Annotated in this window: 50 protein-coding genes (1 of these 50 running past the window's edge); 39 read left to right on the top strand and 11 right to left on the bottom strand. The window is 50.0% G+C overall.

The annotated features are described in order from the left end of the window. The 12 genes from O9139_RS19115 to O9139_RS19060 all read left to right on the top strand — a co-directional run. Window positions 1–1,599, top strand: partial view of a glycoside hydrolase family 65 protein gene (locus tag O9139_RS19115; protein ID WP_270881065.1) — the 3' portion only. It extends 624 nt beyond the left edge of the window; 1,599 of the gene's 2,223 nt are visible here — the last part of the coding sequence; the start codon falls outside the window, past its left edge; the stop codon is at window positions 1,597–1,599. Between the two features lie 301 nt (window positions 1,600–1,900). Then, the gene (locus O9139_RS19110) at window positions 1,901–3,202 is read left to right on the top strand and encodes an ABC transporter substrate-binding protein (protein ID WP_270881064.1); all 1,302 of its coding nucleotides are present in this window, start codon (window positions 1,901–1,903) and stop codon (window positions 3,200–3,202) included. A gap of 73 nt (window positions 3,203–3,275) precedes the next feature. Then, a complete protein-coding gene (locus O9139_RS19105; protein WP_270881063.1) occupies window positions 3,276–4,145 on the top strand; it encodes a carbohydrate ABC transporter permease in 870 nt (289 codons plus the stop codon). Beyond that, the gene (locus O9139_RS19100; protein ID WP_270881062.1) at window positions 4,145–5,185 is read left to right on the top strand and encodes a carbohydrate ABC transporter permease; all 1,041 of its coding nucleotides are present in this window, start codon (window positions 4,145–4,147) and stop codon (window positions 5,183–5,185) included. Before O9139_RS19105 ends, O9139_RS19100 begins: the two co-directional genes overlap by 1 nt. Window positions 5,186–5,197: 12 nt before the next feature. After that, complete coding sequence (locus O9139_RS19095) at window positions 5,198–6,301, top strand: ABC transporter ATP-binding protein (RefSeq protein ID WP_270881061.1); 1,104 nt, start codon at window positions 5,198–5,200, stop codon at window positions 6,299–6,301. 16 nt (window positions 6,302–6,317) lie between these two features. Beyond that, the gene (locus O9139_RS19090; RefSeq protein ID WP_270881060.1) at window positions 6,318–8,009 is read left to right on the top strand and encodes a sugar phosphorylase; all 1,692 of its coding nucleotides are present in this window, start codon (window positions 6,318–6,320) and stop codon (window positions 8,007–8,009) included. Between the two features lie 14 nt (window positions 8,010–8,023). Then, complete coding sequence (locus O9139_RS19085) at window positions 8,024–9,163, top strand: glycerate kinase (RefSeq protein ID WP_270881059.1); 1,140 nt, start codon at window positions 8,024–8,026, stop codon at window positions 9,161–9,163. A gap of 26 nt (window positions 9,164–9,189) precedes the next feature. Continuing rightward, window positions 9,190–10,854: an MGH1-like glycoside hydrolase domain-containing protein gene (locus O9139_RS19080; RefSeq protein WP_270881058.1), complete on the top strand. Its 1,665-nt coding sequence runs from the start codon at window positions 9,190–9,192 to the stop codon at window positions 10,852–10,854. Between the two features lie 402 nt (window positions 10,855–11,256). Next, a complete protein-coding gene (locus O9139_RS19075; protein ID WP_270881057.1) occupies window positions 11,257–11,553 on the top strand; it encodes a hypothetical protein in 297 nt (98 codons plus the stop codon). Between the two features lie 480 nt (window positions 11,554–12,033). Continuing rightward, window positions 12,034–12,957 carry an NAD(P)/FAD-dependent oxidoreductase gene (locus O9139_RS19070; protein WP_270881056.1) on the top strand — a complete coding sequence of 308 codons (924 nt, stop codon included), beginning with the start codon at window positions 12,034–12,036 and terminating at the stop codon, window positions 12,955–12,957. Window positions 12,958–12,990: 33 nt separating this feature from the next. Further along, window positions 12,991–13,230, top strand: coding sequence for a glutaredoxin family protein (locus O9139_RS19065; RefSeq protein WP_270881055.1), 240 nt, complete (start codon window positions 12,991–12,993; stop codon window positions 13,228–13,230). Between the two features lie 126 nt (window positions 13,231–13,356). Further along, window positions 13,357–13,623 (top strand): hypothetical protein, encoded by a 267-nt coding sequence (locus O9139_RS19060; RefSeq protein ID WP_270881054.1) that lies wholly within the window; start codon window positions 13,357–13,359, stop codon window positions 13,621–13,623. Between the two features lie 57 nt (window positions 13,624–13,680). Here the strand turns inward: O9139_RS19060 and O9139_RS19055 are convergent, their stop codons facing one another. Continuing rightward, entirely contained in the window at window positions 13,681–13,917 is a 237-nt protein-coding gene (locus tag O9139_RS19055; RefSeq protein WP_270881053.1) for an AbrB/MazE/SpoVT family DNA-binding domain-containing protein, read from the bottom strand. A 914-nt stretch (window positions 13,918–14,831) separates the two neighbouring features. On the opposite strand from O9139_RS19055, the gene O9139_RS19050 reads away from it, so the two are divergent. Further along, on the top strand, window positions 14,832–15,362 hold the full coding sequence (locus O9139_RS19050; protein WP_270881052.1) for a hemerythrin domain-containing protein: 531 nt from the start codon (window positions 14,832–14,834) through the stop codon (window positions 15,360–15,362). A 57-nt stretch (window positions 15,363–15,419) separates the two neighbouring features. Here O9139_RS19050 and trhO read toward each other — a convergent pair whose 3' ends face one another. Together trhO and O9139_RS19040 are read right to left on the bottom strand one after the other, a co-directional pair. Beyond that, window positions 15,420–16,325: an oxygen-dependent tRNA uridine(34) hydroxylase TrhO gene (gene trhO, locus O9139_RS19045; protein WP_270881051.1), complete on the bottom strand. Its 906-nt coding sequence runs from the start codon at window positions 16,323–16,325 to the stop codon at window positions 15,420–15,422. Between the two features lie 108 nt (window positions 16,326–16,433). Then, window positions 16,434–20,180: a response regulator gene (locus tag O9139_RS19040; RefSeq protein ID WP_270881050.1), complete on the bottom strand. Its 3,747-nt coding sequence runs from the start codon at window positions 20,178–20,180 to the stop codon at window positions 16,434–16,436. Window positions 20,181–20,340: 160 nt separating this feature from the next. On the opposite strand from O9139_RS19040, the gene O9139_RS19035 reads away from it, so the two are divergent. From O9139_RS19035 to O9139_RS19020, 4 genes are all read left to right on the top strand, one after another. Then, entirely contained in the window at window positions 20,341–22,047 is a 1,707-nt protein-coding gene (locus O9139_RS19035) for a methyl-accepting chemotaxis protein (protein ID WP_270881049.1), read from the top strand. Between the two features lie 232 nt (window positions 22,048–22,279). Next, a complete protein-coding gene (locus tag O9139_RS19030) occupies window positions 22,280–22,594 on the top strand; it encodes an SPW repeat domain-containing protein (RefSeq protein WP_270881048.1) in 315 nt (104 codons plus the stop codon). Window positions 22,595–22,727: 133 nt separating this feature from the next. Further along, window positions 22,728–24,185 (top strand): nicotinate phosphoribosyltransferase, encoded by a 1,458-nt coding sequence (locus O9139_RS19025; RefSeq protein ID WP_270881047.1) that lies wholly within the window; start codon window positions 22,728–22,730, stop codon window positions 24,183–24,185. Between the two features lie 66 nt (window positions 24,186–24,251). After that, window positions 24,252–24,749: a hypothetical protein gene (locus O9139_RS19020; protein WP_270881046.1), complete on the top strand. Its 498-nt coding sequence runs from the start codon at window positions 24,252–24,254 to the stop codon at window positions 24,747–24,749. Window positions 24,750–25,089: 340 nt separating this feature from the next. Here the strand turns inward: O9139_RS19020 and O9139_RS19015 are convergent, their stop codons facing one another. The 5 genes from O9139_RS19015 to yhbH all read right to left on the bottom strand — a co-directional run bounded on the left by O9139_RS19015 (window position 25,090) and on the right by yhbH (window position 29,593). Then, window positions 25,090–25,254 (bottom strand): hypothetical protein, encoded by a 165-nt coding sequence (locus O9139_RS19015; RefSeq protein WP_270881045.1) that lies wholly within the window; start codon window positions 25,252–25,254, stop codon window positions 25,090–25,092. Window positions 25,255–25,358: 104 nt separating this feature from the next. Continuing rightward, on the bottom strand, window positions 25,359–26,153 hold the full coding sequence (locus O9139_RS19010; RefSeq protein ID WP_270881044.1) for a hypothetical protein: 795 nt from the start codon (window positions 26,151–26,153) through the stop codon (window positions 25,359–25,361). Window positions 26,154–26,313: 160 nt separating this feature from the next. Next, entirely contained in the window at window positions 26,314–26,520 is a 207-nt protein-coding gene (locus tag O9139_RS19005; RefSeq protein ID WP_377526517.1) for a hypothetical protein, read from the bottom strand. A gap of 494 nt (window positions 26,521–27,014) precedes the next feature. Beyond that, on the bottom strand, window positions 27,015–28,439 hold the full coding sequence (locus tag O9139_RS19000) for a SpoVR family protein (RefSeq protein WP_270881042.1): 1,425 nt from the start codon (window positions 28,437–28,439) through the stop codon (window positions 27,015–27,017). Continuing rightward, window positions 28,436–29,593, bottom strand: a complete 1,158-nt coding sequence (gene yhbH, locus O9139_RS18995; protein WP_270881041.1) for a sporulation protein YhbH — start codon at window positions 29,591–29,593, stop codon at window positions 28,436–28,438. Before yhbH ends, O9139_RS19000 begins: the two co-directional genes overlap by 4 nt. Window positions 29,594–29,881: 288 nt before the next feature. Here yhbH and O9139_RS18990 point away from each other — a divergent pair, with 288 nt between their 5' ends. From O9139_RS18990 to O9139_RS18980, 3 genes are all read left to right on the top strand, one after another. Further along, complete coding sequence (locus O9139_RS18990; protein WP_270881040.1) at window positions 29,882–30,388, top strand: zinc ribbon domain-containing protein; 507 nt, start codon at window positions 29,882–29,884, stop codon at window positions 30,386–30,388. 306 nt (window positions 30,389–30,694) lie between these two features. After that, entirely contained in the window at window positions 30,695–32,122 is a 1,428-nt protein-coding gene (locus tag O9139_RS18985; RefSeq protein WP_270881039.1) for an RtcB family protein, read from the top strand. Between the two features lie 54 nt (window positions 32,123–32,176). Further along, window positions 32,177–33,133, top strand: coding sequence for a 3'-5' exoribonuclease YhaM family protein (locus O9139_RS18980; protein WP_270881038.1), 957 nt, complete (start codon window positions 32,177–32,179; stop codon window positions 33,131–33,133). A 51-nt stretch (window positions 33,134–33,184) separates the two neighbouring features. On the opposite strand, the gene O9139_RS18975 is transcribed toward O9139_RS18980, so the two are convergent. Then, window positions 33,185–33,685 (bottom strand): hypothetical protein, encoded by a 501-nt coding sequence (locus O9139_RS18975; protein ID WP_270881037.1) that lies wholly within the window; start codon window positions 33,683–33,685, stop codon window positions 33,185–33,187. 180 nt (window positions 33,686–33,865) lie between these two features. Between O9139_RS18975 and O9139_RS18970 the strand changes: the two genes are divergently transcribed. The 7 genes from O9139_RS18970 to rarD all read left to right on the top strand — a co-directional run bounded on the left by O9139_RS18970 (window position 33,866) and on the right by rarD (window position 41,102). Beyond that, window positions 33,866–35,662, top strand: coding sequence for a sensor histidine kinase (locus tag O9139_RS18970; RefSeq protein ID WP_270881036.1), 1,797 nt, complete (start codon window positions 33,866–33,868; stop codon window positions 35,660–35,662). Next, a complete protein-coding gene (locus tag O9139_RS18965) occupies window positions 35,625–36,428 on the top strand; it encodes a response regulator transcription factor (protein ID WP_270881035.1) in 804 nt (267 codons plus the stop codon). The genes O9139_RS18970 and O9139_RS18965 overlap by 38 nt, the downstream gene beginning before the upstream one ends. Before the next feature lie 103 nt (window positions 36,429–36,531). Next, window positions 36,532–37,893 carry an extracellular solute-binding protein gene (locus O9139_RS18960; protein ID WP_270881034.1) on the top strand — a complete coding sequence of 454 codons (1,362 nt, stop codon included), beginning with the start codon at window positions 36,532–36,534 and terminating at the stop codon, window positions 37,891–37,893. A gap of 88 nt (window positions 37,894–37,981) precedes the next feature. Then, window positions 37,982–38,863 carry a carbohydrate ABC transporter permease gene (locus tag O9139_RS18955; RefSeq protein ID WP_270881033.1) on the top strand — a complete coding sequence of 294 codons (882 nt, stop codon included), beginning with the start codon at window positions 37,982–37,984 and terminating at the stop codon, window positions 38,861–38,863. Between the two features lie 15 nt (window positions 38,864–38,878). Then, entirely contained in the window at window positions 38,879–39,760 is an 882-nt protein-coding gene (locus O9139_RS18950; RefSeq protein ID WP_270881032.1) for a carbohydrate ABC transporter permease, read from the top strand. A gap of 104 nt (window positions 39,761–39,864) precedes the next feature. Next, window positions 39,865–40,068, top strand: a complete 204-nt coding sequence (locus O9139_RS18945; RefSeq protein WP_270881082.1) for an ATP-binding protein — start codon at window positions 39,865–39,867, stop codon at window positions 40,066–40,068. A gap of 143 nt (window positions 40,069–40,211) precedes the next feature. Further along, a complete protein-coding gene (gene rarD, locus O9139_RS18940; protein ID WP_270881031.1) occupies window positions 40,212–41,102 on the top strand; it encodes an EamA family transporter RarD in 891 nt (296 codons plus the stop codon). 39 nt (window positions 41,103–41,141) lie between these two features. On the opposite strand, the gene O9139_RS18935 is transcribed toward rarD, so the two are convergent. Next, window positions 41,142–41,603: an Lrp/AsnC family transcriptional regulator gene (locus O9139_RS18935; protein WP_270881030.1), complete on the bottom strand. Its 462-nt coding sequence runs from the start codon at window positions 41,601–41,603 to the stop codon at window positions 41,142–41,144. 271 nt (window positions 41,604–41,874) lie between these two features. Here O9139_RS18935 and O9139_RS18930 point away from each other — a divergent pair, with 271 nt between their 5' ends. From O9139_RS18930 to O9139_RS18885, 10 genes are all read left to right on the top strand, one after another. Further along, entirely contained in the window at window positions 41,875–43,260 is a 1,386-nt protein-coding gene (locus O9139_RS18930; protein ID WP_270881029.1) for an amidohydrolase family protein, read from the top strand. Between the two features lie 19 nt (window positions 43,261–43,279). Further along, entirely contained in the window at window positions 43,280–44,278 is a 999-nt protein-coding gene (locus O9139_RS18925; RefSeq protein ID WP_270881028.1) for an aromatic ring-hydroxylating dioxygenase subunit alpha, read from the top strand. Window positions 44,279–44,525: 247 nt separating this feature from the next. Continuing rightward, window positions 44,526–45,614, top strand: a complete 1,089-nt coding sequence (locus tag O9139_RS18920) for an ABC transporter substrate-binding protein (RefSeq protein ID WP_270881027.1) — start codon at window positions 44,526–44,528, stop codon at window positions 45,612–45,614. 22 nt (window positions 45,615–45,636) lie between these two features. Then, the gene (locus O9139_RS18915; protein WP_270881026.1) at window positions 45,637–47,019 is read left to right on the top strand and encodes an amidohydrolase family protein; all 1,383 of its coding nucleotides are present in this window, start codon (window positions 45,637–45,639) and stop codon (window positions 47,017–47,019) included. A 9-nt stretch (window positions 47,020–47,028) separates the two neighbouring features. Further along, on the top strand, window positions 47,029–47,751 hold the full coding sequence (locus O9139_RS18910) for an NAD(P)H-dependent oxidoreductase (RefSeq protein ID WP_270881025.1): 723 nt from the start codon (window positions 47,029–47,031) through the stop codon (window positions 47,749–47,751). A gap of 102 nt (window positions 47,752–47,853) precedes the next feature. Further along, the gene (locus O9139_RS18905) at window positions 47,854–48,678 is read left to right on the top strand and encodes a creatininase family protein (RefSeq protein WP_270881024.1); all 825 of its coding nucleotides are present in this window, start codon (window positions 47,854–47,856) and stop codon (window positions 48,676–48,678) included. Between the two features lie 67 nt (window positions 48,679–48,745). Further along, entirely contained in the window at window positions 48,746–49,498 is a 753-nt protein-coding gene (locus O9139_RS18900) for an ABC transporter ATP-binding protein (protein ID WP_270881081.1), read from the top strand. 20 nt (window positions 49,499–49,518) lie between these two features. Continuing rightward, on the top strand, window positions 49,519–50,859 hold the full coding sequence (locus O9139_RS18895; RefSeq protein ID WP_270881023.1) for an FAD-binding oxidoreductase: 1,341 nt from the start codon (window positions 49,519–49,521) through the stop codon (window positions 50,857–50,859). Between the two features lie 49 nt (window positions 50,860–50,908). Next, window positions 50,909–51,805, top strand: coding sequence for an ABC transporter permease (locus O9139_RS18890; protein ID WP_270881022.1), 897 nt, complete (start codon window positions 50,909–50,911; stop codon window positions 51,803–51,805). A 111-nt stretch (window positions 51,806–51,916) separates the two neighbouring features. Next, window positions 51,917–53,182, top strand: a complete 1,266-nt coding sequence (locus O9139_RS18885; RefSeq protein ID WP_270881021.1) for an amidohydrolase family protein — start codon at window positions 51,917–51,919, stop codon at window positions 53,180–53,182. A gap of 711 nt (window positions 53,183–53,893) precedes the next feature. Here O9139_RS18885 and O9139_RS18880 read toward each other — a convergent pair. After that, on the bottom strand, window positions 53,894–54,625 hold the full coding sequence (locus O9139_RS18880) for a FadR/GntR family transcriptional regulator (RefSeq protein WP_270881020.1): 732 nt from the start codon (window positions 54,623–54,625) through the stop codon (window positions 53,894–53,896). Window positions 54,626–54,784: 159 nt separating this feature from the next. Here O9139_RS18880 and O9139_RS18875 point away from each other — a divergent pair, with 159 nt between their 5' ends. Next, window positions 54,785–56,200, top strand: coding sequence for an FAD-binding oxidoreductase (locus O9139_RS18875; protein ID WP_270881019.1), 1,416 nt, complete (start codon window positions 54,785–54,787; stop codon window positions 56,198–56,200). Beyond that, window positions 56,197–57,576 (top strand): (Fe-S)-binding protein, encoded by a 1,380-nt coding sequence (locus tag O9139_RS18870; RefSeq protein ID WP_270881018.1) that lies wholly within the window; start codon window positions 56,197–56,199, stop codon window positions 57,574–57,576. The genes O9139_RS18875 and O9139_RS18870 overlap by 4 nt, the downstream gene beginning before the upstream one ends. Window positions 57,577–57,671 lie beyond the last annotated feature (95 nt).

The raw sequence follows: 57,671 nt of genomic DNA, 5'->3' as shown, positions 1-57,671 counted from the left end.
TTCGTTTCCAAAAATCGCCAACTGACCGCGACCTATTCACAACATCTGGAAGTGAATCAGCCTTTTGTACTTGAAAAAATAAGTGCCGTGTACACGTCCAATGATGTCGGTGTAGACGAAGCGGATGCAGCAAGTATCCAATCCGTTGAACGGAACGGTTCAGCAGGTTACGATCAATTACTCAACCAATCCGCGGCTAAATGGAAGATGTTTTGGGATAATAAGCGAGTAAAAATTTCTTCCAGTTATGAAATGGATCAACTAGCCCTTGATTTCTCCATCTATCACATGGAAATTATGACGCCTGCACATGATGAGCGATTAAGTATTGGTGCCAAAGGGTTAACTGGCGAAGGTTATAAGGGACATGTTTTCTGGGACACGGAACTATTTATTGCCCCATTTCACTTACACACGGTGCCTGAAGTAGCGAAAAAACTACTGACGTACCGCTATCTTCACATTGAAGAGGCAAAATATAAATCCGCCAAAAATGGTTACGAAGGCACTCTATTCCCTTGGGAAAGCGCTCTTACAGGGCATGAAGAAACTCCAGAATATGCAGCAATCAATATTTCTACAGGGAAACGACAAAAAGTAGCTTCTGCTGATGCAGAGCACCATATTGTCGCAGATATCGCGTTTGCCGTTGTTCAATATTACTACAGCACCCTAGATGAAGCGTTTATGCAAAATGAAGGGATTGTCTTACTGAAAGAAACCGCGTTGTTTTGGATCAGCCGTGCTGCCAATGAAGGAGGCCGTTTATCCATCAAAGACGTTATTGGCCCTGACGAATATACAGAGCATATTGACAATAATGCTTATACGAATTACATGGCGGCATTTAACGTTCAACAGGCCGTTTTTTTCCTGGACAAGTATAATCAAAAGGATTTGACATTTGATCAACGTGCAAAGGTATTTCTCCAAAACTTGTATATGCCTAGGCCAAATGAGGAGGGCATCCTTCCGCAAGATGATACCTTCTTAACCAAACCAGAAATTGATTTGACAAAATATAAGATGAAGCAAGGCAGCCAAGTTATCTTGTTGGACTACTCACGTGCTGAAATCAATGAGATGCAAATTTTAAAGCAAGCGGATGTCGTTATGCTTTTGTACTTGATGCCAAATTTGTTCCCGGCCGAAATTGTTAAGAAAAACTTGCAGTACTATGAAGAACATACGATTCACGACTCATCACTCAGTAAGGCTATACACGCCATAGTAGCTGCAAGGTGCGGGGAGCAGGACAACGCGTACCGATTCTTCCAAGAAGCGTGCTTGATCGACTTAGGATCCAATCCAAAATCTTCAGATGAAGGCATTCATGCTGCTTCGCTTGGTGCCAATTGGTTAACTGCGATCTTTGGATTTGCGAACATAACAATGGAACAAAACCAGTTGGCTATTTCACCAAAAATGCCGAGAAACTGGTCGGAGCTTACATTTCCATTTGAATGGCAGGGATCAACTTTAGTCTTTACAATATCACAAACGGAGCTAAAAGTTGCTAGAAAAGCAGGTCCAGAAGTTTCCTTGAGGGTTAATAAGAAAATTTACAAGGTTCTAAATCAAATTCAAGTAACTCTATAGATTTGGTGAATGCGTGTGAGGGGCTCTGAGTTCATAACCCCATATGCGTTAAGGGTACAGAGCTCGTGAAAAGTAAATTGACACTATGAAATCGATGGGTTATATTTATTCATGGGAGCGGTTTTACAAGGTGAATTTTTAAGTATGGAAGAGATTATATTTTTTTTATGTTCTGTGGGAGCGCTACCATTTGTGGAGGATTTCTTTAAAAATAAAGGGGGACTTTTCCAAGCTTACTTTGAGCAAACATGCGGTCAAGTTTTTGAATATTACACTATTAATTCACCCAGGAGGACTAACAATGAAAAAAATCTTTACAGTGTCCATGGCAGTAGTTTTAGGAACAAGTATACTTTTAGCTGGTTGCGGCAGTTCAAGCACTAGCCCTAAAAGCAGCAGCGCGGCTAATGAGACAAAGAAACCTGAACAGCCAAAGACATTAAAAATTATTTTTACAAACGCGCAGCAGCCTTCTGAAAAAGAATACGTGTTGAACACTTACGTTAAAAACTTCGAGAAGAAGTATAACGTGAAGGTTGATGCTGAGATTATTCCTCAAGCTGACTTAATTACGAAAGTGTTCACGGAACAACAATCTGGCAACGTAGTTACCGATGTTGTAGTCGTTGATACTGCGAATATGGCTCCGTATATGAATGGCGGCTGGACACAGGATATTTCGAAGATTGTAACAGATTCTGGTGTGACGTTAACGAATATGTTCGACTCGACGACAAACAAAGATGGTAAAAGATTCTTTGCTCCAATTTCGTTTGATGTTTATTTAACAATGGCTAACAAGAAGGCTTTGAAATATCTTCCGGCTGGTTTAACGGATAAAGATGTGGTAAATGGACTTACATGGGATCAATATACAGACTGGGCAGTTGCTATTGCAAAAGGTGAAGGTACAGGTAAAACGATGTTCCCTGCAAACCAGACGAGCTCTCAGTTGTTATATCCTTTGGGCGGTATGGGGTTAGCTTATGGGGCGCAATTCCCGCAATTTGACAATGCTGGCTTCATGGATGCCATGAAAAACGTTGAAAAAATGGCAAAAGGCAACGCCTTTTATGCGGAACAAGCCCAATACACTTCACCAACAGATCCGATGAAGAAAGGCGATGTTTGGTTAGCATTTGCACACATGGGTCCTCTAGGAGTTGCCTATACGGCTTCGCCAAATGATTTTATTATCGGTGCGGCGCCAAAAGGTCCTAAGGGAGCTGGTTCTACAGCGGGAGCTTGGACGGTCGGTATTCAAAAAGGTACGAAAAACCAACAAGCTGCAGAACAGTTTGTGAAATATGTAATGGATCCGAAAGTGGATTATGAATATACGGTTGCTATGGGTGGATACCTGAGCCCAATCAAACAAGTTAGTGATTTGCTTGAACCAACGGATGTTATTCAAACTGCCGGTTCCAAAATGCTCGAAAACACGATTATTTCAGGTGTGCCTGCAACATCGTATTCCGACTGGAACGCTGTAAAATTACTTTATGGTGCTCTATTCAATAAGATTTTAAAAGATAAAACTTTACCAGATGCTGCATATTTCAAAGATTTACAGGGAAAAATGGATGCATTGAAAAAACAGTAAATATGCAAACTATTTAAGTTGAGTGAGGGGAATTTTCCCTCCTCAATTTTTTTCAGAAGGTGGGAATACGAGAATGAATAAAAAGGCGATCCCCTATTTGTTGCTTCTACCGACTTTTATATTTTATTCGGTATTTTGGCTAACTCCAGTCGCTGCAGGTATGAAGGAGGTTTTCATAGATATTAATGAGAACTTCTCGTTAACCGAAAACTTTAAGTTAATGTTTCAATCCGAATTGTTTGGACAATCCGTACTTAATACCGCTTTATTCGTTGCTATATCCGTTGTACTGCAATATGTACTCGCACTAACCTTAGCGGTGTTACTTAGCAGGAAGTTTAAGGGCGCAAAAACGCTGATGTTTATTTCTATGATTCCAATGGCAGTTACACCTACTGCGGTTGCGATTCTTTGGAAAACAGGTTTGATTAGCGATGGTTGGATTAACTCAACTTTAGTGACCTTGCATCTGATAAAAGAACCTATTTCTTTTTTAAGCGCTGATGGCTTTTCGGCGTTACTGCTTATTATTTTAATCGATACGTGGACAGTCACCCCTTCGGTCATGATTATTTTGGTAGCTGGTTTACAAGGTATGCAGAAGGAGTTTAAAGAAGCTGCCTATTCCTTTGGGGCAGATAAATGGAGAATTTTTAAAGATATTACCCTTCCCATGCTTAAACCATCGATTGTGACTTCAATTATTTTGCGATTAATTGCTGCTATTCAAGTTTGGGCAATTGCCGTTATGGTTTTGGGATATAGTAAGGTACCGTTCTTAGTTGAACGTGTGGCATTTTATGTAGACGCTGTTCCTGGTTTAGAGACGAGCCGGAAACTGGCTTTCACGTTGTCGTTTACAACTACGGTTATTGTTCTTATTGTTTCACTCATCTATTTGAAAGTTACAAAGAAAAGTTCAGTGGCAGGGGGCAAAAAATAGTGAATAGACTCAATTTGATCCAAAAAACAGTAATGAGCCTAATCCTGTCTGCTATGGTCATCACCGTTGTTGTTCCGATTATATTCTTTCTATCGGTTTCATTTTCAAACGATTTTGAAATGAATGAGTTTCCAAAAAATCTTATTCCAAGCACTTCTGTTACCGTTAAGGTAGCTCCTACCGAACAGGGACTGTATGAGATTTTTTATAATAATGGCGAAGGATATCGTTCCATTATAACCACAGCAAATCCGATAAAATTAGAAACTTTCTTTAATCGACAATTTGCGGTAACAATTCCAGGCGAACAGTTAATTGAACAATTCAGTAAAACGAAAGAAAATGGCCCGATGGAATTTACGCTTAAAAAAGATATGTTCTATAACTTTAAACAATTTTTCACGATTGCGACAAAAGCAAAAAGTGCGCTTGTGAATAGTATATTAGTCTCGATTTACACAATTATTATATCGTTAACAATTGGCAGTTTAGCTGGATATGCAATGGCCAGATATAATTTTAAGTTCAAAGAAACCATCAATGTTACGCTTCTCATTGTTCGTATGTTCCCCGTTGTGGGAATTAGCATTCCTATGGCGATCTTACTGATTAACTTTGGTTTATTTGATACCTTATGGGGCTTGTCGATTCTGTATTCGATCCCTAACATCGCGTTAACAGCATGGATCACGTCGAGTATCTTTGTAGGCATTAACAAGGAGTTGGAGGAAGCTTCATTTATTTTTGGAGCGAATAGTTTCCATACGTTTATGAAAATAACTTTGCCGTTGGCGTTTCCGGCGCTGGCAGCTAGCTCTATGTATGCATTTTTAACTGCATGGAACGATACAATTTCTGCTTTAATTCTTACCAATGAAAACCAAACGTTAGCCTTAGTTGTTTATAAAGCAATTGGCACTTCAAGCAGTAGCATTCAATATGCCGCTGCAGGCAGTCTAATCTTAATTATTCCTGCCTTGATATTTACTTTTATTGTAAGGAAGTATGTAAACCAGATGTGGGGCGGAGTAGAAGTATAGGAGGGGAAATCAATGAGCTATTTAGTGCTAAAAGATCTTGAAAAGAGATATACAAAAGATGGTAATTTAATCGTTAATAAAATGAACCTTTCGATTGAAAAGGGCGAATTTATCGTATTTCTAGGTCCTTCCGGTTGCGGAAAAACGACAACAATTCGGATGATTTCTGGTTTGGAAGACGTTAGTGGCGGAGAAATCCTTATTGAAGGTGAAAATATTTTGGGTAAAAAGCCAAAAGATAGAGGCGTATCGATGATTTTTCAAAGTTACGCGGTTTGGCCCCATATGACGGTTTTCGAAAATATTGCGTACCCCTTGAAACTGCAAAAACTTCCAAAAGCCGAAATTAAGGAACGCGTTCATGCTGCTGCTGAAGCTTCGGATATTACGGCATTGCTTGATCGATACCCTGCACAAATGTCGGGCGGTCAAAGACAAAGGGTTGCGGTTGCACGGGCCATTGTTATCAAGCCGAAACTTTTCTTGATGGACGAGCCTTTATCCAACTTGGATGCCAAACTAAGGGTATCCATGAGAACAGAGCTTAAAAATATTCATACGCGCGAAAACTCTACTTCCATCTTCGTCACACATGACCAATCAGAGGCGATGAGCTTAGCGGATCGCATTGTTGTCATGAATAAAGGCATTATTGAGCAGATTGGTACACCAATGGAAGTGTATCAAGATAGTGCAACAAAGTTTGTCGCTTCATTTATTGGTACACCGCCAACGAATTTCTATGAAGTGAGGATTGAAAAGAGAGAAGATGGGCTATATGCAATTGCAACAGGATTTGAGTATAAAGTTCCTGATCGTTTAGTTCCTGCATTGCTGCCATACACGAATAAAAAGGTGGATTTGGGGGTTCGTCCTGAATTTGTTGGTGTCTCCCTGGAAAAAACGCAATCATCGGATCATCTATGCGAATCGGTTATTCAGTTCGTTGAACCCCAAGGGACGCATGCTATATTAATCACCGATATTGGTGGTGTTGAGACAAAAATCATGACAATCGACCATATGGAAATTAGACCCAACACCAAGGTTTCATTATTTGTGAAAAATGGAAATGTCATGTTCTTTGATATCGAAACGACGCAAAGAATTAAATAATTATTGGAGATGGACTATGAATAGAGATAAAGTACTTCAAAGTATTAAAGGTAAATTGAAGCTAATATATAAGCAAAATTATAAAACAGACTACTTGGATTCACTGATTGAGCTCATTTCGAAATGGGAGAAAGCAAACTGGGCACAAAATGATCAGATCACTCAAAAAAATGTTTACTTCATTACCTATGGGGATAGTATTTATGAAAATGGCGTCCCTACCTTAGAAACGTTAAATAAATTCTTGAAAGATCACGTGAATGGAGTCATCACAGACGTTCATTTGCTGCCTATGTTTGAGTATACTTCTGACGATGGATTTTCCGTTGTAGACTATCGCCAGATTGATGCTAATTTAGGAGATTGGAGTCACATTCACTCTTTTGCCAAGGATTTTAGAATGATGTATGACTTTGTAGCGAACCATTTATCTAAAAGCAGTTCGTGGTTCCAAGGCTATTTGAATGATGAGGAACAGTACAAAGATTTTTTTATCCCACACGATGAAAATTTTGATTACTCTAAAGTTGTACGTCCTAGAACTTCACCGTTGTTCCACGAGTATAAGGGGAAAAATGGTTTGAAAACGGCATGGACAACCTTCAGCGAGGATCAAGTTGACGTTAATCCTAAAAGCTTCTCCATGTTGAAGGAGTTAACCGATGTCATTCTCCTCTATGCTAACAAAGGTGCTTCCAGCATTCGATTAGACGCTATCGGATTTCTTTGGAAAGAATCTGGAACTAATTGCATGCACTTGGAAGAGACGCATGAAATTATTAAACTTTGGCGTATCCTGTTAGACTACTTCAAAAAAGATACACAAATTATTACAGAGACCAATGTACCTCATAAAGAGAACATCAGCTATTTAGGAAATGGAACGGATGAGGCACATATGGTGTATCAGTTTGCACTGCCTCCTTTAGTACTCCATACCATGACTACTCATGATTCAAGTAAGTTAACGAGCTGGGCAAAGACGATCGATAAAGTGTCTGAAACGGCAACTTATTTTAACTTTTTAGCAAGTCATGATGGAATCGGTGTAAGAGCTACTGAAGGAATATTAACGGATGAAGAAAGAAAAGCACTTGTCGATAAAGTTGTAGAAAATGGCGGTAGAGTCTCCTATAAGAACAATACTGACGGCACACAATCTGTTTACGAGTTGAATATTAATTATTTCGATGCACTTGTCAATCAGGCAGAAGACCGCACATTAGATATGAAAATTAAAAAGATGATTGCTGCACATTCTATACTTTTCTCGTTTATAGGCGTACCAGCTATTTACTACAATTCTTTAATTGGATCAACAAATGATTATAAAGGACTTGAGCAATCTGGTATTAACAGAAGAATTAATCGAGAAAAGTTTGAGGTTAGTTACATTAGAGATGCGCTAGTTAATGATGAAAGAAGAAGCAAAGTATTTAAAAGTCTGTCAGAATTGATTCAATTAAGACAGGCTGAGAGTGCATTCTCGCCGTATGCAAGTCAAAAAGTTGTAGATCTCGGTCCAGCTTTCTTTGCATTGGAGAGAGAAAATAACCAGACAGGTGAAAAAATTACGTTCATTCTCAATGTTACTGCGGAAAAGAAAGCTGTATCTGCAGCGATCAAAGGCACTAATATTTTGAACAACGTGATCATTGATGGAATGGTTGAACTTGAAGCTTATGAATTTGCATGGATAAAAGCTTAAAAAAGGTGAATCTAATGAACGTAGTCATTGCCCCTGATTCTTTTAAAGGTAGTTTGTCCGCTAAAGAAGTTGCGGAAGCAGTTGAAAAAGGGTTTCTGAAGGTGAGGAAAGATTTAAGAATTACGAAAGTCCCTATGGCTGATGGCGGCGAAGGAACTGTAGAATCATTGGTTGATGCTACGGGCGGGAGAATCATTCATGTGCGCGTCAAAGATCCACTTTTAAGGGAAATAGAGGCGTTCTATGGAATTTTAGGTGATGGAGAGACAGCAGTTATTGAGATGGCTGCTGCCTCGGGGTTGCCATTACTCTTGCCCGAGGAGAGAAATCCACTGGTAACGACAACATATGGCACAGGAGAGCTGATTTTGAGTGCCATTGAAATGGGTTGTAAATCGATCATTCTTGGTCTCGGTGGAAGCGCGACAAATGATGGCGGAACAGGAATGGCTCGTGCATTAGGGGTGAAGTTTTTACGTGCCAACGGACAAGAAATTGATTTTGGCGGCGGCAGCTTGGATCAACTAAAAACGATTGATTGCTCAAGTATGCATCCAAGGCTGAACACAGTCAAATTTATTGTCGCTTGCGATGTAGATAATCCTTTATGTGGGGAGCATGGTGCATCGAACGTTTTTGGTCCACAGAAAGGTGCGACTATGGAAATGGTGGAAACCCTAGATCAAAACCTTCTGCATTATGGGAAGCTGTTGGAAGCGTATATGGAAAAAGAAATAGTTAAATATCCAGGCGCTGGTGCGGCTGGCGGTCTTGGCGCAGGTGTGCTGGCATTTCTAAATGCGGAAATGAAACGAGGAATTGAGATCGTTATGGAAGCCACACAGCTGGAAGAAGCATTGAAAGATGCTGATCTCGTGATTACTGGCGAGGGAATGATCGATTTTCAAACTGCATTTGGCAAAACTCCTCAAGGGGTAGCTAGCTTAGCAAAAAAATATCAAATTCCGGTTATTGCTGTTGCTGGTGCAATCGGACGGGATGCTCATACCTTATTGGACAAGGGATTTGACAGTATCTTTTCTATTGTCGATAAACCGATGCCTCTCCAAGATGCTTTTGAAAGAGCTTCTCAACTGTTGGAGGATACTGCTGAGCGAATTATGAGAACGATTTATTTATTTGCTAACCGGTAAACGGATCGTACGTATAGGAGATGAATATGGAGATGAAACTTTCCAATATTGAAAAGCACCACTTACTGCCAAGAGGTATGTATTTTAATAAAAAATCGTACGAAGATGTTCCGCTTCTTTCCTTTGAAGAAGCACGGAGCAGTTTGCCGAAGCCCATTTACGAGCAGCGTCCGGATTATTTAGAATGCTACTGGAAAGCGTGGGAAATTGCTTACCGCAATCTGCATGTCCCAACGGAGGAAAGTGGTTTTGTCAGCAACTTTATCGACGCTGCTTTCAACCAGGATGTTTTTTTGTGGGATACCGTTTTCATAACCATGTTTTGCAATCTGGCGAATCCGTATATTCCAGGGATTCGGTCACTCGATAACTTCTACTGTAAACAGTTCGATGACGGCGAGATTCCTCGCGAGATGGTTCGCGAAACGGGGAAGGATTTCTTGCCTTGGGTGAATTACGACCGTATGCCGCTGCATTCCTATTTTCATAATCATTATGGACATAGGAAGCTCTTTCAAACAGCAAAGCCGGCATTTGAAGAGATGTTCCAGCCGAATCTTGGACGAACTGTGGGGGTTCCACCCTATCTTACGCTAGATAATCTGAATCATCCGATTATGGCTTGGGCGGAGTTAGAGAGTTTCAAGCATACAGGTGATGTGGCTCGTTTGGAACTTGTGTATGAACCGAATTTGCGTTATTACGATGCGCTAAAATATCATCTGCAAAATCACTTCGGTTTATATGTTACGGACTGGGCAAGTATGGATAACAATCCGCGCAATAGATATTTGGGCAGTGGTGTTGATATCAGCTGCGAGATGGTACTGCTCGCACGCAATTTGATCGACATTGCTAAAGTGCTAATCGACCATTGCGTGAGCAGAGGAGATAACGAGCAAGCGGCCATTTATGCAAGTCAGATTGAGGAGCTTGAAGAAGAAGCTAGCCAATTGACAGAAACGATCAACCGGATGATGTGGAATGACGAAGTAGGCTTTTATTTTGATGTTCAAGATTCAGGAGAGCAGACGTCCGTCAAAACGATTGCGGCGTTCTGGTCGCTTTTGGCCGGGGTAGCAACGAAGGAGCAAGCGGAGAAACTAGCACATTGGCTTAATGATCCGGCCACTTTCAATCGAGTACATAGGGTACCGGTTTGCGCGGCCGATGAAGAGGGTTACGATCCGCGCGGTGGCTACTGGCGGGGTTCTGTCTGGGCTCCAACGAACACTATGGTGATTCGTGGCTTGGAGAATTATGGGTATGATGATCTAGCAAGGGAGATTGCATTGAACCATTTGAATAACGTAGTGCAGGTGTTTAAGGATACCGATACCATTTGGGAAAATTATCCGCCAGATTCCATCGATTCAGGTAACGCTGATAAAACCGATTTTGTTGGATGGTCAGGTATTGCTCCGATCTTGTATTTAATTGAACATGCCATCGGTATAAAGGGTGACGCCAGAAGCAATGAGCTGATTTGGCAGCTTACACCAGGACAAGGAACTATCGGATGTGATCGTTATTGGTTTGCTGGCAAGACTCTCAATCTGCTTGCGACACCTCAGGGTGATGGTTCTTATCGTATTGTCGTTTCCAGTGATGCACCGATTACTTTAAAGGTGAAGCTAGACAATAATGAAGTCGTTCATGAAATAATGGGAAGCTTTGAATTTATAATCTAATCCGATTATCCGAGGACGTAGGCGGGATTTGCTTTGAACGGACGGATTAACGGCAGCCTATTCGGTAGTCAGCGTCAATCTGGAAGTATGGGATCGCAATTTTGTTCCAGGGGGGGAAGGTCGAGTTTTCACTGTACTGGTTCAATGAGACCGGTGAAGCGAGACAGCTGAGGGCACTTGTTTTTATACAGGATTCAAGCACATCGGTTGAATGAGACAGTCAACAGTTGAATGAGGAGCTGGCGTAGTTTTCCAATACTGCGGACTATCAGTAACAGATGCAGAAGATGCACAATTGCTGATGTTATTTTCTGTGTATTGGGAGGCTGCGACCACCGACCCGAAAGTGCGTGAAATGCAGGAGGATGCTATCGACCAAGGTCGTTCCGTCGTTATGTTGAATTGTGGGCCTATCAGGCTTGGTCAAGGCTATTTACCCGGAGACGCACTTGGACCTGCGGGAAAGCGCAGAAAGCGACGGCACTTGCCGAGTGCGGCGTTAATTTAACCAAAACGCCAGTGCTGCAAATTGAGTTTGGTGAAGGCAAAGGCAAGCTGCTACTGTCGCAGCTATTGACGGATGGACGATTGGCTGATGGCTACGGTGCAGATGGCCTGCATGGAGTTCGAAGGACTCGGCTGCGCAGCAGTTTGTGGTTGGCAGCTGAGTATAACCATCCGGCGCCATGTTCTGGATGACATATGCATTCCGCAGGTAAATGTCCGAGATGAAGTCTAATCGCATATGTCTGGTTACATAATCGATAAGGTCAGCTGTCAAAATAAAAAGTTAAAAGTTAGTCAGAAGTACTTCAAAACTAATTTGTAAATCTGACAATTTAGCTCAAAAACCACTTCAAAACTTAATTTGTCATATATTTTCACGAAAAAGCCAGCAACCCTTATGGTTGCTGGCTTCTTGACTTCAGAACTTATTTATCACCCAACATAAAGTACTACGAATTTATCCCCTGTTTTTTTTATGATGTCGGGATTTTCTTGTCGCTAATGAGGATACTTTCTTGTCGTTAGACTCTGATGCTGTTGTTATTATTGTTTATAATTATTATAAAAAAGAATTGACTTTAATCTATTATATTTTTTATAATAATTATTATCTGATATATATTCTCACTTAATAGATAAGGCTTGAGAGTAGAGAGGAGCAATCATAGAATCATGTATGATGTTATCATTGTTGGCGCAGGTCCTGCCGGCGCATCCGCCGCGATTTACACAGCCAGAGGAAATTTGAAGACGCTGGTCATCGATAAAGCTCCGAATACAGGGGCTTTGGCGATTACACATAAGATTGCCAACTATCCGGGAATTACCGGTGAGCTCTCCGGTAAAGAACTGCTCGACACGATGCGTGAGCAAGCCAAAGGTTTCGGCGCGGAGTTCATCCAAACTACGATTACCGATGTGGATGTGGAAGGCGAGACGAAGTATGTGTTCACAGCCGACGGCATGTTCGAGGGCAAAGCGATTATTATCGCCACAGGTTCCAAAGGGCGCAATCGCATGCTGCCAGGCGAGGAGGACTTGCTAGGTCGAGGCGTAAGTACTTGCGCGACGTGTGACGGCGCTTTTTTCACAGGCAAGACGGTGGCGGTGATTGGCGATACGGAGGAAGCCTTGGAAGAGGCGCACGCGCTGACCAAGTTTACGGACAAGATCTATTTTGTCGTTCCACGGTCTGAGCTTCAAGGCGTACATCATGTGCCGGAGCTGCCGAATACGGAGCTGCTGTATAAGACGAAGGCGCTGGAAGTCCTGGGCGATAAAAAAGTGCAAGGCTTAAAGGTACGGACGGCGGCAGGCGCTGAAGAAGTGCTGGACGTTGACGGGGTATTCGTCTTCTTGTCCGGCAGCAAGCCGGGGACGGATTTCCTTCAAGGCCAAGTTCCGCTCGATGAAGAGGGCTTCATGGTGCTCGACAACTCGATGCAATCCCCTGTAGCCGGGGTATTCGGTGCAGGTGAAGTTCGCCGGACGCCGGTCAAACAAGCGGTCGTCGCTGCTGCCGATGGAGCCATTGCCGCCATGGCGGTGGACAAGTTTATTAACAAGCGGACGCAGTTGATTCCGCAGTACAAATAACGATAGAATAAAAGAATAGGGAGATGATCATAGATGTCTAATGTTATTGTTTATTCCAGCACAAACTGCCCATACTGCCAACAGGTGAAAAAGTATTTGAGCGATCAGAACGTCGCTTTCGAAGAAAGAAATATTGATCTGAACGATCAATACGGACAAGAAGTGCACGATATGGGGCTGATGTCGCTGCCGGTTACGGTTATCGGTGAGCATAAGATTCTGGGCCTTAACGTAACTAAGTTGAAAAAAGCATTAGCTGAAGTTGCAAGCTAGTAGCAACAGCAACGAGCAAAGCCTCAGCCGGCTCTCACCCGGGTTGAGGCTTTTTGTTGTTTCGACGCTTTTTAAGTATAATAAGATCGACATCAGATATTTGGGGCAGAGAGGAACGTCGCGTACATGATGCAAGCCATATCAGACAAGTTATTCATGGGGTCTTTAATCTTGCTGATGATCTCCGTTGTAATTAGCGGTGTCGGGTTTCAGTTTATGAATTGGCGCACACAGGCGCCGGAAGATCAGAATGGGGAAACGAAGGGCAACAGCGCCCGCAAGAAAGCTGTCATAGATGCTCAGGACAAAAGCTTGAAGAGAGTGTTCCGTTCCTACTTGCTGTGGATCGCCGTGGCGGGCATGCTGATCTCCATTGTTTTATCTTATTTGTAAGTAAACAAGACAAAGCCTCCATTCATGAGCGTGCTGCTGATAATGGAGGCTTTCTGTTTAGCCGGCTTCATTCATACATTTGTCGCAAACCAATTTCCCTTTGAAATACGTCATATTCTCAAAGTTGCCGCAGAAGATGCAGGCCGGATTATACTTTCTGAGCGTGATCCGCTCCGGATCAACATAAACTTCAATCGCATCCCCGATTTCGATGTGCAGTGTACGTCTCAACTCGATGGGGAGAACAATGCGCCCCAACTCGTCCACTTTTCTAACAATACCCGTCGATTTCATACGGTCTTCCCCCTATTGGATATAATCGAACATACAATTGAGTCATATTCTCAAATATATTCCACATATGAGTCCAAATTCCTTTTATTTACTAAAAAAAGTTGGAATTCTATTATAGTTATAAGTAAAGATAATGGATAAGAGAGGGATGAATCTGATGATAGACCATGTTGTCAAAGAACCCTGCCGCATAGGTTCTTCCTTATTTGCAGTGATATCTTTAACGCAAGAAGTTCGATCGTTATACACGGTTTGACTTAACATAAAAAGTAAAGAATAGAAGTAATAAGTAGCTGTAGGAGTGGAATAAAGTCCCTCAGTTGTAGAAACGATATTTACATGGTTTCACTTATTCCTGCCAAAGCAATAGCTGGAAACATACTTATTCGTTTGTAGTGTTTTTGCTGATATCTTATCTTGTTAGGTGGATGGTGGAAAAACTACAAAAACAACAAGTATAGAGTAAGGTGCATCAAAATTATGGAAAGGGGCCTCTCGGGAAGAACTCCTGAATCGGTCGACGGGACTGTGAAGCTTCAGGGCTACAGCCCCCGAACCAAATCCACCCACCCAAGCGCTGATAGAATCAACACGGTCCAAAGGATGGCGCTAAAAAGTGTGGCCCACATCAGCCCTCTGAAAAGTCTATTCTGCTCCTGATCGTTCAATTTCATTTACTCCTAACTTCGCGTACTAGTGAGAAGTATGGACATAATTTTGGTTTTTAAACACAATAACCCCGCTAGGTTTGAAGCCTCTCGGGGTTATTGTATTCACTTTTTATCGCCTCGGTTACCAGGGTTCCGTTTGACTCGCCGCTCGGATTTATCCTATTTCCTTCGCATGTTCGCCCACCTGTCGCGCATACAATGGTAATGTTGCGTGTGTCAGCTCATTACGAAGGAGGAAGTCGAATGGAATACCGTTTGAGCATTCAAACGAATAGGGAGGATGCAGAACAGGGGGCGTCCTTCCCGGCGATTGTAGCCAGGTGGAAGGAAGAACATCAGCAGATGCGCGGCCAGCTCACGGAAATCCGGAAGACGGCGGCCACCCTGTACTCCCTTGAGGATTGCTCAATAGGCATGTGCAGGCTTATCGAGCTGCAGGACAGTATCTTGTTGCTGATCGAGGACTTGGAGCAGCACTCCGAATGGGAAGAGCAGGAGCTGTTTCCGCGGCTGTATACGTACGTCCATCCCACAACGGCGCTCTCCATGACGCGCTCGATTACGGTGCTTGAGCAGGATCACGATCTGGCCAAGAGGGTTGTGCAGTCTTATGTGGATGGCGTCAATAACATGAAGGTGCCGATAGATGTGGAGTTTTTGCAGCTGATGACCAGTGAGCTGGTGACGGCGTGCCTTATTCTGCTGAAGCATATTACGCTAGAGGAGGAATTGGTTTACCCGCTGACGGATCAGATTTTGAAAAATTTGGCATAAATACGTGAAAAGGCTGTCCCACGCCAGTGTTATGGCAGGAGGACAGCCTTTTTTTTATTATGCTTCCAGGCGAGCCAAAGTGGCATCTTCGCATTCTTTGGAGCAGAAGTGATTGTGCTCCTCTTCGCACGCTTCGCAAACAATATGCTGCAGATGGCAATAATCGTTTGCGCAGTTGATATAGCGGTCTTCCGGCTTGCCGCAATGGTGGCATTTGCCGACGACGACGTCTTCCTCCGTGCGATTGATCGGCACGGAGATGCGCTCGTCGAAGACGTAGCATTTGCCGTCAAAGAGGCGGCCTTGCACTTCAGGATCTTGACCATAAGTCACGATACCGCCGTCAAGCTGATACACTTCCTTGAAGCCTTCCTTGATCAGGAAGCCGGACAATTTCTCACAGCGGATGCCGCCTGTGCAGTAAGTCAGGATCGGCTTATCCTTGTATTCCTGTAGGTTATTGCGGATCCACTCCGGAAACTCCTTCGTCGTCTCTACTTCCGGGCGAATCGCGCCGCGGAAATGGCCGATATCGAATTCATAGTTGTTGCGACCGTCGAGGACAATGACATCCTCCTGCTGCAGCTTCTCATAGAAGTCCTTCGGTTTCAAATGAGTACCGGTAAGATCATTCGGATTCACGTCTTCTTCCAGACGGAACGTCACCAGTTCTTTTTTCGGACGGACAAAAATTTTCTGGAAAGCATGCTTGTCGCTCTCATCGATCTTAAAGACGATGTCCTTGAACAGCGGCATTTGGCGCATCATTTTCATATAAGCATCGGTTTGTTCGACCGTACCGGACAACGTGCCATTGATGCCTTCGCGGGCGATGAGAATACGGCCCTTGACACCAAGCTTTTTGCAGAAAGCCAAATGTTCTTTGGCCAAAGCTTCCGGGTCTTCGACAGTGACAAATTTATAGTATAGCAAAATGCGGTATGGAGCTTCTGAAGCAGTCATCGTAGTCATCTAAATTAAGGACTTTGGAGCGGGGGGCTCCAAGTCTCTCCTTTCTAAGTATAAAAATCAGTTACATCTAATAGTGACATAAATCGACGCAACTTTCAATCAAACCGGGGGCTTTTCAATCATGTGAAAAAATTCCTGTAACGCATCCGACACAACTGCCAGCGCAAGGGTAAGCTGCTCGTCGGTGGCATCCGCGGAGCCGTTCAAAAGGCTTTGCAGCAGCTCTTCCAAATCGGTTGCGGCTTCATAGACGCGATCGGCGGCAAGGCTGCTGGACGTCCCACGAAGCGTATGCGTAAACTGGACGGCTTCGCGGTATTGCTTCTGGGCAATGAGCGATTCGAGCTGCCCGCTTGCCTGCTCATACTGGGCGTGAAACTTCAGCAGCAGCTGTTTATACTGCTGCGGGCTGACGCCCAAGCGCGCCATCGCGCCTGCGGGCGCAAGCCCAGTCGCATCCGTCATGGACTTATCGCGCAAATGGCGGCCGATCACATTGAACAAGCATGACGGGATGATCGGTTTGAGCACGGTGTCATTCATGCCGGCGGCAAGGCATTCTTTGTCCAAGGTGGAATCCGCAGTGACAGCGATGATCGGGACGGACTGATAGCCCGGCATGAGGCGGATTTGCCGCGTAGTCTCGATGCCGTCGAGCCCTGGCATATGGATATCCATCAAGATCAAGTCGTAGACATGGTCGCGCAGCAAGGACAGCGCATCGTATCCGTTATGAGCCACATCGACGAGGCAATGATTGTTTTCGAGCAGGGAGCGGGCCACCGTCTGATTGATCTCATTGTCTTCGACAAGCAGAATATGGTGCTTGTGTTCCGTTTCGCTTACAGCAACCGCTGAATAGGCAGGTTGCGCTTCGCCCTCGGCTTCCCCTGTCCATGGACGCAGGGTCTGATAGATCGCATGTGCCGTAAGCGGCTTGACCAGGATGGCATCGGGCGCGATGTGCGCAGGAAGCCGTTCGAGCGCATCCCGTCCGGGCAAAGTGGTGCACACGACGGTCCGGATGCTCCTGCTCTTGCAGTGCTCGTGCATGCGCCGCCACACATCTTCGCCGTACATATCGGAGGCCTCCATATCGAGAAGTATGACATCCGGAGGCTTCGCCTCCGATTTCATCTGGGCTTCTTGCCAAGAGTAGGCGCCGGTGCTTTCCTCGCACATCCGCTGCAAGCTGTCGACAAGAAAGCTGTGCAGCTGCGGATGATCCTCAACAACGAGGGCGCGCAAAGCCAGTTTAGGCGCTGGCGTCTCCGGCCTGGCCGCTACGGCGAAGGGGACGGTCACCCGGAATTCGCTGCCGAGCTTCGGAGCGCTCCATACCTCGATCGTGCCGTTCATGCCCTCGACCAAGCTTTTGGCGATGACGAGCCCCAGCCCAGTACCGCCATATTTGCGGCTGATCGATCCGTCGGCTTGCACGAACGGCTGGAACAGCCTGCCCAGCTGCTCTTCGTTCATCCCCATGCCGGTATCGATGACGGTGAAAGCCAGCTGGACCCCGGCAGCATCCGTTTCCACGACCTCTACCCGCAGCGTGATCATGCCTTGATCTGTGAATTTGACTGCATTGCTCGTCAAATTCAACAGCACCTGGTACATGCGGAGCGAGTCGCCGATCAAGGACAACGGTACATTTTCACCGATTTGGCACAGGAAATCGATCGGCTTATGCCCCAGCAAGACACTTAATGTTTCACAGACACGGTCAATGGTTTCATCCAAGGCGAACTGGACATGCTCAATGGCCAGCTGCTGCGCTTCGAGCTTGGAGAAGTCGAGAATTCCATTAATAATTTCCGATAAGGCGACAGATGAGGCTGAGATTTTGGTGACATAGTCTCTCTGCAGAGTGGTCATCTCGGTTTGCTTCAACAGGAAGGACATCCCGATAATGCCGTTAAGCGGCGTGCGAATTTCATGGCTCATCCGCGCCAGGAACCGGCTCTTGGCCATGTTGGCTTCGTCGGCCTCCTGCTTGGCGCGAGTCAGCTCTTGATTGGAGCGGACGAGCTCAGTAATGTTGCGCATAATGGCGGAATAGTAGATCTCTCCGCCGTCTGAAGGCTGATGGGAGACAATGATCGATGAGGCCCAGTGCCGCTTGCCGTTTCTCGTCATGAATTCCGCTTCAAATTGCCAGAAGCCTCGCTCTGCCGCGATTTGCAGCCCTTGGTTCAAATCGATGTTGCTCAGCAGCTCGACATAATGCGTGAAATGATGAAACGTGCCATCGTCCTCTTCCGTGAGTGCATATTCCCGGCATGCTTTATTCATATAAAAGATGTGCCCCGTATGATCAAACGAAAAAATGGCATCGTACGCGCTTTCCACGATGGCCAGCAGCCTTTCTTTCAGTTCAGCGGCAGCAATGAGATCGCTGATATCCCGGGCGATGAAGACAAAGCCTTTCGGATCGCCGTTAGGCTGGGTGACGACACTCGTCACCATATGCACATGAATCTTAGCGCCATTCTTGTGGTGCCAAATCCACTCTGACTGCTCCCGCTCTTCAAGCAAGCATTTTGCGACGAGAACGGTACAGTCACTAGGAATGTCGATCCCCAGTTCTTCTGAATACTGGGAGGCGCGTCGTTGCAGCTGTTCCGCATCCACCCATAGAAGCGGCGTCTCCTTATCGATCACTTCTTCTCGCTGATAACCGAGCAGCTCTTCTGCACGCTGATTGAATCGTTTGACAATGAAGGCGGGATTCGTGACGATCATGGCATATTGATTGTTGGTGATAAAAGCATTGAAGGGCTCGAACAGCTCTCGCAGATTAGTGGTCATCCCGTTAACGGATGCAGCGAGCAGTCCCAACTCGTCATCGCTGTGATCTTCCAGCGGCTTGACATAAAAATCGCCTCCAGCGACAGCTTCCGTCACATCTAGAATTTGCCGGATGCGATTGATCACGAAGAAATTAGCCGCCCAATAAATAAGCATAGAGAGCAGCAGCCCGATGCCAACAAGAAGTCCGATCGTCCACCATAGTAATGTGCTGGTGGGAGCTTCGAAGGCGGTCTTCGGCATGGAATAAACCAAATACCGCTGCGAATTCGGGATATGGGCAAAAAACAGATGCACATCGCGGCCGTCAAAGATTTCTTCAATCGCACCCGACTCTTGCGAGATCGCTTTGTTAAAGGCCGCAGCTAATTTCGGATACTTCTCATTAATATTGGTCTTTAAAATTTGTGACGAATCGGTGCTGTGATACAAGATGAGTCCGCTTTTGGACAAAATGACCGTCTTATCGGATCCTTCAGGCGGGTATAAGTGCTGGCGGTACATTTTATCAGCGTCAATGGAAATATCGAGGATGCTCTTCACTTCATTCCGTTCATTAAAAACGGGGGCGGTGATGGAAACGATATACTTCTTCGTCATTCTCCCGATGTGCGGATCGTCAATGTAGGCTTTACCTTTCATGGCTTCTGCAAAACGGGTCAGGCCGGCGATGCTGCCCACTTTGCCGTTGGTTAAATGCAGACGTCCGTTAAGGTCGGCGATGCCCATCGCATAATAGTCGCTGCTCTCTTTGTTCAGCTCTTTATTCAAGAACGCCAGCTGTTCTTCCAGGGAACCGTTTTGAATTTCGCGAATGCGGCTGATCAGCTCCACCTCTTCCCTGCGAACGACCAGGAATTCGTTCAGGTTGTGTGCTGAGTCGGTTACCGAGGAGATCAACTGCTGTTTCATTTGCTGGAGCAGCTTGTCTTTGGATAATAAGTAATTGGCGGTTCCTACCAAGTAAAGCGCGATCGTTGTGGTCAACAGGAGTGCGGCGAGTAATTTGAAGCGAAGCGATGAGGTATTACGCATCCAATAGCCTCCAAATATTTTAGGAAAGTGTTAGGAAATCTAAATCTTTTATAATGTTTGACCCAAAAACATTTAATGAATATCCCTTATGATAAACCAGACAGGCGTTCTGCATGTATAAGGGAAGCCCGATTATTGGCACAAATTCACAGGAGGATGAATGATGCGCTTTACCGTCAGGAAAAAAATGATTGCCGTATTTACGATTATTTTTGTGTTAATCGGGTCTTTAAGTTTAACGGATTTGGAACGGATGTCTGTGCTCAAGGAGAACAACAAAAGTCTGGTAAAAAATTGGCTCAAAGGGATTCAGATTACGGAAGAAATTCACTTCAACACCGAGCATTTGCTTTCGAACTACTTTGGCAAGCAGTTAGAGACGGATGCGAACAAGCAGGCCGCTATGGACAATGATCTTGCTGCTACGATCGCAGGGACCGATAAGCTTGTAGAGAATTATAAGGAAGCGGTTTCGAACGCGGACGATGAGAAAAACTATAATGCGCTAAAACAAGATTGGCAGCAATTTAAAGATGTATTTGCGAAGAGCAAAGAGCTGGCGAAAGATCCTTCGAAAGTGAAGGAGGCGCAGGACAATTTTGCGCAAGTATCCACGACTTTTACCAAGCTGCAGCAAGATGTAGCGCTGATGGTTAAGTTCAATCAAGCTGGCGCTGACGCCGCCGAGCTGGAGAGCAGCGCTCTGTATCAGAAGAGTGTCCTCATATCCGTCACTGTGCTGAGCGTCATCCTGTTGTTCATGCTGGCCGTTTCATTCGTGATGGTGCGGATCATTTCGAAACCGGTTCGTGTGGCATCGGAAGCTTTGACCCGGATCGCGGACGGGGATTTAACCGTACAGCCGTTGCAAGTAAAGAATAAAGATGAAATCGGCACCCTCGTCCAGGCTGTGAATTTAATGGCCGTTAATCTGCGCCAATCCGTTGGACAGATGCTTGAGGCCTCGAACAGCGTAGCGGCATCTTCCCAGCAGCTGTTTGCCAGCTCCGAGCATAATGCTTCGGCTGCGCATCATGTCGCGCAATCGGTTCAGGAGTTGGCGATTGGCGCGGATATGCAGGCGCAGAGCTCGCTGGAAGTCGGACGGGCTGTGGAAGAGATGTCGATTGGCGTCCAGCGCATCGCCGAGACGACTTCGGAGGTTTCCGAGCTGTCGATATCCGCGAACGAACTGGCGAAGCAGGGGACAACGGCGATGCAGCGGGCGATGGCGAAAATGCAAACCGTCAGCCTCTCTGTGGATGCAGCCCACAAAGTGATTCAAGAGCTGGAGAAGCACTCGCAAAACATTGGCCAAATCTCGACCTTGATCGGCAGCATTGCTTCGCAAACGAATCTGCTGGCGCTTAACGCAGCGATCGAAGCGGCACGCGCCGGCGACAGCGGCAAAGGGTTCGCGGTTGTTGCGGGCGAAGTGCGCAAGCTGGCTTCCCAAACGGATGATTCCGTTAGAAGTATTTCCGAATTGATTGTCAACATACAGCGCGATTCGGTTCGTGCTTCTGAAGTCATGCAGTCGGGTATTACAGAGGTGCATGAAGGTTTGACGGAGATCGGCGCTGCCGAGCAAGCTTTTGTGCAAATCGCCAGCGCTTCGGAAGAGGTGGCAGGCAAGATCCAGGAAACGGCGGCTACAGCCGAGCAGATGGCGGCCAGCTCGCAGGAAGTCGCAGCTACGGTTGCTAATGTGGGTTCTGTTGCGCAGCAAACATCCGGCACAGCGCAGATCGTTGCCGCAGCGACGGAGGAGCAGCTTGCCTCGAATGAGGAAATCACCACCTCGGCCAAAGGTCTCGCGACGATTGCCCAGGATCTGCAGCAGGTTGTCGGCGCTTTCCGGATCTAACTGCTGGCGGACGTGACCAACCGTGACAACGGCGATCTACATATCCAGCAAGACGAAGATGTAAACCGTTAGATAGCGAGTCGAGCCATCTTTTGGATAAAAGCAAACCCCTGGTTTGCGCATGGATGCCCATACGTGAAGCCAGGGGTTTATCTATTTCTCTATGGAACTAACACATAGTTGTAAGCGATTGCATAGAATATAACATCTAGCAATTAGGGGGTGCAGCGGGATGACGTTAAAAAATATTTTGTCCGCTTGCTTAGGAGTCTGGTTTTTATTGACGCCGTGGATGTTCGCTTTTACCAATGAGTCCAATGCCTTCTGGCTATGCGTCATTCTGGGCGGTTTGCAAGTGATCTGCTCCTTGCTCGCTTTAGGCAAATCCGGCAGGAATGTTTGGCAGAATTGGGTGTGTTTTTTCATCGGCGCTGTGTTTATCGTGATTCCGAATCTGTTTCATTGGGGATTGTTGGCGTTCTTCTTGTTTGTAGCGCTGGGCTTTTTGACGATGCTTCTCAACTATTCCAATCTGTATGCTGAGTAAAAAGAATTGTACTCGTGAGAGGTGTCGCCATGGAAATGGCGGCTCTTTTTTTATGGTGCGGTCGGTGCGAACAGGAATGGATATAATGGGCAATTGAGGAAAACCTAATAGGCATGAAAGGGATGATTGCTGCATGCACGACTACCATCTGACCCTCCATTCGGATAAATACCAGATCAACATGATGTATGCCCACTGGCTGCAGGGCACGCATCGGCATAAGGCTGTCTTCGAAGTGTACTTCCGCAAGCTGCCGTTTGGCAACGGTTATGGCGTTTTTGCGGGTTTGGAACGGATTGTGCAGTACATACAGAGCATACGTTTTGGCGATGAGGAGATTGCCTACCTGCGGACGCAGGAGGAGCAGTATCAGGAAGCATTTCTGGATGAGTTAAAAAGATTCCGCTTCAATGGAAACTTGAGCTCTGTGCTGGAAGGTACGCTCGTCTTTCCCAGTGAACCCCTGATTCGCGTTGAGGCGGACATGTTCGAGGCGCAGTTCGTGGAGACAGCGATTCTCAACTTCATGAACTACCAGTCGCTGATCGCGACGAAGGCTTCACGCATCAAGCAGGTGGCCCCGCACGATGTGCTGCTGGAGTTCGGCACACGCCGGGCGCAGGAGGCGGATGCCGCCATTTGGGGCGCGAGGGCTGCGTATATCGCAGGCTTCCATGCGACATCGAACATGCGCGCAGGCATGCTATTTGGCATTCCGGCAAAGGGCACGCACGCCCATTCTTGGGTGCAGGCGCACGACAGCGAAGAGGAAGCGTTCCGGCGGTACGCACAGGCGCTGCCTGACGAGGTGACGCTGCTCGTCGACACGTACGACACGCTGCAATCCGGCGTGCCGCATGCGATTGCGACCGCGCGCCTGCTGCAGCAGATGGGCAAGCGGATGAGCGGGATCCGCCTCGACAGCGGCGACTTGGCCTACTTGTCGCAGCAGGCGCGCAAGATGCTGGATGAGGCGGGCTTTCCGGACGTGAAGATCGTCGCTTCGAACGATCTTGACGAGAACATCATCGAGGGCTTGAAGACGCAGGATGCCAAAATCGACGTGTGGGGTGTCGGTACCCAACTGATTACAGCTGCGGACCAGCCCGCCCTCGGCGGGGTGTACAAGCTCGTTGCCCGGGAAAAAGACGGCGACTACGTGCCGGTCATCAAAATCTCGGGCAATCCTGAGAAAGTATCCAATCCCGGCTTCAAGGAAGCGTACCGGATTGTAAATAAGCAGACCGGTAAGGCAGTGGCCGATTATTTGGCGCTGCGTCACGAGACTGATATTCGGGATGGGGAGCGGATTAAGCTTTTTGACCCGGTACATCCCTACATTCACAAATATATCGAAGATTACGAGCCGATTCCGCTGCTGAAGCCGATTTTCTCGGAAGGCAAGCTTGTATATGAGCTGCCCTCGCTGGAGGCTATTCGGACGTACCATGCCGAGCAAAAGGATATGTTTTGGCCGCAGTATCTTCGCAAGCTGAATCCGGCTGTGTATCGGGTGAATTTGAGCACGGCTGCTTGGGAACTGAAGATGGATTTGATTCATCAATATCAAGGGCATCAATTGCATGAATAGCACGAATAAAAATGAATTTTTAACTAAAATTAATATATATTGGAATTTTTGTTGAGGGGGTCTCATATGCATCAGCAAGATCACGAGCAACCGCAGGAAGAGCAAAATCAGGCGGAGCAGTATAGTAACCAGCAGGAACAGCAAGGCCAGTCCGATCAGCAGGGGCAAGGGCAGATGGGCGGGATAGGCGAGACGGGAGAGATGGGTCATGGGGGCCAGGGCCAGGAGAGCCACGGGAGCCACGAGAGCCAGGGGGGACAGATGGGGAATCATGACCAGCAGAGTCATGGTCAAATGGGGCATCAAGGTCACCAGGGTCACGACCAGATGGGACAAGTTTTTCAAGATCAGCAAGAGTTGGAGGCGATCAAAGCCGCAGCCCAGCACGCCGTGAAGATGGCCGAGCAGTACCAGCAGCTTGCTCAAGATATCGAGCAGCAAGTGATTAAAGCGGAGCTGCAGCATACGGAGGAGAAGGCGAAGGAGCTGAAGGAGCAGTTCGTTCAGGCCCAGCAGCTGAAAGAGGAGCTGAAGGAAGAACTGCACGGTGGCGGTGATACATAGAGCGTGGAGGGTAAGACTGCTGTTAGTGCTGGCAGTCTTATTTTGTTGGTTGGGCGTGAATCCCGGGCCGGGACCTAGCTTTAATCTGGTCATCTAGACGCTGGGCGTGCTGCGGAGAACTAGATTAAATCTAGCCATCTTCCACCCCTTCACCAGTCGTACTTTGCATGAGTAGTGGGGATAGTGCTGAGAGTAATATGGGAAAAACGGCGTTGCTCCCCAGTCAACTCGACAGCGAAATGCTGTAGTCCGGTTTTGCCGACATACAGCAGATAGGAAGGGTGTGAGAGCGGCCGTAGTCCGATTTTGCCCAATTACAGGGTTGCTTTGCCCAATAGGCTCAGAAAAAGCGTCTGTAAGTCGGCGAAATCGGACTACTGCGGGCGAATGCATGGATATAGCTGCCGTAAGCCGGCAAATTCGGACTGGAGGGGGTCGACGCGCCAAGCCCGGCCTCGCGCGGGCCGAGCTGCAGGTGCCTGACACGCCGAGCCGCCTCGTACAAGCCCCGCCCCGCCCCGCCCGGCCAGCCGGCCCACGGGACCAACGCGCACTCCCCAGCCGGCCCACGGCACCAACGCGCCCCCCCCAGCCGGGTCCGGCGCACCGCTAGTTCATCAGCGTGATCATCTGATACACCTCGCGGTGATCGCCGGGCAGGACGTGATCGGCGACTTTGAGCTGCGACGAGCCGTCGCCGTCGAGGAACAACCCGTCGACGAGTTCGCCGTCGCCGACCTGTTCCATCACCGCTGAGCGGAACTGCTCGCCGGTGCAAGGCGTAGGCGCCACAACGAGGTAGACGTTGTTGTGCTTGTCATAGACGATGCCGGAGCGCATCCGCTTCTCGTCGATGACCGGCATCTCCTCCGAGACGGCCTGCCGGGCCCAATCGTCGGGATTGCGCAGCCCCATGCTGACGCCGCCCTGCGCCCAATAATGCGCGCGGTCCGTCACCTTCAGCTCATCGGCGGATGCGACGACCTGGATGGTGAAGGTTTGCGCCGGCTCATCCCAAACGAGCGTTCCGCGTTTGCGGTCAATATTGAACCAGCCGGAGCCGTAGTCGCCGGGATTGCCTCGGACCGGCTTGTCGTTGATTACAGCGATGCTGAGCAGATAGCCTTGCCAGAAAAAACCGCCGTTAATACCGTTATCCTGCAGATCGGTGAGATTGCTGGCAATCGCTTTGAGCCCGATATTTTCCGGCGGTGTGCGGATCGTGTGCAGCGTGACACCGTTGCTGGCTTGTTTGACACTATATTCGGAATAGGGTCGCACAGGAGGTGCTGGATGCCGCGTATGCAGCAAAATAATGATCGTTACGAAGAAGCTGAGCAGCATCACGAGAATATAGACGACGAGAGAGGCGGCATTCCATTTACCTGCGCGCAAGCTGTGCATATGAGGCAATCTCCTATTCTTTGGAAATCATCTTTTATACTATGAATCTATGAATCTAGGAGTCTCTTTATGACTAGTTTGCCTGCACACAAAAAAAGAGCCGATCCATCAGCGGTTTCGCTGACAGAACGGCTTTATTTTGTCCTATGTAACTTCCAATTTAAAAGATCGGAATTCTAGCTTTATTGCCATCTTTGGAGTATAGAATCGCCTCCGAGCTGAACAGGTCGACACGTTCCAGGGATTGAACGAGGTTCGTAATCGTTAACTTGTTGTGTCGCAGGGCGCTGATTAAAGAAGGAATTAGTTTGTGGTCTGTTCCGACAAAGTGAACGGTAATTGGCTTCATGTTAAAGAGGATGTTCATCCGCAACTCGTTTCAGCTCCTATTAATAAATTTTATCAACTGTTACAGAGTAACACCTCCCCTTTGCTTTGTCCGTCGATTATTGTTGTCGAAATTACACTGCTTTTGATCTAAAAATTTTATAGGGACAGCCGATGGTACTGCTTGCCGTCATAGCTGAAAGGAGCTCGAAATACCGATGTGTTCGTGAATTGCTCAAAAGAATAACTTTTTAATAAAAAAGAGAAAGCCCCTTTCTGGGCTTCCTCAACAATTGGGCTGACGATAGAGAGCGTTTCTATTTTGTATGCATACTAAAATTAGATAAGTCCAGTACAATATTCGCCGCCGATTCCGAAAGCACTGACGATTTCGTCTCCGATCTCAAAATAAACACCAATATCGGTTATTTGTAGCAGCCCATCCACAAGAGCAACTTTCATGCTTCTCCGGTGAGCTGATTTTAACAAAAAAGAGCGCCTCTGCAACATGCAGCACGCTCTCTTTTGTCGGGCTTACAAAAACCGCCTGTGATGCTTCTTGCCATCATAGCTGAACAGCACGGGTTTGTCTTCGACGACTGTATGCATGTGGATCGGTTTGCCCCATAAACGGAAAATGTAGGGCAGCGTCTTCTCGACGTATTTGAGATCGAGCTCGACGCCTTCAAAAGCATGTCGGAGATAGAGCTCACCGCTGCGCTGATAGTCGCCGTCCTCGACGACGATATATGGGAAGCCGCCGTTCACCCGGGAATATACGAGCTGGTCGCGGATGTGTTCCCATGTTTTATCGGTGATTTTCCATTCTTGCCCTTTTTTCTCAAACACATAGAGGTCCAGCTCTTCCACGAGCGGTTTATTCATATAGTTCCGGATGAAGGAGGTGTCGGATTCGTACTCGCGCACTTCAAAAATTTTGCGCCGTCCCTCTCCGGGCTTGCGGCCGTCTCGGCGGATTTCCTCCTCCGTCGGATTGTCCCAGCGCTTCTCGATATCCTCAAAAATTTTGAGCCCGAGGTAGTAGGGGTTGAGCGTGTGCCTGGACGGTACGACGACGGAAGAGTTCAGCTTGGAGTATTCGATCGTCTCCTCCTCGGTGAGGTCGAGCTCGCGCAGGATGCGCTGATGCCAGTACGAAGCCCAGCCTTCGTTCATGATCTTCGTCTCCAGCTGCGGCCAGAAATACAGCATCTCGTCGCGCAGCATGGTCAAGATATCCCGCTGCCAATCCTCCATATAAGGCGCATTCTCTTCGATGAAGAGAAGGAGATCCTTCTCGGGCTTGGGCGGGAAGCGCTTCGCTTCTTCCTTATCCGGGACCGCTTTGCTTTTGACGTCCAGCTCCCAAAGATCCTCGTAGCCGAACTTGATCTCCGACTTCGCATCGGGCGCAGACCGGCTTGCTTCTTGCCGGCTTCGAGACTGGCGGTAGGAGAGGGTCAGCACAGGGTCGATATGCTCCTGAACCGCCAGCACGGCATCGATGAATTGCTCGACCTCTTCGGCGCCATGCAAAATCTCATACTGACGGATGCGTTCGGCCGTGGCCGACATGCTCTCCACCATGTTGCGGTTCGTTTTGGAGAAGCGGACATTGTTTTTGAAGAAGTCACAGTGCGCCAAGACGTGCGCGACGATGAGTTTATTTTGGATGAGGGAGTTGCCGTCGAGCAAGAAGGCATAGCAGGGGTCCGAGTTGATGACCAACTCGTAAATTTTACTAAGACCCAGATCGTACTGCGTCTTCATGCGGTGAAAATTTTTCCCGAAGCTCCAGTGACTGTACCTGGTCGGCATGCCGTAAGCGCCAAAGGTATAAATGATTTCGGCCGGGCAAATTTCATAACGCATCGGATAAAAATCAAGGCCGAAGCCTTTAGCAATTTCGGTAATCTGGTCAATGGCGTACTCCAGTTGTTCGATCTCGGATTTGCTCACTTGGCAGCCACTCCTTCCTGTTTGGAAAAGAAGGTTTTGAGCGCTTTGTACACTTCGCCTTTTTCACGGATCACATAATGAAGGAATTTTGGGTTGTGGATATGGCGAAAAGCGGACATCAGCGTGCTGCTGCGGTTATACTGATTGACTTCGCCGTAGCCAAACATATTGGAACGTTCCATCAACTGGCTGATCAGCTTCACGCAGCGTTCGTTATCAGAGGTCAAATTATCGCCGTCCGAAAAGTGGAACGGATAAATGTTATATTGCGACGGCGGATACCGCCGATCAATGATGTCAATGGCGGCTTGATATGCGGAAGAGCAGATGGTTCCGCCGCTTTCGCCTTTGGTGAAAAATTCCTCTTCCGTCACTTCTTTAGCCTCTGTGTGGTGGGCGATGAAGACGATCTCGACATTCTCGTATTTGGTGCGCAGGAAGCGGGTCATCCAGAAGAAGAAGCTGCGCGCGATGTATTTCTCAAAGGAGCCCATCGACCCCGAGGTGTCCATCATCGCAATAATCAAGGCGTTGGAGTGTGGTTTCTCGACTTCATCCCACGTTTTAAACCGGAGATCATCAGGGGAAATACCGTGAATCCCGGGATCACCCGTCTTGGAGTTGCGGCGTAAATTTTCCAGAATCGTGCGCTTCTTATCGATGTTCGACATGATCCCTTTTTTGCGGATATCGTTAAAAATAACTTCCTTGGTCGACATGTTGCGCTTATCTTTCTGCTGCAAATTGGGCAGCTCCAGCTCGGAGAAAAGCATCGTCTGCAGTTCTTCCATGCTTACTTCCGCTTCGTAGTAATCCTCTCCGGCCTGATCGCCGGCTCCTTCGCCTTTACCCGGCCCTTGCGCGGGAGTAGGGTCTACGCCAAGTACATCGCCGACCTGTGAATCGCCGTCGCCCTGACCGACATGCTTGCCTTTGTTATAGTTATAGCGAAAGCGATACTCATCCAAGCTTTTGATCGGCACTTTGACCACTTGCTTGCCGTTCGACATCACGATGCTTTCGTCGGTAACGAGGTCGGGCAAGTTCTGCTTGATGGCATCACGAACCTTTTCTTGGTGCCGGTTTTGATCCTGATAGCCTTTGCGGTGCAGGGACCAATCCTCCTTGGAGACAATAAACAAAGGTTCTGTCATGCGGGACACCTCCTTAGAGTTTTCGTTCGAACTATTGCGGGGTAAGCCAACATGTGGCAGTTATCGAAAGCATGACGCTGATCGCAGCGCAGCACGAAAAAGCTTGTTACTAAATATATTCAAGTGTGTGGGGGATATGTAGTGCAGCGGGGATAAAAATGCGCCTATTTTGCAGCGAAGATCAGAAATCACTTGAAAAGCTCGATGCGCATGAATGAATGGCTACGGTCCGGCATATCCATGTTAGTTTAGGTTTAGGCTAACAAAAATAGAATGGAGGATGGGGAAATGACTTTCTTTGGCAAGATGAGAGAGAGCGCTGCAAAAGCCGCGGAAAAGGCAAAAGAAACCGTCGAGATCACGCGTCTCAGCGCGCAGATTAGCTTGAAGAAGAAGGAGATTGAACGGCTGCAGCAGCATATCGGCGAGTCGGTTTATCAAGCGTATGTGGCGGGCGACTTTGCGAGTTCGGAAGCCAGCGTTGTAGCGCTATGTGAGCAGATCGGGGAGAAATTGCAAGAGATCTCGTCCATTGAGCATAAAGTCAAAGAGATCAAGAACGAGAAGGTTTGCGTATGCGGTGCTGAGCTGTCAGCCGATACGAAGTTCTGCCCTTCCTGCGGGCACAAGTTCGAACCGCCGATTCCTGTGGAAGCCTCGCAGCCTGAGGCTGCAGCAGCGGGGGTGGAAGCGACGGCTGTGGAGGAGAAGGCCGCAGCGCATTGCCAGCAGTGCGACGCAGAGCTGGAAGCGGAGGCGCGCTTTTGCGGGGCTTGCGGTGCGCCGGTAGCCTGAGCGATCCCTATAACCATTTTTTCCTGCTGTGATGAATTGACAGGTATTAGCTTCGGACCGTAAGATGTTTGTAAATGAATGGAAAGGAGGCCGACGATATGATTCGCATGACGATGACCACGAACACGAACACCCTAACAATAACAAAAGCTCATTTCATCGGCCTCAGCCGGACGTGACACTTCATTTGACGCTTATTGAGGTCTAATTCAATGTGTACTCACAGCCGTGGACGATGGTGTCCATGGCTTTTTATTTTGCCCGAATTCGGAGAAAGAAATGGTTCTTAGAGAGGATAAACGGTTTATGATAAATAAAAATGAATATTACCAGCAAGTGCAGCTGCCATCCGGCGTTGTGCATGTTTATGCAGGAGCGGAGCTGTTCAAAAGTTTGGATTACAAGGTGTTCGAGATGGCGAACAACAATTTGCAAATCCCCAATCAAGTATACATGAGCTATACGCCAGATGTGCATGTCGGGGTGGGGACGTGCATTGGCACGACAGCGGTATGGGGCGCGCAGAACGGCTATGTGTCGCCATCGATCGTAGGCAGCGACATTGGCTGCGGCATGCGGATGCATTTGACGAATCTGCACAAAGATGAAGTGAAGGAAGTGAAGCTGAGGCGCAAGCTGGTCAAAGCGATCGAGAAATATTTGCCGGTGGAGGACCATGCCCGGGGGCATTTCTCGGATATCCGCCTTGAGCACGTCGTGACCAAGGGGCTGCACGGCCTGCCCAAGAAGTATATCCCAGACGGATATACCCCGCGCAAAGCGACGTCGCTGACTCATGTCGAGCGGAGCAAGTTTGCGCTAGATGAAAACGCGCTGGACCGCTTTCCGGGGAGCGTCTGGCACCGCTCGCACAGGCAGCTCGGGACGCTGGGGAACGGGAACCATTTTGCCGAGCTGCAAGCGATTGAGATCGCCGAGGAGAACAGAGCCATAGCCGAAGCTTGGGGGCTTTTTGACGGCCAGGTGGCTGTGATGATCCATTCCGGATCACGCGCTTGGGGCGGCTCGGTCAGTCAGTATTGCGGCAGCGAGATGCTGAAAACGATGCGTACGCTCGGGCTGGGGACGGCTGATCCGAAGCTGCTGTTTGCGCCGCTTCACCATCAAGCAGGTCAAAATTACGTTGACCTGATGTACTCGGCGCTCAATTACGCGATCGTGAACCGCCACTTGATCGCCTACGCAATTCGTGAAGCCGGCAAAGATGTCTTCGGTTCCCGGTTTGAAATGACGACACTCTATGATCTCATGCATAACTATGCCTGGGGAGAGCGGCACGAAGAGGGGGACTACTTCGTCCACCGCAAGGGAGCGACAAGAGCACTGCCTGCCGGGCATCCGGATAACCCGGAGCCTTACTTGGCAACAGGGCACCCGGCGCTCATTCCCGGCTCCATGGGGACGGCGTCCTATCTGATGGTTGGCGCAGCGGATGGGAAAGCCAATTTCCACTCCATCTGTCATGGAGCGGGGAGAATCCGCTCGCGCAGCGCGACCAAGCGGCTCATTACGCTCAGCGAATTCGCAGCGGCAATGAAAGTCGGCACGGACGAGGAAATCGTCGTCAATCAGAAGTCGCTGGAATCGATTCTCGATGAATCGCCGCAAGCGTACAAAGATGTGGATCAAATTATCGAGAGTGTCGTTGGAGCGGGACTGGCGCAAGTTGTGGCGAAATGCAAGCCACTGGCAACGGTAAAAGGCGCAAAATAATGAATTAAGCCCCGCTTTCGCTGTATAATGAAGTATATACGGGGAGGAACTTCAATGACCTTAATCAAACAATTGCAAGCGACAGACGAATTCGTCGGGTTTTATTTGATCAAAGAACTGGAAGTCAAGCAGACGAATTCGACGCCTGCCAAGGAATATTTCGATATCGTCCTGAGCGACGCCAGCGGCCAGCTGCCGGCCAAAATGTGGGACGTGAGCCAGACGGACAAAGAGACTTTTTTCCCCATGGGACTGGTCAAGGTGCAAGGCCTGGTTCAGCTTTACCGGGAGAAGCCGCAGGTGAAGATCAACCGCATTCGCAAAGTGACGCCCGAAGATGGTGTGGCGATCAAAGATTTTATCCGTTCGGCGCCGATTAGTCCGGCCGATCTGATTCATACGATCTATCAAGTCATGGATAGCATTACGAATGAAACGATCCGCAAGCTAGTCGCCTTTTGCGTGGCCAAAGTCGATGAGAAGCTCCAGCATTATCCGGCGGCGAAGACCCACCACCATGCGTATTTTGCCGGGCTGGCTTATCATATCGTGCGCATGCTGGAAATCGGCGAGTTTATTTGCAAGCAGCGGCCTTTTCTCAATGAAGACTTGATCAAAGCCGGCATTATCCTGCATGATATCGCCAAGCCGGAGGAAATGATCGCACAGCTCGGCATCGTCTCCGACTATAGTGTGTCGGGTAAGCTCCTGGGGCACATTTCGATGGCGTCGACATGGATTACGGAGGCAGCTCTGCACCACGGCATCGATTTGAGCTCAGACGTTGTGCTCGGGCTGCAGCATATCGTGCTGGCGCATCACAATTTGCCGGAATGGGGCAGCCCGGTGCTTCCGCAAATACCGGAAGCCGTTGCGCTGCATTACATTGACTCGATGGACGCCAAGCTGCAGATGGTCGAAGACGCGCTGGCAATGACGCCAGAGACGGATGCTTGGACGCCGATGATTCGCGGACTGGAAAATAAAGCAATTTATAAGCTGAACTTATAAATATTCATCGATGACACCTCTCGCAGTGATGCGGGGGGTGTCTTTTCATTTTCACTTTATAGGAACTTTGCAGAGGTAGATAAGGAAAGCGGCCATGGGGACGGAAAGAATGATGGTCAACAATGGTTTTTTAAAATGGAGCCTAAGAAATATAAACTGGAGCACACTAACCATACAAGATTTGTACAGTGTCCATCCAAAGTCATACGTAAAGGTGCCCGTAAGCAACAGCACCCATTCGTTAGCCGTGTAAATGGCCACCCATAGGAGGGTCCACCATATGGAGAAGAAGCGGTTCGCCGGGTATCTTCCGAGGAAGATGAGTACCGTACTGGCGAAAACGAGAAACTCGCCGAACAAGCTGACAAGTTCATAGCGAAGCGGCCATGTTGGTGTTAAGTTCCACAAGCGATGCGAGTAGGCAACGTAGTAGTAAGCGACATCGCAGAACAAAAAGTAAAGAATGGTTGCGTGATATTTTCCCCAATTTCGCCAATCTCCCCAGAGCAATCCTGCTAAACTCCAAAACGATACTCCGATAATTTCAGCCATATGCGCCTCGCGAACGATGTGATTTTGATGAGTTATTCGTCATTATTACCAAATGACTTCCAAATAACCCCCAAATAAATCGGGCATTTGCCCATGTTTTCCCTGCAAAAGTGAAATAGCCAAACCCCCTAAGCTGTAGTATGATACGGCTAGACAACGTTAGAAAGGAATGACCCTCTCGTGTGGCAGAAGGTGGCGAATTGGAACACACTGCGGAATCAGATGCTGGGCGGCTTTATATCTGTCATGATTATCGTTTTGGTTTGCGCGGGCATCATCATCTTTAACTCGGTGTCGACCCTCCTCAATACGAAGGCAGAGGCGCAGATGAAGCAAATCGCCAGCCAAGCAGACGGTAGATTGGAAGCGCTAATCAATCAGATTGATACGCTGACGCTTCAGGCTATTAATGATTCGTATTTGCAGCAATTTTTTCTGGGCTACGTAGGTGGCGCGGAGGTAAGCTTCAGCGATCGCCAAGGCCTCATGAAGATTGCCAATCATATTCAAGCGTACAGCAGCGGTGTCAGCAATGTGGAGCTGTATACGCCCGATTATAAGCGAATGTTCCCGCTGGACGAGCAAAGCTTGACCAATCGGCTCTCACCCAGCTGGATCGAACAGGCCGACAAGGAGAAGGGGAAGCTGGTCTGGGTCGGCAACGATCCCGCGAATGCCGATTCCGTCCTGGCCATCCGTCGGATTAACCTGGTCGACCGCTGGTTCTCGAACGGCGGGTATTTGCTGGTCCGCATCAAGCGCGCCTATTTTGATTTCCAGCCTTTGCTGCCGGATTCGGGGCATAAAGAGCTGCTGGTTCTGGCCGATCAGGCGTCGGGTCCGATTGTCGGCGACCAAGAAGTGCTGGCGAACGTGGGGGAGCTGCTTCGTTCAGATTCGCCGACGGCGACGATCGCCGGTCAGCGGTTTATACAAGTCAAGCAGCTATCTGAAAAGACCGGCTGGACGCTCATCATTCTGTATCCGGTCAGCGATGTCACGGACGGGATATCTGTCTTGCGCGTAGCGCTCATCGTCGCAGGGGCGATCGGACTGGTATTGTTCATCATCTTATCATTCCTCATATCGATGATGATTACGAGGCCGATTCTACGCTTGATGCGCGCGATGCGGAATACAAGACAGGGCGTGCTGACGCCGAACTTGTCCAAGTCGTATACGACGGAGTTGAACGACTTGAACTCCACCTATAACCAGATGGTGGATGATATTAACCGGCTCATAAAACTCGTGTATGAAAAAGAGATCATTCAAAGCCGGACCGAGCTGCAAGCGCTTCAGGCGCAGATTAACCCGCACTTTTTATACAACACTTTGGAAGCGTTGTACTGGTCTTTGCAGGACAAGGACGAAGAAGAGCTCGCTGACCTGGTGGTGTCGATGTCCGATCTATTCCGCTACGTGATCGGAATTACGAAAAAAGATGAATGGGTCACGATGGGGGAAGAATTGGATCACATCAAGCGTTATCTGGGGATTATGAGCTTCAGGTTCGGCTCCCGATTGGTGTGGGAGATTGACGCGGATGATGCCTCGTTGCAAGTGCAAGTGCCCAAATTGCTGATTCAACCTTTGGTGGAAAATGCGATCTTGCACGGTTTGGAAGGGAAGTCGGAGCAGGGGTTCGTCACCATTCGTGTCGCGCCGTCTCCGGCAGAGGCAGCTGATCTGCGCATTACAGTGACCGATGACGGCCCTGGCATCGCTGAACGCGCGCTCACCCAGATTCGCCATAACTTGGACCATGGCGGGGCTTCATCCGGACGCGGCAAAGGCATGGGCTTATCCAACGTACAGCGCCGCATTAAGCTTTATTACCCGGAAATGTCCGGCGAGGGCCGAGGGTTATGCATAGAGAGCAGTCCCGGTCAAGGGACAAGCATAAGTTTTGATATTCCGATGCATAAGGAGGCACATAATGAACCAGACGGGGAAAACGATTCTGATCGTAGATGATGAGCCTTTGACCCGAGAAGGCATCCGCAAGACGCTCGAGGCCTGGTCCGCCGGCCGCCATCAGATCATCAGCAGCTGCAACGGAGCGGAGGCGCTGGAACAACTGGGCAGCCGCCTGATTCATCTGCTAATTACGGACATTCGGATGCCGGAGATGAACGGCCTGCAGATGGTCGAAGCTACGCGCCACCTCGGGCATAAGCCCGTAACGATTATTATTTCCGGGCATCCCGATTTTGAGTACGCGCAATCCGCCATCCAGCTCGGGGTCGTCAATTATTTGTTGAAGCCGGTCAAAAAGGTGAAGCTGATCGAGGCTGTCGAGCAGGCGCTGGTCGTGGAGGAAGAGCGTGAACGCGTAGAGACGATGGAGAAAATGGTGGATACGCGCCTGATGCAGGCCAAGACATCGGCCAATCACTACACTCCGCCTGTTCAGCAGGCAGTGCAGTACGTGGCGGACCATCTGCAGGAGCAGTTCGGGATGCGCGAGGTTGCGAATCAGATTCATTTAAATCCGAGCTATTTCAGCGCGCTTTTCAAAGAACAGACCGGCTTCACCTTCAGTGAATATGTGACTAGAAGCCGGCTGCAGAAGGCGAAGGAGCTATTGCTCCAGACGAGGCTGCCGATCACCGATATCTCGGAGCAGGTCGGGTACTTGACGCCGAAATATTTTATTAAGCTTTTTAAAGATTATGAAAAAATCAGTCCCAGCCAGTACCGCAAACAAGCCGGGGGCGCCGGAGATATGGTGGAAACCTAAAAAATGTGGAATATTACCCGATCGCCGTTACCTCCTGCAACCGTCATGAAAGCGCTACAATTAATCTCGTAGCAAACAAAAAGCTTTAAGGGGGAAATGATATATGGTAAGAAAAACGCTTACAATGAGTATGGCAGCCGTAGTCAGTCTCGGCATGGTGTTGACAGGTTGTTCGGCAGGAAGCCAGCCGGCAGCCCAGGAAACGGCGAAGGCGACAGCAAGCGGCAACGCGGCGGCGACAAGCGCGGCACAACCGGCTAAAAAAGTGAACATCAAGATGATGCATCTCTGGCCGGCGGGCAGTTCCGCTACGCAAAACAAAATTGTAAACGATATCATTAAAGAGTACACCACTGCGAATCCGAACGTCACCATTGAGCAAGAGGTGCTGGAGAACGAGCAGTATAAGAACAAAATGAAAGTGCTATCCACCTCCAACGAGCTGCCGGACGTAGGCTTCACATGGGCTGCAGGCTACATGGACCCTTATGTTAAAGGCGATATGTTCGCTCCGCTTGATGATTTGCTGCAAGGAGATTTGAAGGATAAATTCGTAAACGGAACGACGAACGCCTACGCATTCGGCGGCAAAACTTACGGCCTTCCGGTTGAGCTGAACATCGTGCCGGTTTACTACAATAAAGCTATTTTTGCTAAATATAATTTACAGCCGCCAAAAACTTATGATGAATTCAAAAACATTGTGAAAACGCTTAGCTCTAACGGTGTAGCCCCGATTGCCCTGGGCAACAAGGACCGCTGGACGGGTTCCCTCTGGTACATGTACCTGGCAGATCGCATCGGCGGACCTGAAACGCTGAAAAAAGCGATTGACCGCAGCGGTTCTTTCAACGATCCGAGCCTCGTGCGCGCTGCTTCGGAAATTACTCAGCTTGTCGATATGAACGCGTTCAACAAAGGCTTCAACGGCTTGTCCAACGACGAAGGCAAAGCCGAGTTCATGAACAGCAAAGCGGCGATGTACATGATGGGAACATGGGAACTGCCGAACTACACAACGAACAAAGATGTGCCGCAATCGTTCAAAGACCAAATCGGCTTCTTCAAATTCCCGACTGTTGACGGCGGTAAAGGCAATCTCGACAGCTGGGTTGGCGGACCAGGCGTAGGCTTGTTCGTTGCCAACAACTCGAAAGTGAAAGACGAGGCGAAAAAGTTCGTTAGCTTCTTCGTACAAAAATGGGGTGAGCACGCGATCTCGGAAGCTGGTGTCATTCCGGCTACGAAAGTGGATACGTCCAAAGTGAAGCTGCCGCAAATGTATATCGACCTGCTGAACGAGCTGAACAAAGCAAGCAATATTACCCTGTTCGCAGACGTTCAATTGAAACCGGCTTCCGCGGAAGTGCACTTGAACATGATTCAAGCGCTGTTCGGCAAAGCGGTAAGTCCGGAAGAGTTCGCGAAGAAGCATGAAGAAGCACTGGCCAAAGAATCCAAGTAAGATGAGGGAATAAAGGATAGGACCATGAAGGAAAGGACATATCTCCATATGTCCTTTCCCTATATGGGATAGAAAGGGGAGTGCCTGTATGAATAAAGTTATGTCCAACAAATCCATTATTGCGCTATACGTCATTCCCTCCTTGCTGTTGATCTTGGCTTTGATCTACATGCCGATTCTGTTGACCGGATATTACGGATTAATGAAATGGGACGGCGTCGGTAAAATGAGTTTTATCGGTTTTCACAACTACGCTGAACTGATGCGCGACGGATTGTTCTGGAACAGCGCGAAGCATTCGTTTTTACTCGCTATTTTTTCCGCATTAAGCCTGATTGTTTATCTAATCGTTGCCCTGGTGCTGTCGGCGCAAATTCGCGGAGCCAACACCTTCCGCAAAATCTATCTCATCCCTATGCTGCTGTCATCCGTGGCAATCGCCCAACTATGGTTGAAAATATTCCACCCGACGAACGGTGTGCTGAATCACATCCTGTCTTCGCTGGGCATTGAGCATACGCCTGAATGGCTGTCGAATCCGTCCATTGTGCTATATGCCATTTTTATCCCCATTTTGTGGCAGTACGCAGGCTTTTACATTTTGATTTATTATGCGGCACTGAAAAATGTTCCTTCCTCCCTGATCGAATCGGCGCGAATCGATGGTGCAAGTCCATGGCGCATTGCACTCTCCATCCGCATTCCGCTCATTGCTGAAGTGATGAAAGTGACGGTTGTCCTGGCTGTCGTCGGGTCGCTCAAATATTTTGACCTCATTTATGTCATGACAGGCGGCGGTCCGAACGGGTCAAGTGAAGTGATGGCTTCCTACATGTACCGGAAGGCTTTCAAGGAGTACGATTTCGGTTACGCGAGTGCGATTGGCTTCTTCCTGCTCCTGATCTGCTTGGTGATGACGTGGCTCATTCGTCGGGCAACGGCTACCAAAGACAGCATCCAATACTCGTAATGAAAGGAGATCCAAATGCAAATCGAAACGATCGAGCGCAAAGCAGTGACATCGGCCAAAAGCAGCAAGCTGCCTGAGCAAATCGGATACGGCGTGTTGTATCTTGTGTTGGCGGTTGTCGCCGTTATTCAGATATTTCCACTTCTATGGCTGATGCTGTTTTCATTAAAAAACAACGAAGAAATTTTTAATTTGGCTCCTTTTGCCTTCCCGGAGCGGCTGCGCTGGGAAAATTACGAGAAAGTGTGGACGCAGGGGCATATCAGCGCCTACTTCTTCAACAGCGTTTGGATGACGGTCGTATCGGTGGCGGTTACCGTGTTGCTGGCAAGCTTCGTCACCTTCGCGTTGACGCGCATGAAGTGGAAGCTGCAGTCGTTTATTCTGGGACTGTTCATGATCGGTTTAATGATCCCCGTCCACTCGACGCTCATTCCGTTGTTTAGTTTGTTTACCAAAACACACTTGACCAACACTCCGATGTCAATCATTTTGACTTATATCGCTTTTAACCTGCCGATTACGATCATGATCATGCTCGGATTCTACTACACCTTGCCTCGCGAAGTGGAAGAAGCGGCTGTGATGGATGGCTGCTCCGTGAACCGGATCTTTTTCAGCATTACGCTGCCGATGACGGCATCCGTACTCTCTACAGCAGTGATCATCAATATGATTTATAACTGGAACGAGTTTATCTTCGTCAACACATTCATCAGCTCGGATAAATTTAAGACATTAACCGTCGGTATTCAAAACTTCATCGGTCAATACACGACCGACTGGGGCGCGATCGGCGCAACGCTTATGATCAGCATTTTGCCGATCCTGCTGGCCTTCGTGCTGCTGAGCAACCGCATCGTGGAAGGTATCGCCGCCGGCTCGGTCAAAGGATAATAGAAGTTAAGCAGAGAGCAATCTCCGCTTAGCTTCTTTTTTTGTGAAAATAAGTCTTTAGCGAAACGTGTTGTTATAGCTGAAATTGCTGTTATAATTGCCTTATTAAAGACGCAGGGTATGGAATCCCACAAGAAGAAATGACCAAGATTGGAAATCCTTTTTTTACTACAAAAGAAACGGGAACAGGGCTCGGATTAATGGTTTCAATGAGGATCATTCAAGATCATAAGGGGACTATGCGAGTTGAAAGTGAAGATGGGAAAGGGACTATGGTGGAAGTTATTTTGCCAATCGTTAAAAAGTAGGTTTCTGTAGCTCATGGATTCGCAGGATTTCACCCTTTGGTAAGTGAATGATCCTCAATGAAGGAAGAACATTCGGCTGGGTTATACCAAATCAATTATGCCATTTTACAAGTTAAGCTAGACAGGGGAAAGAGGTTACAGCTATGAAAAAAGGGCTTGGGTACGCGATCATTGCGTACACGGCTTGGGGACTGCTGCCGCTTTATTGGAAATATTTCGGCTCGGTGGCAGCGGGGGAGATTTTATCGCATCGAGTCGTCTGGTCGTTTGTCTTTATGGCACTGCTGTTGCTGCTGGGACGGCGAAGCCAATGGGGCGAGCTCAAAAAGATCGCCACAAACGGCAAAACCGCACTGCTGGTTGGCACAAGCAGCATCCTAATCAGCACGAACTGGCTGATATTCATTTGGGCCGTCAATAATGGGCATGTCATTGAGACCAGCCTTGGATACTATATCACACCGATGATGAACGTTTTGCTTGGCGTCCTTTTTCTAAACGAAAAGCCTACCCGCGGCCAATGGTTCGCAATCTTCTTGGCTTGTGCCGGCGTTCTGCTCGTCGCTGTCGATTATGGCAGCTTTCCGTGGATTTCGCTTTCGCTCTCAGGGACTTTTGCCCTTTACGGACTCGTGAAAAAGCGCGTCGCTTACGACGCATCCGTCGGGCTCGTTGGGGAAACGGCGGTTGTTTTTCCGATTGCTGTCGCCTATCTGGTGTACTTGCACTTCGCCCATCAGGACACGGCATGGCAGCTGCCGCCAGTCTCACTGACGCTGCTTCTGCTGGCAGGTGTTGCAACAGCGCTGCCTCTGTTATGGTTTGCCAAAGCGGCAGTACGTCTACCGCTTACCATGCTCGGTTTCATTCAGTACATTGGTCCGTCTATTACATTGCTGCTAAGCATTTTTGTATTCAATGAAACGTTTACGCCCGTCATGCTCGGCAGTTTCACCTTAATTTGGTCCGCACTCATTGTTTATGCGTGGGTATCGATGAGAGTGCCGCAGCAATTGGCTGCGAATGCAAAATGATGTCAGGAAAGACCTGCGGCTCAGCCTCAGGTCTTTTTGTCACAGTTCCAGCCCGGTACCTTGCTTAAACCGTCTGATCACGACCTGGGTATTCACCCTTACAACCCCGTTCAATTTATAGATGTTATGGTATAAAAACTGCTCCAAAGCCGCATCATCCTTCAGTAAGGCATGCATGTGCAAGGAGCTCGATCCCGTCATTTGATAAATACTGATGACATTGGGATCCTCAGCAAGTACGTTCCCCACTTCCTCAGCAAATCGCGGTTCGACTTCCACTTCGAAAAAGGCGCTCACAACCTTCCCCAATTTGGCAGCATTCAAGCGAATCGTAAAATTCTCAATAATTTCATTCTCAACCAACTGATCGACCCGTTTCTGGATGGCAACGCGTGACAGGCTCAAAAGCTCGCCAATCTTGGCATAGGAGATGCGGCTGTTCTCGTGAAGCAGTTTAATAATGGCTTGATCGGTTTCATCCAAATGTGGAAGCTCAATCATGTTAGTTTACCTCCCATTATACAAAATATATACAGTTGCTTTTAAAAATGAAGAATCAGTTTCCAATTCAAATGATATGCAGTTTAAATGCTTATTTGTTAACTATTATACGCGAAAAAAAGAAAAAAGGTAACCGTTATGCGATCCATTCATTTACACCTGGGATTGACGCTTAAAAACAGGTGCATCTATAATTGCGTTAAATAATATAACACCAATATTAATTCATCAAGTTTATGTTATTTAATATGACACAAAGGTGGGTGGGTGTATGGCCGGAAAACTCTTTTACAACGGAACCATTCTGACGATGAACGCCGACCAGCAAGTATTCCGACCGGGTTATGTCTATATCGAACACGATGTGATTCGTGAGGTTGGGGAGTGGAAGGAAGACGGAAGTCTGGATCATCTGGCAGCCCAGTCGTCATATGTGTACAATGCTGCCGGTAAAGTTCTGATTCCCGGATTAATTAACGGGCATACGCATTTATTTCAAACGTTTGTGCGTGGGGTATCGGATCATTTGCCGCTTTCCGGTTGGCTGCGGGAAATCATTTGGCCGATGAGTCTTGCTATGGAGGCGGAAGATTTTTACTTGGCAGCCCTGATCGGCTGCGTGGAGAATTTGAAGTCGGGTGCCACCTATATCATGGATCATCACTACATTCATACATTCCCGGAGAATGATGCCAGTGTGCTGCGAGCGATGGTGGACGCCGGCATACGCGGGCACTTGGCTCGGGGAGGCTCCGATCTCGCCGGAGAAGTTAGGCTGCGCGAGACGGAGCAGATGATCTTCGGCAGCACGGACCGGCTGCTCGACGAATGGGGCGGCGCCGCATCCGGCCGCATTCAGATCGCCCTCGGTCCGCTGAACTTGTACGGCTGCTCGCGAGGCTATCTGGAGCGGGCTGCTGTATTCAGCCAGGAGCGCGGGCTGATCTCGCATGTGCACGTGGCGGAGACGAGCGAGCAGATCGACAATACGATGGCGCGGTATGGGCTGCGCAATTTGGAGCTTTTGCACGAGGTCGGATTGCTCAGCGAAAATACGCAAGTCGTTCATGGCATTTGGCTCGACGACGGTGAGTTGGAGCTTATCCGGGATAAGAACGCATCTGTCATTCATTGCCCGGTATCCAATATGTATTTAGCTTCAGGCGTTGCCCGCGTTCCGGAAATGCTGAATATGGGCATCAACGTGGCGTTGGGGACGGATGGGCCCGGCAGCAACAACTGCCAGGATAACTTGGAGGTGCTGAAGTTCACTGCCTGTCTGCACAAAGTGAATAACCTGGACGCGACGTTGCTGCCGCCGATGGACGTACTGCGTATGGCGACGAACGGCGGCGCCAAAGCCGTAGGCAGGAGCGGCGATCTCGGCAGCTTGGAGTCAGGTAAGAAGGCGGATCTCGTTGCGGTCGACCTCATGAAAGCGCACATTAGCCCCGTGCATCGCGCCTCTTCGGCGCTGGTGTACAACGCTAACGGTAACGATGTCGATCTCGTCGTGGTCGGCGGGCAAGTGGTGGTCGAGAACGGCCGAAGCACGTGGGTTGATGAGCAGGAAGTGCTGCAGCGGGCACAAGCACGAGTTGACTTGCTGCGCAGCAAGCTGGCGGTGCAGTATCCGGTTTTTGGCGAGCGGTATTAAGATGAGGGGGATGAGTGAAATGGCGAAAGTACAACGTATTTATGATCCGGTATTAGAAAATGATTGGCATGCGGTTTATTTGGCTTCCGAACTGAAGGATCAGCCGGTTGGCGTTATTATTTTAGGCGAAAGAGTGGCCATTTACCGTTCGAAGGACGGTGTCCATGCGCTGCAGGATCTGTGCATTCATCGCGGGGCGATGCTTTCCAAAGGCTGGGTGCAAAACGATGTGCTGGTATGCCCTTACCATGGCTGGCAATATGATGCCTCCGGGCAATGCGTGTGCATTCCGGCTCAGCCAAAGGGGGAGAAGATACCGGCTAGAGCCAAAGCGGGTGTGTATGCCTGTCAGGAAAAGTATGGCTTCATCTGGGTATGCATCGGGGAACCTGTCGCAGATTTGCCGCATTTTGAGGAGTTTGCCGATCCGTCGTACAGACCGCTGCCATGCGGCCCTTATCATGTTGCGGCAGCGGGGACGCGAGTGATCGAGAATTTCACGGATTTTGCCCATCTGATGTTTGTGCATCAGAACTTGCTCGGTCATCCGGATTATGCGGAGCTGCCCGATTTTCAGGTGGTCAAAGAGGAAGGTCGAATATATATCGATCAGATTCCGATCTTTCAGCCCGTCGCGCACTCAGGCTCGGATAAGAAAGAGGGAACGACTTATGTTTATATGAAGGAAGTGTATCGGCCCTTATCGGCGCGTTTGTCCAAGGCGGATCCCAGCAACGGTCAAACGTTGTGGATCATGCTGACCGTACAGCCTGTCGCTGAGGATGAATGTATCGTCTTTATGATCGTATCGCGGAATTACGCCTTCGATGTGGATGATGCCAATTTCATTCAGTTTCAGGACACGGTGTTCGACCAAGATGCGCGCGTCATTGAAACGCAAAAGCCGGAGCTGCTGCCCCTTGATTTGCAGGTGGAGTTGAACCATAAGGTGGATCGGTTCTCCATTGCGTACCGCAGGTGGTTAAGGGAGTTGGGGGTTAAGGTGGGTACGATATAACGCTGTGTAAGGTTATATTACATACAACTTTACATTTCAGAAGTAAACCATCTTGAATATTCGGTTTCTGTGCGAATTTGCAAGGGGAATGCGTAGGATTTAAATAATTTACAAGGGGATTGGTTGATTATTGTAGGAAAATACAAATGTATGTTATGTTTGTTGACTCATAGGTGACGCAATCATATAGTGAAGGCAAGGAACAAACGCTTTGTATAGAAAATCAAATTTGGAGGGGAAGTTGAGTATGAAATCTTTCAAACGTCCTATGACAGTAACCACAGGCCTTGCACTTGTGATGAGTCTATTGGCGGGCTGCAGCAGTGCGGGTACATCAGGTACCGCAGCAAATTCCTCGGCACCGGCATCGCCTGCAGCTAGCACGGCGCCTGCTGCAAGTACGGCAGCCACAGCGGCACCGGCTGCATCTCCAGCTGCTGCGAAGTCGGCCGCACCCGTATCGCTCGTGCTCAACTGGTTCGCAGAGCCGGAGCATGGCGGCAATTTTGCAGCGCTGGCCAAAGGCTTCTACAAAGATGCCGGTCTCGATATGACGCTGACGCCGGGCGGACCTCAAGTTTCCTCGACGCAAATTGTAGCTTCAGGCAAAGCGCAGTTCGGCATGGCGAACGGGGATGACATCCTCGTTGCCCGGCAGGAAGGCATTCCGATCGTCGCGATTGCGACATCGATGCAGAAGAGCCCGCAGGCGCTCATCTACCATAAGGATTCGGGAATCAAAGACTTCGGCGACTTGGTCGGTCATAAGGTTTATGTCGCCTCGACAGCCAGCTTCTGGCAATTCATTAAGAAGAAATACAAGCTGGACGCCGCTCAGGAAATGAAATACACCGGACAGTTGGTGAATTTCGTTAGCGACAAAACATCGGTCACTCAAGGTTACGTTACCTCCGAACCATTTTCACTGGATCAGCAAAATGTGGCTTATGAAACGAAGCTGGTTGCCGATTCCGGCTATAACAACTACGGTGGCGTGTACTTCACCACGGAGAAAATGATTGCAGAGCACCCTGACCAAGTGAAAGCCTTCGTTGAAGCGACAGTCAAGGGGTGGGACTACTATAAGGATCACTGGGAAGAAATTAATCCGGCCATTCAAGCTAAAAATCCGGAAATGAGCCTCGACATGATGAAATACAGCGCGCAAAAAGAAATGGAATTCGCCTTTGGCGGCGATGCGGCCATGAAAGGCACGGGCGTCATTACGAAAGAGCGTTGGGAAGAGCTGCAAAAGCAGTTGGTCGATGTCGGTGTACTGAAGTCAGCCGAGGATATCAATAAAGTATTTACAACCCAGTTCTTGCCGAAAAAATAAGCGGGTACAGGAGGTGGCGGCATTGGCTTCTGCACTGAATATGGATCTCTGTAATGTTAGATTGCCATTAAAAGATGAGAAGGAATTGTACGATTTGTCCATCCGAGAGGGGCTGTGGACGAATATTCGAAGGCAGGAGCCTGATGCCGGAGAAGCGGACAGCATCGCTTTGGAGGGATGGCAGCCAGAGCCTGTGGGCGCAAGCGGGGAAGCCATTCCTCGTCTTGATCTGGAGGGCAAAATGCTGCTGCCCGGACTCGTCGATGCGCATATGCATCTGGATAAATCGTTTTCGCTGACGATGGTGCCCAATAGCAGCGGTACGCTGGAAGAAGCGGTGCGCAATTATGCGCAAGCTTCTCCGCTTTTCCCCAAGGAAGAGATCAAGGCCAGAATCGTCCGCTCGGCACTGCAGGCGCTGTCTTTCGGCACTACGCACATTCGCACGCATCTGGACTTCAATTTGCGAGCTTCCCGAGAAGTGGCGCTGCGGACGATTGAAGCGGCCTTGGAGGCAAAAGCGCAGCTCGCGCCTTACATGACGCTGCAATTGTTCCCGATGTGCCCGTACAGCCTCGGCGCACTGGACGTTGATGCGGTCGAAGAGGCGCTCCGCATGGGTGTCGACGGCATCGGCGGCGCGCCGCATCTATCACCGACGGCGGAAGCGGATATTGATCTTATGTTCCGCTTGGCTGGCAAATACGACCGGCCCATCGATATCCACTGCGATGAAACCGATGACCCGTCGATGCGCACGATTGAATACATCTCGCAGCGTACGAAGGAAGAGGGCTACACCGGCCGGGTAACCGTCGATCACCTATGCGCGCTGGCTTCGATGACCAAAGCGGATGCGGCAGGCGTCATCGGTCGAATGGCGGAAGCGGGCTTGAAAGCCGTATCCCTACCCGCCGTCAATTTGTATTTGCAGGGTCGGCAGGATCGCTTTCCAGTAAGACGCGGGGTCACGAGGCTGCGCGAAATCTGGGAGGCAGGCATTCCAATTGCCGTGGCCTCCGATAATATCCACGACCCCTTCCATCCTTTCGGCAGAGGGGATTTGGTGCAAATCGCGCTCATTGGCTCCTACGCCGCCCACATGGGAAAGCCGGCCGATCTGCGCACCCTGCTGCGTATGATTACGGATGTGCCCGCCAGCGTGCTTGGGCTGCAAGGCTACGGCGTATCGCCGGGCAATCCGGCGCACTTTGCCGTGGTGGACGCCGAGTCGCCCGAGGAGCTGTTCACCCTGCTGCCGGAACGCCGGTGGGTGTACAGCCACGGACGCTGGGTTCGCATGGCGGCGGCCAAGGCGCAGTGGAACGATCAGCAGCTTGCGGCAAGTTGGCAAGCAGCATGTGAAGCCGTCACGTTCCGGGCACATGCGCATGCGAGGGGGTGATCCTGGCCCATGGCGAATATTCTGGTGATTTATTACAGCGCGTTCGGCCATGTGTTTGAGATGGCCAAAGCCGTGGCGGAAGGCGCATCGCAGGCAGGCAATCATTGCGTCCGGGTGGTCCGTATCCCGGAGTTGACGCCTTATCGTAATCCGGTGATTGAAGCTGGAAGCAACCGATCTGAGACGGCTGCTGCCGCACAATCGCCAACGCTATCCAAACAATTTCGGCTGACTGACCGCTACAGCAAATTCGAAGCTTCGCGAGCGCTCCAGATGAACATTCCTTATGCGACGAACGACGATCTGCGCTGGGCCGACGGCATTCTATGGGGCTTCCCGACGTATTACGGTTCGATGCCGTCGCAAGTTAAGTTGTTTCTGGAACTCGCCGGCGAGCTCTGCACGGAAGGGGCACTGGAAGGGAAACCGGCGGGGATTTTCAACAGCACGGCCTCGATTCATACAGGTCATGAGGCGGCGATTTTAACCTCGATGGTGCCGTTGTTTCACTTTGGCATGATCTTTGTTGGCTTGCCTTATTCGGAGAATCCTGAATATTTGACAGCAGATGCGATCGGATGTTCGCCTTACGGTGCTTCGACCTTAGCTGGTCCGGATAGCTCGAGAACACCGGATGAGCGCGAGCTGCGCATGGCCGCCAGATTGGGGGAGCGAGTGACACATGTAGCTGCAGCTCTGCGTATGTATGTGGACCCGACAGAGGCGAGATGACCTTGGAGAATTCAATCAAAAGATCTGCTAACACCCGACTTGTTCGTGCGGCAGGATCTTTTTTCATAGGGTGGTACACAAACTCAATAGGGGGTGACGGGCTTGTCATATATACGATATACCCAAGCTGGCAAAGCATGGAACGAATGCTTTTTTCCCCGGTTAAGCAAGGTGGAGGTCACTGAGCTATCGAAGCAAGATGCGTTGATCGTCCTGCCCGTTGGCGCCATCGAGCAGCATGGACCGCATATGCCGGTGTTTACGGATACGCTCATCGCTGAGCTGGTGCTGACGGAGGCGTTCGAACAGCTTCCCGATGATGCGAATATTTGGCTGCTGCCGGCTATGCCGTACGGGAAAAGCACTGAGCACCTTGGCCATCCGGGCACGATCTCGCTGTCGGCCACGACCTTGATGGCGGTCGTCATGGACATTGCCAAGAGCCTGCAGCGAAGCGGGTTTGTCAAGCTGGCGCTCGTCAGCACCCATGGCGGCAATGCGGATTTGCTGAGCATGATGGCACGGGAGATCCGCATCGACACGGGCATGGCGGTGTTTCGCCTCGACCCGGGCGGCCTGGGCTCCGCCGACGAATGGATTACGCCGCAGGAGAAGCAGTTTGGCATCCATGCGGGGGATACGGAGACGTCGCTGGTCCTGTCGGCTGTGCCGGACTGGGTGCACATGAAGCTGGCCCCGACAGAGTTTCCGGACTATCCGGACTCCCGGTATTTACAGTTGCGATCGCGCGGTTTTGCCTGGGTGATGGATGACCTGTCCGATTCCGGCATATCAGGGGACGCAACGAAAGCGACGGTGGCGAAGGGCCGTGCGATGATCAAGCGGTATGGTGCGGATATTGCAGAGGCGCTGCTGGCGTTTGCCAAGTTTGAGATGGAATCGTTAAAAATGCGGAACGGGAGATGAGGCTATGAGCATCGACTTCTCATTGGTCGGCAAATCAGGAGGGCACAAGGACGAGGTTTTGGACAAAATGGCTTTCGTCCGCATGGAGCATTTATCGAAAACTTATCCGAACGGCACGGTCGCGCTGCAGGACGTGAATTTAACGATTCGCGAAGGTGAGTTTTTATGCTTCGTCGGTCCGTCAGGCTGCGGAAAATCGACTATTTTCAAACTGATTACCGGCCTCAGCCAGCCCAGCAAAGGCGATCTCGACGTATTCGGCACGACGCCCAAGGAAGCGCGCAAGCAAAGCGATATCGCCTTCGTGTTTCAAGATCATACGCTGCTGCCTTGGTCTACTGTGGAAGCGAACGTCAGGCTGCCGCTGGAGCTTCGCGGAGTTGACAAAAAGACGCAAAAGGCCGAAGCGGAGCGCGTGCTCGAGCTGGTCGGCCTGAAAGATTATATGAAGGTGCTGCCGAGACAGCTGTCCGGCGGGATGAAAATGCGCGTATCCATCGCTAGGGCGCTCATCTCCAGGCCGAAGCTGCTGCTGATGGATGAACCTTTCGGCGCGCTGGACGAAATTACCCGCCAGACACTGCAGATGGAGCTGCTCAACATTTGGCAGCAAAACCCGGAAATGACGATCCTTTTTGTCACACATAACGTCTTCGAGTCTGTCTTTCTCTCCACAAGTGTGGTTGTCATGACGCCGCGCCCGGGCAAAATCGCCGCCACAGTCAACATTCCGGTGCCGTATCCCCGCGATGAGAGTTTTCGGACGAATGCGCAATTCGGCGAGCTTGTGCGCGAGGTGTCGGCTGCGTTGGAGCACTAATCCGCTGAGGAGGAAAGATAATGGCTGTTCAAATGAGCTGGGAAAAGGAAATGCAGGATCTGCTCGGCAGCGAGATCATCGCCTTGGATGCAGATACGAGAGAAAAGCTTTCGAAGGACTATTATTGGTACTCTCCTGTGCTGGATAGCAGGCTCAAGCATAACCAAGCAGCGGATGCCATAGCGCTTCCGCGCAATGAAGCGGAAGTGGCTGAGATCTTGGCCTTCGGCTACCGGCATCACATTCCGGTTACCGTACGCGGTGCGGGCACCGGTAACTACGGCCAGGCTGTCCCGCTGCAGCAGGGCATCGTGTTGGATCTGAGCCGGATGGATCAGATTGTAGAGATCGGCGACGGCTTTGCCCGGCTGCAGTGCGGCGTCCGTCTGGCGACGATCGATAAAAAAGCGCGCGAAGCCGGGCAAGAAATCCGCATTTATCCGAGCACCTATGTGAAAGCGACGGTGGGCGGTTTTGTCAGCGGTGGGTCGGGTGGCATCGGTTCAATTACGTATGGAAATTTATGGGATGGCAACGTGCTCGAGGCTGTGATCTATACTATGGAAGAAACACCTCGGCGACTGGTCGTCAGCGGCAAGGAGCTGTTCAATTACATCCATAATTATGGCACCACAGGCGTTCTTACGGAAGTGACGATCCCGCTGTCCCCGCGGACCGAATGGATGCAAGCGATCGCTCAATTTGTTTCGCTTGAGCAAGCGATGCGTTTCGGCGAGGCGCTGGCGCTCCGGGATTCGATTCCAAAGCGGCTGATTTCACCGATGGAGTGGCCGATTCCGGCTTATTTTATTCCGTTTGCCAAAGTGATCAAGCCGGATAGTGCTGCTGTCATGCTTGAATTTGAAGCCTCATCGCTGGAGCGGGTAGAAGCCTTGGCACAAATTTTTGGCGGACACTTGGGGCATATCATCCCCGCGGACAAATACCGGAAAACGGTCGGTGTCTCCGACTTTACGTGGAACCATACGACCCTGTGGGCGATGAAGAGCGAGCCGGCGATGACGTATCTGCAAGCGGGATTTAAGCTTGACAGGTACATGGAGCAGATCCAGCTGCTGAAAGAGCAGTATGGCGATGAAGTGCTGCTGCACTTTGAATGGGTGCGGGGCGGCGGCGCCTTGGTGCCTACTGCGCTGCCGTTGGTGCGTTATCAGAGTGAAGAACGGCTGTATGAGATCATCGCTTATTGCGAATCGATCGGCGTGAGGATTTTTGATCCGCATACGTGGGTGCTGGATAACGGAGGCCGGGGCGAAGTGGGCAGTATGGAGCGCAAGAAGCGTTCAAATGACCCCAAAGGGCTGCTGAATCCCGGTAAAATCATCTATAAAAACGATTGATCGCGTGTGATTGATCGCTGGAACGAATGGACGAAAGGAGCGAATCAGGATGGCTGTTGACTCGAATTATGTACAAATGCTGCCGGACGAAATTTTCCCTGCTCGTGAACGGGCGGCTTGGGCCAGCCGGCTGGAGGAAGGTGCATCGCCGGGGCGCGCATTTCTGCATTTCATGAAGCATGTGGCCCCGCCGCTCGTGGCTTTCGTGGTGTTCATCGGGGGCTGGGAGTTTATCGCTTACTTGCTGAAGGCGCCGGTCTATTTGCTGCCCAAACCGTCCGATATCGTTATGGCTGCTATCGAAAATGCCGGCGGGCTTTGGATGGCCGTCTCCACGACGACGCTGGAAGCGGTGCTGGGCTTTTTTCTCAGCATCATTCTCGGGGTGTCCGGTGCGATTTTGCTGGCGATGTCCAAATGGATTGAAAAAGGTGTTTACCCGTACGCCATTATTTTGCAGACGATCCCGATTGTGGCGATTGCGCCGCTGATTGTGATCTGGTTTGACGCCGGCATGAATGCGATTGTCATCATTGCATTTTTGATCGGATTTTTCCCGATGCTGTCCAATACACTGATTGGTCTGAACTCCACGGATCAAAACATGAGCAATCTTTTCTACCTCTATAATGCCAATTCGCTGCAAACGATGTGGAAGCTGCGCATTCCGGCTGCCTTGCCGTATATCGTCGCCGGACTGAAAATTTCCTGTACCCTGTCGGTCGTAGGCGCTATTGTCGGGGAGTATATTGCCGGGATCGGTGGCGGTAACGGCGGCTTGGGGTATGCGATTACGTATGCGGCGGCCCGCTTGAAAACGCCCTACTTGTTCGCTTGCGGGCTATCCGCCTCGGCGCTTGGCATTTTGTTCTTTCTATTAGTAAATGCTTTTGCGAAGTGGATGCTGAGCTCGTGGCACGAGTCTGAGATGAAGAAGGATAACTGATGGGAAATAATGGAACATGTGACTATCGGCGCTTGCGTTTGGAGTCGCATGGCACCTGCTACATGGCGCCTGCCGCACGGTGGTTGTCAAACTCGGGAGAGGTGAGTTCAGATGTTGGATCTCGTTGTACGTAATGTCCGTTTGCTGGAACGGCAGGAAGCGTTGGATATCGGTGTTCACGCCGGTGAAATCGTCGCCCTCGGCTTGGTACCGGCGGGGAGCGGGTTGAAAGAGATTGACGGAAGCGGGCATGTCCTGCTTCCGCCTTTTGTCGAGTCCCATATTCATCTGGACACGGTGCTCACAGCCGGCGAGCCCGCCTGGAACGAGAGCGGAACGCTCTTCGAAGGCATCGGGCTCTGGCACAAGCGCAAGCAAGCGCTCACCGAGGCCGACGTGCTGGCGCGCGCGGAGCGGGTGCTTCGGATGCTGATGCAGCAGGGTGTTCTCCATGTGAGAACCCAGGCGGACATCTCCGATCCGAAGCTGACCGCGCTGCGCGCACTGCTCACGCTCCGCGAGCGCGTCAAGCCGTACATGCACGTACAGGTCATTGCGTTCCCGCAAGACGGCATCCGTGCATGCCCGGATAATGAGCAGCGCCTCGAGGAAGCGCTGTGGCTTGGCGCGGATGGGGTCGGCGCTATCCCGCATCTGGAGATGACCCGCGAGGAGGGACTCGCCTCGCTGGAGGTTTGCTTCAGGCTGGCTGAGCGGTACGGCAGCCTGGTGCATGTTTTTTGCGACGAGATTGACGATGGTCACTCGCGCTTCTTGGAGGCCGTCGCGCATCTGGCGATCCGCACCGGGATGCGAGGTCGTGTGACGGCGGCGCATGCGAGCGCGTCGGCGTATTACAGCGAGCCCTACTTTCAGAAGGTGCTCGGTTTGCTTGTGCAGGCGGGCATCCACGTCGTCTGCTGCCCGCTTATCAACAGCGCGATGCAGGGCCGCTTTGACAGCTATCCCAAAGGGCGCGGCATTGCGCGCATCCGAGAGCTGTGGCAAGCTGGCGTTAATGTCAGCATTGCGCATGATGATATCCGGACGCCGTTCTACCCGTTCGGCACCGGCAATATGCTGCAAGCTTGCCACATGGCGGCCCACCTGGCCCACATGACGGGCCGGGCGGAAGTAGCGGAGCTTGTGCGCATGGTCACGGAGCGCGCTGCCCGGACGCTGCAGCTTGAAGGCTTTGGCGTAACGGTGGGGAATCCCGCTAGCTTTGTTTTGCTGCCCGGCAGCGATGCGATGGATCTCGTGCGGCAGCAGCCGGCGTGCCGGTACGTCGTAAGCCGCGGACGGATCGTCGCGGAGACGCTGCCGGCGGAGGAGCGGATGTACGCGGAGTTTGGCGAGATGGTGCAGCGGGAGTAGCGGGAAGCGGTGTGATTGTGGACGCTGGGGCGAGGATGGGTGAGGGCTGGCTACTTCGGTAGAGCGGCCTTTTTTGCGTTGCATGATTACTTAGTGCTTAAGTGGAATTTGCCTCGAAAGGGCGTTGAGTAGCTAGATATAGTTTGCTTTTGCGGAGTTTAATTTGCGTTGAAGAGAGTGGATGGTGGTAGTGCTGTGAATGGATGTTAAGTAGCTTGAGTCCGAATTTGCCGAACTAAATTCGAAAGAAGTGGCTGCTGAGTTGCAGTAGCCCGATTTTGCCTGACTGGAGCGCACTCTTTCGCATTGGCTCCGAAAAAGGGCTTCTAATTGGGCAAAACCTGACTACAATGGTGGAAGGCTACTTTTGGCTGTCTGTAGTTGGGCAAAGTAGGACTACAGCGTACTACCGGAGTCCGAGCCTACGCATCGCTGGCATTTTGCTCAGCGCCGCCTGCCCTCCGCATTAGCTTCGCCCCGCCCGCCGTCCCGCCAGGCTTGCTGCACTAACGGAGTCCGAGCCTACGCATCGCTGGCATTTTGCTCACCGCCGCCTGCCCTCCGCATTAGCTTCGCCCCGCCCGTCGTTCTGCCAGGCTTGCTGCACTACCGCAGTCCGAGCCTACGCATTAGCTTCTCCCCGCCTGTCGTCCCGCCAGATAGTCTGCTCGCCGCCCGTCGTCCCGCCAAACCTGCCGCTCCTCCCCACCGCTACCGTGTTTCACGAGGCGGCATCATCTTCCCCAGCACCGACTCGACCTTGACGAGATGCTGCATCATCCGTGCCGACGCGAGCGTCTCGTCATGGTCGCGGATCGCTTCGAAGATGCCGGTGTGCTCCTCCAGGAGCTGCTGGCCCGAGGCCAGCTCGGAGAAAAACCACAGGCGGCGCGAATCGCCCATGCTCTCCTGCATTCTTTTGGTCAAACTATCCATCATCTGAATGAACAGGGAATTGTGCGAGGCGCGTGCAATCAGCTGGTGGAACTGTACGTCTGCGGCCTCGGACGCTTTTTCGTCCTCCAGCACTTCCTGCATAAGGTTCAGCGTCATCTGAAGCTGCTCCAAATCTTCTGCAGTCCGGCGCATGGAGGCGAGGGAGGCGCAGCCAGATTCTATGTATTTGCGGATCTCGAGTATTTCCTGGAACGATTCTTTGCTATGAAAAAATCCAGCCGATTCCGGCTGCACTTCCGCAGAAGGAAGCACATCACTGACAAAAGTGCCTTCACCGTGGCGGATATCGAGCCAGCCCATCGCTTTCAAAGCGCTGAGTGCTTCACGGATGGTAGAACGGCCGACATTGAAGCCGCTTGCCAAGTCGACGACAGAGGGCAAGCGGTAGCCAGGGCTGTACTCACCGGATTCGATGCGTTTTTTGAGCTGTTCGAGAACGATGTCCGATCCTTTTTGGGGTTTGGCGGATGGAAAAGATGACGTCATGTGTGAACCTCCGGAATCATTGATCAGACCATATACATCTATTCAATCATACGATATAATGGTTGAAAAGTCATCAGATGACCTGTTCACCAGAAGAGTTTTTGCAGAAGATTTTTACCAGAAGAGAGTGAGTCTGTTTATTTTGAAAGGAGCATTCCCATGTTAGCTGAATCCATCCGCCTGCAGCTTCGGCAAATTGTCGGAGACAACTGGTTCAAAGATGATCCCGAAGCTTTAGTTACCCATTCCTACGATGCCACCCCGATGGTGCAAAACTTGCCTGACGGCGTTATTTATCCAAGCACGCGCGAAGAAGTGGCGGCTATTCTGAAAGTTGCCAACGAGCACCGGATTCCGATTGTCGGCCGCGGCGCCGGCAGCAATCTATGCGGCGGGACTGTAGCGACCGAAGGCGGCATCGTGATGGTCATGAACCGGATGAATAAGCTCATCGAGATTGATCAGGAGAATCTTACCGCGACGTTTCAGCCTGGACTCAATACCAAAGAGTTCCATTTGGCTGTCGAGAGCCTTGGTTTATTTTACCCGCCGGATCCCAGCAGCATGGTTATTTCTACGCTTGGCGGGAACATCATGGAGTGCGCGGGTGGACTGCGCGGGCTGAAGTACGGCACGACCAAAGATTATGTGATCGGCCTTGAAGCTGTGCTGCCGTCAGGCGAAATCATTCGCACAGGCGGCAAGCTGTACAAAGATGTCGCCGGTTATGATTTGACGAAGCTGCTCGTCGGCTCCGAGGGTACGCTTGCAATCATCACCGAAGCGATCGTGAAGCTGCTGCCGGCTCCTAAATATAAGAAGACGATGCTGGCGATGTATAAGGATATGAATGCTGCGGCCAACACGGTATCTGCGATCATCGGCAATCAGATTATTCCGGCGACGCTGGAATTTATTGATAATCCGACGCTGCGCGTCGTCGAAGCATTCAACAAGATCGGCCTGCCGCTGGATATGGAAGCGGTGTTATTGATTGAACAGGATGGCAATGATATGGCGACGATTGAGCAGGATATTGAAGCGATCAAGCGTATTTGCCATGAACAGGGAGCGGCTGAGGTGAAGATTGCCGGCAGCGCACAGGAAGCGGAGAAGCTGATGATGGCACGCCGGAGCGCCCTGTCCACGCTTGCACGGATTCGTCCGACGACGATTCTCGAGGATGCGACGGTGCCGCGTTCGAAAATCGCGGATATGGTCAAAGAGATTAATCAAATTGCCAAAAAATATAACGTGCAAATCTGCACATTCGGCCACGCAGGCGACGGCAACCTGCATCCAACCTGCACGACGGACGCACGCGACCACGATGAGATTCATCGGGTGGAGCAGGCGTTCGAGGAGATTTTTGATGCGGCGATCCGATTGGGCGGCACGATTACGGGAGAGCATGGCGTCGGAATGATGAAGGCGCCTTATTTGGAGTGGAAGGTTGGCGAAGCGGGCATTGAGCTGATGAAAAACATCAAGCGCGCGTTTGATCCGAACAACATTATGAACCCCGGCAAAATTTTCGCCAAAGAGTCCCGCAAAAGGCTGGTGGTACAGCGATGAGTCAAGCAACTTCGATTAAACCTCAGTTGGCCTCAATCAGCCCGAATCCATTGGCTGAACGCTTGAAGCTGACGTTGAATTACGATGAACTGAGCAACTGTATCCGCTGCGGCTTCTGTCAGCCGTCCTGCCCGACGTTCAAAGAAACAGGCATCGAAGCGGCTTCCCCACGCGGGCGCCTGGCCTTGATGAAGGCCGTAGTTGACGATCTGATGGTGCCGGACGAATCTTTCCAGCAGCAGATGGATCTCTGTCTTGGCTGCCGGGCTTGCGAACCGGTCTGTCCGGCCGATGTGAAATACGGCCATCTGCTGGAGCAGACGCGGGATGCGATCGAGAAGCATAAGGATCACCGCTGGTGGATCAAGCCGATCCGCAAAGTTGCGTTCGGCCAGCTGTTCCCGAACCAGCGCAGAATGCGCCTGCTGGGCTCAGCACTCCGGTTGTATCAGCGCTCGGGCATTCAGGGCTTGCTGCAAAAGTCAGGCCTCATGGGCATCCTGCCGGATTCGATGAGCCAGATGGAGCGCATCTTGCCCGAGGCCTCGTCCAAAGGCGTGGTCGAGCAGCTGGGCACCTACGTGCCGGCCAAAGGCGGCAAGAAGCCGATTGCTACAGTCGGCATGTTCCGCGGCTGTATCATGGATGTGCTGTTTACCGAGACGAATAAGAACACGGTCAAACTGCTGTCGGAAGCCGGATTCGATGTGGTCATTCCGGACACGCAAAATTGCTGCGGCGCCCTGCATGCGCACAGCGGAGAGCTCGACCAGGCGCGTGCCCTGGCTCGCAGCAATATCGACGCGTTCCGTAGCGCAGGCGTCGATTATATCATTTCCAACGCCGGCGGCTGCGGCGCGCTGCTCGTGGAATACGGCCATCTGCTGCATGACGATCCGGAGTACGCCGAAGCTGCGCTGCAATTTGCCGGGAACGTGAAGGACATCAGCCAGATGCTGATTGAAAGAGGCAACATCCCGAAATTCGCTGCTGCGGAAACGGTTGCCGGCGCGGATCAGGTCACCGTGACGTACCAGGATTCGTGCCATCTGCGCAACGTCATGAAAGCCGGCAATGCGCCGCGCGATTTAATGAAGCGGATCGATGGAGCGAAGCTGGTTGAGCTGCGTGGTGCGGACCGCTGCTGCGGCTCGGCGGGGATCTACAATCTGGTTCAACCGGAGATGTCGATGGACATTCTCGACCATAAGATGGAGCATGTGAAGGAAACACAGGCGCATTATTTGCTTACCAGCAATCCGGGCTGTCTGCTGCAGATGAAGCTGGGCATTGAGCGCGAGCACATGTCGGACCGGATGAAAGCCGTACACATTGTCGACTTCCTCTGTGAACATATGATAGAAGAAACGCGTTAGACGAAATAATATATAGGGGCTGTCCCAAGCTTTTTAACGGGGATAGCCCCTTTTTCGCCTTTTTTCCAGAGCTGCAGCAAAATCCAACTTATTTA

The organism is Paenibacillus aestuarii (assembly GCF_027789125.1).
In the GTDB taxonomy this organism is placed as follows: Bacteria; Bacillota; Bacilli; order Paenibacillales; family NBRC-103111; genus Paenibacillus_E; species Paenibacillus_E aestuarii.
This window is presented reverse-complemented; position numbering and strand designations above follow the sequence as displayed.

Coding starts and splice junctions, on each gene's coding strand:
- O9139_RS18900 (WP_270881081.1), top strand. CDS start 48,746: ATGGCTTTCGTCCGCATGGAGCATTTATCGAAAACTTATCCGAACGGC.
- O9139_RS19050 (WP_270881052.1), top strand. CDS start 14,832: ATGGAATACCGTTTGAGCATTCAAACGAATAGGGAGGATGCAGAACAG.
- O9139_RS18920 (WP_270881027.1), top strand. CDS start 44,526: ATGAAATCTTTCAAACGTCCTATGACAGTAACCACAGGCCTTGCACTT.
- O9139_RS18975 (WP_270881037.1), bottom strand. CDS start 33,685: ATGGCTGAAATTATCGGAGTATCGTTTTGGAGTTTAGCAGGATTGCTC.
- O9139_RS19110 (WP_270881064.1), top strand. CDS start 1,901: ATGAAAAAAATCTTTACAGTGTCCATGGCAGTAGTTTTAGGAACAAGT.
- O9139_RS18990 (WP_270881040.1), top strand. CDS start 29,882: ATGACTTTCTTTGGCAAGATGAGAGAGAGCGCTGCAAAAGCCGCGGAA.
- O9139_RS19105 (WP_270881063.1), top strand. CDS start 3,276: ATGAATAAAAAGGCGATCCCCTATTTGTTGCTTCTACCGACTTTTATA.
- O9139_RS18950 (WP_270881032.1), top strand. CDS start 38,879: ATGCAAATCGAAACGATCGAGCGCAAAGCAGTGACATCGGCCAAAAGC.
- O9139_RS19080 (WP_270881058.1), top strand. CDS start 9,190: ATGGAGATGAAACTTTCCAATATTGAAAAGCACCACTTACTGCCAAGA.
- O9139_RS19070 (WP_270881056.1), top strand. CDS start 12,034: ATGTATGATGTTATCATTGTTGGCGCAGGTCCTGCCGGCGCATCCGCC.
- O9139_RS18895 (WP_270881023.1), top strand. CDS start 49,519: ATGGCTGTTCAAATGAGCTGGGAAAAGGAAATGCAGGATCTGCTCGGC.
- O9139_RS18875 (WP_270881019.1), top strand. CDS start 54,785: ATGTTAGCTGAATCCATCCGCCTGCAGCTTCGGCAAATTGTCGGAGAC.
- O9139_RS19030 (WP_270881048.1), top strand. CDS start 22,280: ATGACGTTAAAAAATATTTTGTCCGCTTGCTTAGGAGTCTGGTTTTTA.
- rarD (WP_270881031.1), top strand. CDS start 40,212: ATGAAAAAAGGGCTTGGGTACGCGATCATTGCGTACACGGCTTGGGGA.
- O9139_RS18910 (WP_270881025.1), top strand. CDS start 47,029: ATGGCGAATATTCTGGTGATTTATTACAGCGCGTTCGGCCATGTGTTT.
- O9139_RS19005 (WP_377526517.1), bottom strand. CDS start 26,520: ATGAACATCCTCTTTAACATGAAGCCAATTACCGTTCACTTTGTCGGA.
- O9139_RS18880 (WP_270881020.1), bottom strand. CDS start 54,625: ATGACGTCATCTTTTCCATCCGCCAAACCCCAAAAAGGATCGGACATC.
- O9139_RS18925 (WP_270881028.1), top strand. CDS start 43,280: ATGGCGAAAGTACAACGTATTTATGATCCGGTATTAGAAAATGATTGG.
- O9139_RS18885 (WP_270881021.1), top strand. CDS start 51,917: ATGTTGGATCTCGTTGTACGTAATGTCCGTTTGCTGGAACGGCAGGAA.
- O9139_RS19095 (WP_270881061.1), top strand. CDS start 5,198: ATGAGCTATTTAGTGCTAAAAGATCTTGAAAAGAGATATACAAAAGAT.
- O9139_RS19010 (WP_270881044.1), bottom strand. CDS start 26,153: ATGCACAGCTTGCGCGCAGGTAAATGGAATGCCGCCTCTCTCGTCGTC.
- yhbH (WP_270881041.1), bottom strand. CDS start 29,593: ATGACAGAACCTTTGTTTATTGTCTCCAAGGAGGATTGGTCCCTGCAC.
- O9139_RS19025 (WP_270881047.1), top strand. CDS start 22,728: ATGCACGACTACCATCTGACCCTCCATTCGGATAAATACCAGATCAAC.
- O9139_RS18870 (WP_270881018.1), top strand. CDS start 56,197: ATGAGTCAAGCAACTTCGATTAAACCTCAGTTGGCCTCAATCAGCCCG.
- O9139_RS18965 (WP_270881035.1), top strand. CDS start 35,625: ATGAACCAGACGGGGAAAACGATTCTGATCGTAGATGATGAGCCTTTG.
- O9139_RS19055 (WP_270881053.1), bottom strand. CDS start 13,917: ATGAAATCGACGGGTATTGTTAGAAAAGTGGACGAGTTGGGGCGCATT.
- O9139_RS19065 (WP_270881055.1), top strand. CDS start 12,991: ATGTCTAATGTTATTGTTTATTCCAGCACAAACTGCCCATACTGCCAA.
- O9139_RS18930 (WP_270881029.1), top strand. CDS start 41,875: ATGGCCGGAAAACTCTTTTACAACGGAACCATTCTGACGATGAACGCC.
- O9139_RS18985 (WP_270881039.1), top strand. CDS start 30,695: ATGATAAATAAAAATGAATATTACCAGCAAGTGCAGCTGCCATCCGGC.
- O9139_RS19040 (WP_270881050.1), bottom strand. CDS start 20,180: ATGCGTAATACCTCATCGCTTCGCTTCAAATTACTCGCCGCACTCCTG.
- O9139_RS18890 (WP_270881022.1), top strand. CDS start 50,909: ATGGCTGTTGACTCGAATTATGTACAAATGCTGCCGGACGAAATTTTC.
- O9139_RS19035 (WP_270881049.1), top strand. CDS start 20,341: ATGATGCGCTTTACCGTCAGGAAAAAAATGATTGCCGTATTTACGATT.
- O9139_RS19090 (WP_270881060.1), top strand. CDS start 6,318: ATGAATAGAGATAAAGTACTTCAAAGTATTAAAGGTAAATTGAAGCTA.
- O9139_RS18955 (WP_270881033.1), top strand. CDS start 37,982: ATGAATAAAGTTATGTCCAACAAATCCATTATTGCGCTATACGTCATT.
- O9139_RS19085 (WP_270881059.1), top strand. CDS start 8,024: ATGAACGTAGTCATTGCCCCTGATTCTTTTAAAGGTAGTTTGTCCGCT.
- O9139_RS18935 (WP_270881030.1), bottom strand. CDS start 41,603: ATGATTGAGCTTCCACATTTGGATGAAACCGATCAAGCCATTATTAAA.
- trhO (WP_270881051.1), bottom strand. CDS start 16,325: ATGACTGCTTCAGAAGCTCCATACCGCATTTTGCTATACTATAAATTT.
- O9139_RS19020 (WP_270881046.1), top strand. CDS start 24,252: ATGCATCAGCAAGATCACGAGCAACCGCAGGAAGAGCAAAATCAGGCG.
- O9139_RS19060 (WP_270881054.1), top strand. CDS start 13,357: ATGATGCAAGCCATATCAGACAAGTTATTCATGGGGTCTTTAATCTTG.
- O9139_RS18980 (WP_270881038.1), top strand. CDS start 32,177: ATGACCTTAATCAAACAATTGCAAGCGACAGACGAATTCGTCGGGTTT.
- O9139_RS18960 (WP_270881034.1), top strand. CDS start 36,532: ATGGTAAGAAAAACGCTTACAATGAGTATGGCAGCCGTAGTCAGTCTC.